General features: G+C 65.4%; 51 protein-coding genes, 3 tRNA genes and 1 riboswitch. Of the genes, 21 read left to right on the forward strand and 33 right to left on the reverse strand.

Annotation, left to right across the window (positions count from 1 at the left end):
- Positions 1-22: 22 nt before the first annotated feature.
- A complete protein-coding gene (locus WEB52_02545; GenBank protein ID MEX2225313.1) occupies positions 23-505 on the reverse strand; it encodes a phage terminase small subunit P27 family in 483 nt (160 codons plus the stop codon).
- A 111-nt stretch (positions 506-616) separates the two neighbouring features.
- Here WEB52_02545 and WEB52_02550 point away from each other — a divergent pair, with 111 nt between their 5' ends.
- On the forward strand, positions 617-787 hold the full coding sequence (locus WEB52_02550; protein ID MEX2225314.1) for a hypothetical protein: 171 nt from the start codon (positions 617-619) through the stop codon (positions 785-787).
- A gap of 181 nt (positions 788-968) precedes the next feature.
- Here the strand turns inward: WEB52_02550 and WEB52_02555 are convergent, their stop codons facing one another.
- The gene (locus WEB52_02555; GenBank protein MEX2225315.1) at positions 969-2,819 is read right to left on the reverse strand and encodes an AAA family ATPase; all 1,851 of its coding nucleotides are present in this window, start codon (positions 2,817-2,819) and stop codon (positions 969-971) included.
- Between WEB52_02555 and WEB52_02560 the strand changes: the two genes are divergently transcribed.
- On the forward strand, positions 2,794-3,342 hold the full coding sequence (locus WEB52_02560) for an ATP-binding protein (GenBank protein MEX2225316.1): 549 nt from the start codon (positions 2,794-2,796) through the stop codon (positions 3,340-3,342). The two genes, WEB52_02555 and WEB52_02560, sit on opposite strands and share 26 nt — an antisense overlap.
- On the opposite strand, the gene WEB52_02565 is transcribed toward WEB52_02560, so the two are convergent.
- Positions 3,339-4,265 carry a 50S ribosomal protein L11 methyltransferase gene (locus WEB52_02565; GenBank protein MEX2225317.1) on the reverse strand — a complete coding sequence of 309 codons (927 nt, stop codon included), beginning with the start codon at positions 4,263-4,265 and terminating at the stop codon, positions 3,339-3,341. The two genes, WEB52_02560 and WEB52_02565, sit on opposite strands and share 4 nt — an antisense overlap.
- A gap of 176 nt (positions 4,266-4,441) precedes the next feature.
- On the opposite strand from WEB52_02565, the gene WEB52_02570 reads away from it, so the two are divergent.
- A complete protein-coding gene (locus tag WEB52_02570) occupies positions 4,442-4,972 on the forward strand; it encodes a hypothetical protein (GenBank protein ID MEX2225318.1) in 531 nt (176 codons plus the stop codon).
- Here the strand turns inward: WEB52_02570 and WEB52_02575 are convergent.
- Entirely contained in the window at positions 4,969-5,922 is a 954-nt protein-coding gene (locus WEB52_02575) for a PHB depolymerase family esterase (GenBank protein MEX2225319.1), read from the reverse strand. The genes WEB52_02570 and WEB52_02575 overlap by 4 nt on opposite strands.
- A gap of 173 nt (positions 5,923-6,095) precedes the next feature.
- On the opposite strand from WEB52_02575, the gene WEB52_02580 reads away from it, so the two are divergent.
- Positions 6,096-6,542: a universal stress protein gene (locus WEB52_02580; protein ID MEX2225320.1), complete on the forward strand. Its 447-nt coding sequence runs from the start codon at positions 6,096-6,098 to the stop codon at positions 6,540-6,542.
- On the opposite strand, the gene WEB52_02585 is transcribed toward WEB52_02580, so the two are convergent.
- The gene (locus WEB52_02585) at positions 6,539-7,762 is read right to left on the reverse strand and encodes an acyl-CoA dehydrogenase family protein (protein MEX2225321.1); all 1,224 of its coding nucleotides are present in this window, start codon (positions 7,760-7,762) and stop codon (positions 6,539-6,541) included. The genes WEB52_02580 and WEB52_02585 overlap by 4 nt on opposite strands.
- Positions 7,763-7,893: 131 nt before the next feature.
- On the opposite strand from WEB52_02585, the gene WEB52_02590 reads away from it, so the two are divergent.
- Complete coding sequence (locus WEB52_02590; GenBank protein MEX2225322.1) at positions 7,894-8,949, forward strand: phosphotransferase family protein; 1,056 nt, start codon at positions 7,894-7,896, stop codon at positions 8,947-8,949.
- 18 nt (positions 8,950-8,967) lie between these two features.
- Here WEB52_02590 and WEB52_02595 read toward each other — a convergent pair.
- Positions 8,968-9,042, reverse strand: a tRNA-Arg gene (locus WEB52_02595).
- A 212-nt stretch (positions 9,043-9,254) separates the two neighbouring features.
- Between WEB52_02595 and WEB52_02600 the strand changes: the two genes are divergently transcribed.
- Positions 9,255-10,064, forward strand: coding sequence for a peptidylprolyl isomerase (locus WEB52_02600; protein ID MEX2225323.1), 810 nt, complete (start codon positions 9,255-9,257; stop codon positions 10,062-10,064).
- 90 nt (positions 10,065-10,154) lie between these two features.
- Here WEB52_02600 and WEB52_02605 read toward each other — a convergent pair whose 3' ends face one another.
- The 7 genes from WEB52_02605 to WEB52_02635 form a co-directional block, all read right to left on the reverse strand.
- Complete coding sequence (locus tag WEB52_02605) at positions 10,155-10,451, reverse strand: hypothetical protein (protein MEX2225324.1); 297 nt, start codon at positions 10,449-10,451, stop codon at positions 10,155-10,157.
- Between the two features lie 70 nt (positions 10,452-10,521).
- A riboswitch (cyclic di-AMP (ydaO/yuaA leader) is annotated at positions 10,522-10,658 on the reverse strand.
- Between the two features lie 106 nt (positions 10,659-10,764).
- Positions 10,765-13,107 carry a glycoside hydrolase family 36 protein gene (locus WEB52_02610; protein ID MEX2225325.1) on the reverse strand — a complete coding sequence of 781 codons (2,343 nt, stop codon included), beginning with the start codon at positions 13,105-13,107 and terminating at the stop codon, positions 10,765-10,767.
- Positions 13,107-14,015, reverse strand: coding sequence for a GNAT family N-acetyltransferase (locus WEB52_02615; GenBank protein ID MEX2225326.1), 909 nt, complete (start codon positions 14,013-14,015; stop codon positions 13,107-13,109). Before WEB52_02615 ends, WEB52_02610 begins: the two co-directional genes overlap by 1 nt.
- On the reverse strand, positions 14,015-14,854 hold the full coding sequence (gene dapF / locus WEB52_02620) for a diaminopimelate epimerase (protein ID MEX2225327.1): 840 nt from the start codon (positions 14,852-14,854) through the stop codon (positions 14,015-14,017). The genes WEB52_02615 and dapF overlap by 1 nt, the downstream gene beginning before the upstream one ends.
- A gap of 29 nt (positions 14,855-14,883) precedes the next feature.
- Entirely contained in the window at positions 14,884-15,810 is a 927-nt protein-coding gene (gene miaA, locus WEB52_02625) for a tRNA (adenosine(37)-N6)-dimethylallyltransferase MiaA (GenBank protein ID MEX2225328.1), read from the reverse strand.
- Positions 15,810-16,574, reverse strand: a complete 765-nt coding sequence (tpiA, locus tag WEB52_02630) for a triose-phosphate isomerase (protein ID MEX2225329.1) — start codon at positions 16,572-16,574, stop codon at positions 15,810-15,812. The genes miaA and tpiA overlap by 1 nt, the downstream gene beginning before the upstream one ends.
- Before the next feature lies 1 nt (position 16,575).
- Entirely contained in the window at positions 16,576-17,778 is a 1,203-nt protein-coding gene (locus tag WEB52_02635; GenBank protein MEX2225330.1) for a 2,3-bisphosphoglycerate-independent phosphoglycerate mutase, read from the reverse strand.
- A 96-nt stretch (positions 17,779-17,874) separates the two neighbouring features.
- On the opposite strand from WEB52_02635, the gene WEB52_02640 reads away from it, so the two are divergent.
- Complete coding sequence (locus WEB52_02640; GenBank protein ID MEX2225331.1) at positions 17,875-18,093, forward strand: DUF2905 domain-containing protein; 219 nt, start codon at positions 17,875-17,877, stop codon at positions 18,091-18,093.
- A 3-nt stretch (positions 18,094-18,096) separates the two neighbouring features.
- Here WEB52_02640 and WEB52_02645 read toward each other — a convergent pair whose 3' ends face one another.
- Positions 18,097-19,419 (reverse strand): acyltransferase, encoded by a 1,323-nt coding sequence (locus WEB52_02645; protein MEX2225332.1) that lies wholly within the window; start codon positions 19,417-19,419, stop codon positions 18,097-18,099.
- 196 nt (positions 19,420-19,615) lie between these two features.
- Here WEB52_02645 and WEB52_02650 point away from each other — a divergent pair, with 196 nt between their 5' ends.
- Entirely contained in the window at positions 19,616-19,963 is a 348-nt protein-coding gene (locus tag WEB52_02650; protein ID MEX2225333.1) for a hypothetical protein, read from the forward strand.
- Between the two features lie 125 nt (positions 19,964-20,088).
- Entirely contained in the window at positions 20,089-20,247 is a 159-nt protein-coding gene (locus WEB52_02655; protein ID MEX2225334.1) for a hypothetical protein, read from the forward strand.
- 38 nt (positions 20,248-20,285) lie between these two features.
- On the opposite strand, the gene WEB52_02660 is transcribed toward WEB52_02655, so the two are convergent.
- The gene (locus WEB52_02660; GenBank protein MEX2225335.1) at positions 20,286-21,071 is read right to left on the reverse strand and encodes a DUF72 domain-containing protein; all 786 of its coding nucleotides are present in this window, start codon (positions 21,069-21,071) and stop codon (positions 20,286-20,288) included.
- A 117-nt stretch (positions 21,072-21,188) separates the two neighbouring features.
- Here WEB52_02660 and purU point away from each other — a divergent pair, with 117 nt between their 5' ends.
- Positions 21,189-22,052 carry a formyltetrahydrofolate deformylase gene (purU, locus tag WEB52_02665; protein MEX2225336.1) on the forward strand — a complete coding sequence of 288 codons (864 nt, stop codon included), beginning with the start codon at positions 21,189-21,191 and terminating at the stop codon, positions 22,050-22,052.
- Positions 22,053-22,056: 4 nt separating this feature from the next.
- Here the strand turns inward: purU and WEB52_02670 are convergent, their stop codons facing one another.
- The 3 genes from WEB52_02670 to WEB52_02680 all read right to left on the reverse strand — a co-directional run bounded on the left by WEB52_02670 (position 22,057) and on the right by WEB52_02680 (position 24,569).
- Positions 22,057-22,584 (reverse strand): DUF6886 family protein, encoded by a 528-nt coding sequence (locus WEB52_02670; protein MEX2225337.1) that lies wholly within the window; start codon positions 22,582-22,584, stop codon positions 22,057-22,059.
- A gap of 14 nt (positions 22,585-22,598) precedes the next feature.
- Complete coding sequence (locus WEB52_02675) at positions 22,599-24,002, reverse strand: amidase (protein ID MEX2225338.1); 1,404 nt, start codon at positions 24,000-24,002, stop codon at positions 22,599-22,601.
- A 303-nt stretch (positions 24,003-24,305) separates the two neighbouring features.
- The gene (locus tag WEB52_02680; protein MEX2225339.1) at positions 24,306-24,569 is read right to left on the reverse strand and encodes a hypothetical protein; all 264 of its coding nucleotides are present in this window, start codon (positions 24,567-24,569) and stop codon (positions 24,306-24,308) included.
- A gap of 548 nt (positions 24,570-25,117) precedes the next feature.
- On the opposite strand from WEB52_02680, the gene WEB52_02685 reads away from it, so the two are divergent.
- Entirely contained in the window at positions 25,118-26,005 is an 888-nt protein-coding gene (locus tag WEB52_02685) for an SPFH domain-containing protein (GenBank protein MEX2225340.1), read from the forward strand.
- A 19-nt stretch (positions 26,006-26,024) separates the two neighbouring features.
- On the opposite strand, the gene WEB52_02690 is transcribed toward WEB52_02685, so the two are convergent.
- The 8 genes from WEB52_02690 to dut all read right to left on the reverse strand — a co-directional run bounded on the left by WEB52_02690 (position 26,025) and on the right by dut (position 32,551).
- The gene (locus WEB52_02690) at positions 26,025-26,786 is read right to left on the reverse strand and encodes an amino acid ABC transporter ATP-binding protein (protein MEX2225341.1); all 762 of its coding nucleotides are present in this window, start codon (positions 26,784-26,786) and stop codon (positions 26,025-26,027) included.
- Between the two features lie 10 nt (positions 26,787-26,796).
- The gene (locus WEB52_02695; GenBank protein MEX2225342.1) at positions 26,797-28,026 is read right to left on the reverse strand and encodes an amino acid ABC transporter permease; all 1,230 of its coding nucleotides are present in this window, start codon (positions 28,024-28,026) and stop codon (positions 26,797-26,799) included.
- Positions 28,026-29,231, reverse strand: coding sequence for an ABC transporter permease subunit (locus WEB52_02700; GenBank protein MEX2225343.1), 1,206 nt, complete (start codon positions 29,229-29,231; stop codon positions 28,026-28,028). Before WEB52_02700 ends, WEB52_02695 begins: the two co-directional genes overlap by 1 nt.
- Before the next feature lie 97 nt (positions 29,232-29,328).
- Positions 29,329-30,456, reverse strand: a complete 1,128-nt coding sequence (locus tag WEB52_02705) for an amino acid ABC transporter substrate-binding protein (protein MEX2225344.1) — start codon at positions 30,454-30,456, stop codon at positions 29,329-29,331.
- A gap of 205 nt (positions 30,457-30,661) precedes the next feature.
- Positions 30,662-30,737 (reverse strand) — tRNA-Arg (locus WEB52_02710).
- 48 nt (positions 30,738-30,785) lie between these two features.
- Positions 30,786-31,859, reverse strand: coding sequence for a hypothetical protein (locus WEB52_02715; protein ID MEX2225345.1), 1,074 nt, complete (start codon positions 31,857-31,859; stop codon positions 30,786-30,788).
- Between the two features lie 24 nt (positions 31,860-31,883).
- Positions 31,884-31,959 (reverse strand) — tRNA-His (locus WEB52_02720).
- A 157-nt stretch (positions 31,960-32,116) separates the two neighbouring features.
- Positions 32,117-32,551, reverse strand: a complete 435-nt coding sequence (gene dut / locus WEB52_02725) for a dUTP diphosphatase (protein MEX2225346.1) — start codon at positions 32,549-32,551, stop codon at positions 32,117-32,119.
- A gap of 110 nt (positions 32,552-32,661) precedes the next feature.
- Here dut and WEB52_02730 point away from each other — a divergent pair, with 110 nt between their 5' ends.
- The 8 genes from WEB52_02730 to WEB52_02765 all read left to right on the forward strand — a co-directional run bounded on the left by WEB52_02730 (position 32,662) and on the right by WEB52_02765 (position 39,405).
- Entirely contained in the window at positions 32,662-33,951 is a 1,290-nt protein-coding gene (locus WEB52_02730; GenBank protein MEX2225347.1) for a serine hydrolase, read from the forward strand.
- 168 nt (positions 33,952-34,119) lie between these two features.
- Positions 34,120-34,563: a hypothetical protein gene (locus tag WEB52_02735; protein ID MEX2225348.1), complete on the forward strand. Its 444-nt coding sequence runs from the start codon at positions 34,120-34,122 to the stop codon at positions 34,561-34,563.
- Positions 34,563-35,186 (forward strand): hypothetical protein, encoded by a 624-nt coding sequence (locus WEB52_02740; GenBank protein ID MEX2225349.1) that lies wholly within the window; start codon positions 34,563-34,565, stop codon positions 35,184-35,186. Before WEB52_02735 ends, WEB52_02740 begins: the two co-directional genes overlap by 1 nt.
- A 113-nt stretch (positions 35,187-35,299) precedes the next feature.
- Positions 35,300-36,058, forward strand: coding sequence for a hypothetical protein (locus WEB52_02745; protein ID MEX2225350.1), 759 nt, complete (start codon positions 35,300-35,302; stop codon positions 36,056-36,058).
- A gap of 110 nt (positions 36,059-36,168) precedes the next feature.
- Positions 36,169-37,074: an LLM class flavin-dependent oxidoreductase gene (locus tag WEB52_02750; GenBank protein MEX2225351.1), complete on the forward strand. Its 906-nt coding sequence runs from the start codon at positions 36,169-36,171 to the stop codon at positions 37,072-37,074.
- An 88-nt stretch (positions 37,075-37,162) separates the two neighbouring features.
- Positions 37,163-38,371, forward strand: a complete 1,209-nt coding sequence (locus WEB52_02755) for an acyl-CoA dehydrogenase family protein (protein ID MEX2225352.1) — start codon at positions 37,163-37,165, stop codon at positions 38,369-38,371.
- A gap of 291 nt (positions 38,372-38,662) precedes the next feature.
- Entirely contained in the window at positions 38,663-39,163 is a 501-nt protein-coding gene (locus WEB52_02760; GenBank protein MEX2225353.1) for a hypothetical protein, read from the forward strand.
- A gap of 56 nt (positions 39,164-39,219) precedes the next feature.
- Positions 39,220-39,405 (forward strand): hypothetical protein, encoded by a 186-nt coding sequence (locus WEB52_02765; GenBank protein ID MEX2225354.1) that lies wholly within the window; start codon positions 39,220-39,222, stop codon positions 39,403-39,405.
- A 108-nt stretch (positions 39,406-39,513) separates the two neighbouring features.
- Here the strand turns inward: WEB52_02765 and WEB52_02770 are convergent, their stop codons facing one another.
- The 6 genes from WEB52_02770 to WEB52_02795 are packed head-to-tail and all read right to left on the reverse strand — an operon-like array spanning position 39,514 to position 43,977.
- Positions 39,514-40,332 carry an SDR family oxidoreductase gene (locus WEB52_02770; protein MEX2225355.1) on the reverse strand — a complete coding sequence of 273 codons (819 nt, stop codon included), beginning with the start codon at positions 40,330-40,332 and terminating at the stop codon, positions 39,514-39,516.
- 58 nt (positions 40,333-40,390) lie between these two features.
- Positions 40,391-40,816, reverse strand: a complete 426-nt coding sequence (locus WEB52_02775) for a GxxExxY protein (protein MEX2225356.1) — start codon at positions 40,814-40,816, stop codon at positions 40,391-40,393.
- Between the two features lie 20 nt (positions 40,817-40,836).
- The gene (locus tag WEB52_02780; protein MEX2225357.1) at positions 40,837-42,159 is read right to left on the reverse strand and encodes an LLM class flavin-dependent oxidoreductase; all 1,323 of its coding nucleotides are present in this window, start codon (positions 42,157-42,159) and stop codon (positions 40,837-40,839) included.
- A 36-nt stretch (positions 42,160-42,195) separates the two neighbouring features.
- Positions 42,196-42,813, reverse strand: coding sequence for a hypothetical protein (locus WEB52_02785; GenBank protein ID MEX2225358.1), 618 nt, complete (start codon positions 42,811-42,813; stop codon positions 42,196-42,198).
- A complete protein-coding gene (locus WEB52_02790) occupies positions 42,806-43,135 on the reverse strand; it encodes a 4Fe-4S dicluster domain-containing protein (GenBank protein MEX2225359.1) in 330 nt (109 codons plus the stop codon). The genes WEB52_02785 and WEB52_02790 overlap by 8 nt, the downstream gene beginning before the upstream one ends.
- Before the next feature lie 2 nt (positions 43,136-43,137).
- Entirely contained in the window at positions 43,138-43,977 is an 840-nt protein-coding gene (locus WEB52_02795) for a hypothetical protein (GenBank protein MEX2225360.1), read from the reverse strand.
- A gap of 115 nt (positions 43,978-44,092) precedes the next feature.
- Here WEB52_02795 and WEB52_02800 point away from each other — a divergent pair, with 115 nt between their 5' ends.
- Positions 44,093-44,602 (forward strand): MarR family transcriptional regulator, encoded by a 510-nt coding sequence (locus tag WEB52_02800; GenBank protein MEX2225361.1) that lies wholly within the window; start codon positions 44,093-44,095, stop codon positions 44,600-44,602.
- Positions 44,603-45,224: 622 nt separating this feature from the next.
- Here WEB52_02800 and WEB52_02805 read toward each other — a convergent pair.
- The gene (locus tag WEB52_02805) at positions 45,225-45,980 is read right to left on the reverse strand and encodes an HAD family hydrolase (GenBank protein MEX2225362.1); all 756 of its coding nucleotides are present in this window, start codon (positions 45,978-45,980) and stop codon (positions 45,225-45,227) included.
- 61 nt (positions 45,981-46,041) lie between these two features.
- On the opposite strand from WEB52_02805, the gene WEB52_02810 reads away from it, so the two are divergent.
- Positions 46,042-47,091 (forward strand): ATP-dependent DNA ligase, encoded by a 1,050-nt coding sequence (locus tag WEB52_02810; protein MEX2225363.1) that lies wholly within the window; start codon positions 46,042-46,044, stop codon positions 47,089-47,091.
- Positions 47,092-47,688: the final 597 nt, after the last annotated feature.

Raw genomic sequence — 47,688 nt, forward strand, 5'->3', positions numbered from 1 at the left:
ATCGATCGCGATCGTTTTGGCCTCATACCGGGGCGCCCCCACTTGACCGGTGCCGGTCGAACTCGCTGAACTCGTCCTCCTCCACCTGTGGCACCGCGCTCACGCGCGTGCGGCTCGCCGGCGACATGCCGAACTCCCCGAGCAACAGGCGCATCTGGTCGAGCGCCTTGTTCGCGATCGCCAGGTACGGGCTCTGCATCGGAAAGCCGTTCGGGCTCTTCACGACGACGCCGTACTTCTGGAGCGCCTGCTGCGCCTCGACCCAGCGTCCCCAGGCGTCGCAGTACAGCGCGAGCGCGGCGCGGTCGATGCGTGCAAGCAGCCCCAGCTGCGCCAACTCGGGCGCGATGCGCCGCCACTCGCGCTTCGCCGCCTTGCTCAGTTCGCGCGGACATGACGGGAGGTCCGACGTGACCTGAGGCTCGTGGCCGTGCATGCGGTGTTTGCGCAGCGTGCCATGGAGGCGCTTCACGTTCGTCGGCAGGGGCTTCGCACCCGGCTTCACCGACACCCCCCTAGGTCAATCTGGCCACGCACACGCGGCCGCAGCGGGCGCTCTGCGCTTGTGAGGTTGTAGAGATGTGACCGGCCTCCCCCTCGCGCTACCATCGGCGCGATGGTGCATGTCGGCATCGGCTTTGTGATCGTTGCGCTCACGTGCGTGGGGCTGACGGCGATCTCGTTCGTCGCCGGACCGGACGTGAGCACGCCGTTCGCCGTGGGTTCATTCGTCGCGCTCGGCACGTCGGGCGCGTTTCTCGCGTACGTGTTGCGGCATAGGATGTGACCTATCTGGTCATAGCGATCGGCGCGGCTGGCAACCGGTTGGCAGCCGACGCCCTGCCAAGCGGGAAGGCTGCGGCGCGCTTGGCAGCCGCTAGCCTTTAGGCCCACCGTTGCCAACCGCCAACCGAGACTCGGCGGGGCGCTTGGCAACTGGTTGGCAACTCGGCAGTTGCCAAGCGAACTCATGCGTCCTCCTCGTCGAAGTCCGGCAGACGATACGACTTGGCGCGCTTCGCCTGGTCCTCGTCGGCAACGAACTCGATCAGCCGATCGTCCTTCACCAGGTCGCGGATGCGGTCTTTGACGGTGCGCTCGCCGGCGCCGGTCGCCTGCGCGACGATCGGGACCAGCTCCGTGCCTCGAATGCCGTCTGGTCCCGCGTGAAACACCTGCGTGAGGATGTCGTCGTCACTGACCTTGCTCGCCGCCTTGCGCTCGCTCGCGGAGTAGTTGATCGTCTCCCGGTCGAAGTCGAGAGTGAGGTCAGACAGGCCATCTTCCGCGTCGCGCACCTTCGTCCACTCCGCGTTCAGACGATCAGGGACCTTCGCGTCCTTCTCGATGCTCAGGCAGAAGCTCAGCCAACCGGCGAGCGCCGTCGATCCGCGGATGCGGTCCGTGCCGCTGTCGCGCTTCGTGAGCGGCGGCTTCTTCCGGTCGTGGTGCGCGCCGATGAGCGCGCACCGGTTGCGTACGATGATCGCATCGAGCAAACCGGTGAGCTGCGCCATCTCCTGCGAGGAGTTCTCGTCCCACGTGTGCGCATTGCGGAGCGGGTCGATGATGACGACTTCAGCGCCCGCTTCGGCGATCAAGCGCTCGAGTTCGTCGGCGCCGTCGTCCGTTGCGAGGTTCAACTGCGTGAGCACGATCTGGTAGCGCGCCTTCACGTCCGCCGATGCGGCCGCCCAGACCTTCTTCAGCCGACGCCGCAAGCCTCGTCTCGATCCTTCCAGCGCCACATGCAGCACGCGCCGCGGTTGAGGGACGGGAAACCCGAGGAAGGGCGCCGCTTCGGCCAGACAGCGGCCGAGCCGCAGGAGCAGGTTCGTCTTTCCGATGCCGGTGCTGCCGGCGACGAAGCCCTTGCCGTCGATCGGGAGGATGGCGCCGTCCGAGCCGTCGCCGACGACCACGTCGAGCGGGGCGTCGTCCCCGTTGAGCCACTCATCGAGGCTCTCTAGACGTTGCACCGTGTTCGGCGAAGGCTCTGTGATAGAAGGCGAGGGCGTGCGCTGCTGCTTCCGTTCGATGAAGTAGCGCGCGATGTCATCCACCTCTTGTTCGGCCAGTGGCGGAGTGCAGATGGCCCGGTTCACGGCCTGCAACGCTGCCCGGAAGGCCTCGGGCGAGATGCCCTCCGTCCACATCCAGCCGGCGTGGCTCGTGATCGCCGCGTGTCGCCCGCCCTCTCCCACCATCGCCCCGACGTCCCGGAACGCTGCCTTCTGCGGCGTGTGGCGCAACGTGTGGCCACACCCGGCCAGCGTGTCGCGCAGCCAGGCGATCGAGTCGGCGACCTCAATGGGCCGGACGCCCGGAGGGCTCAGCAGTTCGTAGTGGCTCGCTCCGACACGGCTCGGTGGCACCAGCACGTATCCACCCACCGCTTTCAGATCGCCGAAGGCCCGTCCATCTTCGAGGAGCAGTTTCTGGGTCGGGACGCCCGCGCAACGGATGGCGATGTGGAGGCCGCGCTTTCGCGTCCGTACGACTTCGGTGATCTGCGGGAGCTCGGGGAACGCGGCAAGCACGGCGTCGGCCACTTCGATCAGGTCGATGTCGATGCGCGGCTCGTCGTCGGTACGCACACCCACGTTCGCGTCCGGCCACTGCTCCCACCAACGATCGAGCGTGGTAGGATCGGCCGACGCCTCAAGCAGTCCCCGCATGGTTCGCGGGTGCTTACCTGGACTCGGGCATTCTGTGCGCTTCGGGCACTTGCAGACGCCACTCGCGTCGGTCGACCACAGCGGGACGACACACGCGCCCCCGAGGGCGCGCGTCTTGGCCGCTTCCAACAGCGCATTCAAAGCTGAACCACTCTCTGTAGGCTGCTGTAGTTCTGACCTGCACGGATGCCCCTGCGGCTTCTACGGCGACCCCACGAAAGAGTGCACCTGCTCCGAATCGACGGTCAGCCGCTACCAAAAACGCATCTCCGGGCCGCTCCTGGACCGCATCGACATCTTCGTCGAAGTCCCGCGCGTCGAATACGAAAAGCTGGCCGCCGAGACCGAAGGCGAAAGCTCCGAGATCGTGCGCGACCGCGTCGAGCGCACGCGCGCCGTGCAGACGCAGCGTTTCGAAGGCACGCGCCTGGTCTGCAACGCGGAAATGACGCCGACCGAAGTGCGCGAGCACTGCCAGTCGAAGCTCGACGAGCAGGCGCAGTCCCTGCTCCGCCTGGCGATGGCGCAACTCTCGCTCTCGGCGCGCGCGTTCCATCGCGTGCTGAAGCTCGCACGCACCATCGCCGACATGGCCAGCTCCGAGCCGATCGCAGCACAGCATCTCGCGGAGGCGATCCAGTACCGCCAGCGGGTGCGGGGTTAGGCGCTCGTCACAGCGTGGCTCCAGCGCCACATCGTGATGTCGGTCACATCGTCGATGATGAGTTGGAGCGCGATCGTATCGCCTTCGCCGACAACTTGAGACTCAGCGCGTAGCAGCGTGGTGCCCCAGTGTGTTTGCGGGCTGGCAGGGCCCGTATCGAATTGAATCTCGTCGTCGAAGATCACGGAGAAGTACAACACGAAGCCGTCGAGGCGGCCGGGCTGCGTCACCGTGCGTTCGTACCGCGCGCGTCCCGGAACGCCGTCGGCGTCCATGGCCTCGATATCGAACGACATCACGGGCTCGGGTTCACCGAGCAGGTGATCGACGTCCGAAGGACGGATCGGTGCGTGGTAGTAGTGCCGCGGCAGGCTCGACGCCCACTCGCGCATCGCCGCGAAGTCGATGCCATCGATCCGCTGCTCCCAAATGAACGGCACGCGCCGCTCGTCCCGCATCTGCACGGGCTCGACGTACAACTCGAACTTTGCCGGCACGATCTTGCCGCCAGGCTTCAGGACACGGTCGCGCAGATCGATCAGATTGGCGACCATATTCTCATTCAACAGGATGTCGCCGATCTGCTCGTGGATGATCACATCGGCTTTGCCTTCGGGCAGATTGAAGTCGCGACTGTTCGTGCGTACGAACTCGATGTTGGCGATGCCGTTCGCGCCCGCGACGGCCTGCGCCTTCTCGATGATGTTCGAATGGTCCAGCGCGTAGATCTTCTTCGGCCGCATGGCGCTCGCGAAGAACGAGAGGATCCCGTTGCCCGTGCCCAGGTCGATGACCACATCGCCCTCTTTCACGTAGCGTGCGATCGCCCGATGATAGGACTCGGTACGGACAGTGTCCGCGAGCATGATGTCGTGTTCGTAGAGTCCGGAGAACTGTTGAGCGTTTTTGACGTCGTAGTACACGCGCCGAACGTACTTGTTCGCCTTCAGCCTGTCTCGCACCGAAAGAAGAAGGCGAACCCCGGACTCCGCCACGCTCGCCATCATGCGCTCCGCTTTCCCCGCGCCGGCAACGGGACTTCCCTGCGACGGTCGGCCCGCATCGTAGCCGGCCGGCGCGGTCTGCCGGAGCATACGGCTTGACGGCCGGCGCCGCCATCGTCGTCGCGTTCCGGCTCGTCGTGCCGCTGCTGATCTTCCGCCACCCGCTCGCCGGCGGCATCGCTGCGCTGATCGCCGACGCGATCGATGTCGTACTCATCTCGGTCATGCAACTCGGCGACTTCGGCGGCCATTACCACACCACAGACAAGCTGCTCGATTCGTACTACCTGGCGATCGAGTGGACCGTCGCGTTCGGCTGGGACAGCCCCTGGGCGCGCTGGCCGGCGCTCGTCCTGTTCCCGTACCGCATCATCGGCGTCGCGCTCTTCGAGACGACGGGCGAACGCGTCATGCTGTTCATCTTCCCGAACATGTTCGGGAACTGGTGGCTGTACTGCCTGCTCGTCGCACGCTTCTTCCCGTCGATCTACCCACGATCGTTGCGCACGACGGCCGTCCCGATGCTTCTACTGCTGATCCCGAAGATGGCTCAGGAATACGTCCTGCACTATCGCGAAGCGCAGCCCTGGGATTGGATGCAGCGCAACATCTTCGGCATCGACTAGCGCACCGCGATCGCGTGCGCCTCGAAGAACGCCCACAGTACCTGCGAAGCGTCGAGCTGCTGCGTCGTGAAGCCTAGCTGTGCGATCTCCACCGGCGAGCCCGGCCACGTGTGGCCGCCACCGATCACCGAGTAGAGCAGCGCATCGCCGTCACCGCCCAGGCAACGCTTGAACGTCGAAAGCTCCACTTCCGGCGAAGGGCGCGAGATCACAGGCAGCGCGTCGCAGCCCAGGCCGCGCGCCCACTCCGTCATCGACCTCCGCACCGAGGGGAAGGCCACCGCACCCGCGTCAATCGACGTCGTGCCGCCCTCGATCGGCGCGATCCGGTCGTCGCTGCCATGAAACGCGATCGCCGGCACACTCGCGCGACACGCCTGGAACACCGACGCCACGACGGCCAGCGCCGCGATGCGGTCCGCCGAGGCGCACGCCGCCGCCTGCGCCATGCCGCCGCCGTCAGAGAACCCGGCGAGATAGACGCGTGTCTCGTCGATGCAGTACTGGGCGCTGAATTCCGTGAGCATCGCGCCGACGAACCCGACGTCGTCCGGGCCGCCGGCGTCGTTCCGCGCGTTCCAGCGTCCGCCCTCGCTAGCCGGGTTGAGCATCACCAGCACGAAGCCGTGCTCGTCGGAGAGCGCCGGCAGGTCGCTCAGCGCCGCGAAGTTCTCCGCCGGCAGGTCCAGGCCGGTAAACCCGAACACCAGCGGCGCCGCCTCCGCGCCCGAATACCCTGCGGGCACGTGGATCACCCACGTCCGGTCTCCGCCGGGAGAGGTGGCCGCGCGATCGCCGGCAGGCTGAGGGCGCGACGGTGTGCATCCGGGGACCACGCTGGGCGTCGCCACCCCTGCCGGCGACGCCGGGGAGGCGCCGGAGCCGCCTTCATCACACGCGGCGAGGAGCAACGCCAGCGCGGCCATGGCGGGGACCAGTGCGCGAATCACGCGCCGATGGTAGCACGGATTCCGCCGCCCAAGCCGATGATTACAGCGGGTCAAACGGGGTCGGGGGACTCCATGGCGCTGCCCCTATGGGTGTTACCCCCTCGCACATGTGTCGAAGCTCAGGCCGATACAACATTGAGATTGCCTGAGACGACGCACGAAGAGGGATTGCCATGTACAAGCACCTACTCGTCACGCTCGACGGGACGCCGCGCTCCGAGGCCGTCGTGCCGCACGCGCTCGACGTAGCGAAATCCATGCACGCCACCATCACGCTGCTCCGTGTGGTCGATGCGGTGGCCGCCGACTGGAGCGAGCGCGGCGCCATGGGCAAAAGCCAGGCCGAAACCACCATCCGGTCGATGTTCGCCGACCAGGCGCAGACGTACCTCGAGCGCGTCGCGACGCAGATCAGCCGCTCCGACGTCCGTGTGCACACGTTGGTGAAACAGGGTCCGCCGGCCCGTCAGATCATCAACACCGCGAAAGAGGTCGACGCCGACGCCATCGCGATGTCGACGCACTCACGGCGCGGCATCAACCGGCTGATGTTCGGCAGCGTCGCGGAGCAAGTGCTCCACGAGTCGAGCCTGCCGATCATCCTGGTCCGCTCGGCCTAGAGCAGGTCCCCCGTCGCGCTGCGCGTCTTGCCGGTCTCCTGGAAGGCCGCCATGACGTGCTTCGCGATCTGCGACTGGTGTACTTCGTCCGCACCGTCGACGAGGCGCGCCGCGCGCGCATTACGCATCATCCGCTCAAGCGGCGTGTCGGTCGAATACCCGAGCGCGCCGTGCACCTGGATCGCCCGGTCGACGATCTTCCAGAGCGTATTCGCCACGTGGTGCTTTGCGAACGAGACTTCTTGCTTGAACGGCAACCCGTTCTCGATCTTGTACGCAGCGTGCAAGACCATCAGCTTCGCCGCGTACAGCTCCATCGCCGAGTCGGCCATCATCCACTGGATCGCCTGCTTGTCGGCGAGCGGCGCGCCGTGCAACTGCCGCTTCAGCGCGCGGTCGACGAGCATCTCCAGCGCATTCTCCGCATTGCCGATCCACCGCATGCAGTGCGCGAGCCGCGCCGGTCCCAGGCGCGCCTGCCCCAGCAGGTGACCATGGCCGCGCTGCCCCAGCATGTTCTCGGCAGGGACGCGCAGATTCGTGATGCGGATCTCGCAGTGATTGCCCTGCCCCGCCATCGTGTCGATGTCCCGGACGATCTCCCAGCCGTCCGCGGGCAGGTCGACGAGAAACGCCGAGTTGCGCGCCTGCGGCGGATCGGCGTCCGGGTCGGTGCGCGCGATCAAGATCGCGAAGCGCGCGCCCTTCGCGCCGGAAATAAACCACTTGTGGCCGTTGATTACCCAGTCGTCGCCGTCTTTCTGCGCGAAGGTCTGGATGCCCGTCGGGTCGGAGCCCGCCACTTCCGGCTCCGTCATCGCAAAGCACGACCGCGAGCGCCCTTCTGTCAGCGGCCGCAGGTACTTTTCCTTCTGCGCCGGGCTCGCGTGATGCAGCAGGGTGTGCATGTTGCCCTCGTCGGGCGCCTGCGCATTCAGCACATACGGCCCGATGCCGGTGCGCCCCGCTTCCGCGGAGACGAACGCCATGGCCGTAATCCCCAGTCCCATGCCGTCCCATTCCGTCGGCATGTGGGGGTTCCAGAGCCCCAGGTCCTTCGCGCGCTGCCGCAGGCCCGCGATCGCGCTGATGTAATCGTTGCGCGCGGATTCGTTATTGCGTAGCTTCTCCTCCGTGGGACGGACTTCGTCGTCCATGAATGTGCGCACACGCTGTCGGACCTCTTCGACGTCCGGGGGAAGCGCGAAATCGATGGGCATGTGACCGTCCTCCTGGTGCATCGTGAGCGCGCGGGCCGGCAGCGCGAAGACTGAGCGCCGTTCATCCAGCGTGGAGATTGTAATCCTCATGGATTCTTACGTCACGAAGCCAGCCAAGCGGAGGCAGTCCAATGAGTGAGTCCGTCCCCGGGGTCGACCTCTCACGACTCGCGTCCTGGTTCAACGAGCACGTGGCGCCTGTCGGCGCGCTCACGGCGGAGATCATCGGCCACGGGCGTTCGAACCTGACCTACCGCATCAGCAGCGACGGCCATGAGTGGGTCTTGCGCCGGCCGCCGCTCTCGCACGTCCTGCCAACAGCGCACGACATGAAACGCGAGTATCGCGTCATCTCGGCGCTCGAAGACACCGATGTGCCTGTCCCGCACGCCATCGCGCTGTGCGAGGATACAACCGTCAACGATGCGCCCTTCTACATCATGTCGTTCGTGCACGGGCTCGTCCCGAACGATCCCTCCGTCGTGAAGCAGCGCTACGACGAACCGACACTACGTCGCATCGGCGAAAAGTTGATCGATACGCTGGCGGCGCTGCACATGCTCGAGCCGGCGTCCGTGGGGCTGGCGGACTTCGGCAAGCCGCAGGGTTTCGTGGCGCGCCAGGTCAAACGCTTCACGGGCCAGATCGAGCAGTCGCGGACGCGCGATGTTCCGCAGCTCGCAGAATTGGCGCGCCGGCTCGCAGCGTCGATTCCGGCGGAGTCGGGCGAAGCCATCGTCCACGGCGACTACCGCCTCGATAACTGCGTGCTCAGCGACGACGGCCAAATTGCGGCGGTGCTCGACTGGGAGATGGCGACGCTCGGCGATCCGCTCGCCGACCTCGGCATGCAGATCATGTACTGGGCGGACACCACCCCCGGCTCGACGCCCGGCGCGCCCGGCATCTCCAGCAACTCCGTTACCGCGTTACCGGGATTCCTCTCGCGCAGCGAGGCCATCGAACGCTACGCGAAGAGGACGGGCGCCGATCTGACGAATCTCGACTTCTACGTGGTGCTGTCATTCTTCAAGCTCGCCGTCATCCTGGAAGGGATCAACGCTCGATACCTGGAAGGCGGTACCGTCGGTGCCGGATTCGAGGGGATCGGCCAGCAAGCGCTGGGCCTCGCTCGCACAGGACTCGTCGTCGCGGACCGATCGAGCATTGCCGGGTTAAGCGGCTAAGCCGGCTCGGGAGCGCGGTGGTACCCCCGACAGGACTCGAACCTGTGCTTCTAGCTCCGGAGGCTAGCGCTCTATCCACTGAGCTACGGGGGCGTGCCATCACTATACGATGCACGCCCGTGCGCGGAAACTCCGTCGGCACGCAGGCCAGAGCGGGTGGCGCCGCACGTCGCAGCACGCCACTGTCGCTCGCCGCTGCGCAAACCTCGACGCAGGCCGGCTCGCTACACTGAATCCGGACGTTTCGGCTGCCCACCCTCGGCTGTTATAGTGCTCGCCACACCCCCTTATGGAAGCGAAGGTCTATGCCCAGAAAAAAGCAGACGGTCCAGCAACAGCGCCGCCGCAGGGTCTACCGCGAAGGCGAATTCTCCGGCGAGGCCACGAAACTCAAGCCGAAGGGCGCCTTCCGGTTCTTCCAAAACTACACCCTCTTCGCCATCATCGGCACCGTCGCGCTCGCCGGAGGGCTGGCGCTCTCCGCCTTCTACACCGGCTCCGGCACGATTCGCAACGACAGCGGCTCCGTGCGTGGCGACGACGTCATCCGGGAGACGCCCCGCGCCGGCGAAACGTCGACGACTGGCGCCGTAACGGAAATCAAGCAATACACCGGCGCCCCCGCCATGACGATTGACCCGGCGAAAACCTACGTCGCCACCGTGAGGACTGACCGCGGCTCGTTCAAGATCGAACTGCTCGCGAGCGATGCGCCCGAGACGGTCAACAACTTCGTCTTCCTGGCAAACGACGGCTTCTACGATGGCGTGAGCTTCCATCGCGTCATCGCGGACTTCGTCGCCCAGACAGGCGACCCGACCGGCACCGGATCGGGAGGCCCGGGATACACGTTGCCCGTCGAAAACGCCGACGGGGCGTTCACCGAAGGCACCGTCGGCATGGCCAGGCCCGCCGATGCGTCATCCCCCAATAACGGCAGCCAGTTCTTCATCACGCTCGCCGACACGCCGACGCTCGAAGGCAAGAGCACCGTGTTCGGCCGCGTCGTCGAAGGTCTGGATGTGGTGAGAAATCTGACGGCTCGTGACCCGCAGCTCGTGCAGGATCCGCCGCCCGGCGATCGCATCGAATCGATCACCATCGAAGAAGCGTAGGCCGGCGCCGCCACAAGCACACACATAGCAAAAGGCCGCCGAATCAATCGGCGGCCCTTTGCCGTTGGAGGAGGAGGCTGTTAGTGAAATTCAGGCCGTTCGCTTCGTCCTTCGACGGACGTATTCAGCGCTGGTCCGCACCTTGCGGTTCATGCGCTCGACCTCGAACCGGGTCGCGCACCCGTTACAGAGGCGCACCTGGTCGTAGGTCACTGCGCCAGCAGCTTCGCGGCTGATGCCGCACCCGGCGCACTTAAACCGGTCGTCCGGTCCGATGCCCCGGTCTCGATCCTCCTCGAGGATCAGTTTCATTGCTTCTTCTATGGCTTCTCTCTGTTCCTCCGTTACTCCTGCGATCCCGTTTGCGCCGTAGCCGACGACTGCCAATCCGAACCTCCGGAACTCGTGGCGTCGAAAGGGGAGCAAAAAACGACCGAAGGTAAGCCTTCGATCGGTTCCCTTCTCCTCTTTATGCCTACGGGGTTAGCTGACGGGTTCGGCTCAAAGGAGTTCGCCTACTCGCCTTGCGACGAGATTCACCCCGGGAAATTGGTTCCCCCGTTCCGCCTGCGGCGGATTCGGCTGTTATTCAGTTGTACATCCACCATACATCCACGCCTATCGAAAATCAACCGGAAGGCCGTCCTGTCGTTTATCTGTAATCGCCCGTTTACGACTGCCGCGCGGCGACGTTACCCCCTCAGCCGAACGTCACGACCAGCCGCGCCGCCGCGTCGATCGCAGCTTCGATCCGCACGTGATCCGGCCGCGGCTCGAAGCGAATCGGCGCGCCATCGAGCATGGCGCTCAGCACCGCCAGGCCGCCGCCGCTCACGTACACCACCCGGCTTCGCCTTCCCACCGGCGCGATGTCAAGGACGAGCCGCCTTCCTTCCTCATCCCATGCTTGGCCGGTTATGTCGAGCACACCCATGCCGATGTGCCCCGTCGTCGCGATGAGCTGAGGCTGATCGCCCGCGGGCCGCAACGCCACCACGCGGCAGCCGTGTGGCGGCACGAGCAGGAACTCGACGCTCCCTTCCGCAATCCCCAGGTATCGCTCGCCCCACAGCTCAAACGCGTGCCAGCGCCCATCAGGAAGGTCCAGTCGCAGGTCCTGCGCATCGTCGCCGAAGTTGAAGACGCCGTTGATCCTGGCGTGGTCGAAGTCGCGCTCGAAGACGGCCTCGTACCGCTCCGGCATGTCACGCTCGATGAGATCGAGCGCGCGCGCCGCGTGCGGCAGTACCGGCAACAGCATGCTAATCAGGTCCAGGCGCTCCGGCGGCAGCTTGTCCAGGTCGTCGCTCGACAGCATCATTCCCGCCGAGAGCCCGATGACGCTCGCGAGTGTCTGCGTCTCGTCGATCGTCAGTTTGGTCCTGTCGGTCCGCACGAGCAGGCAATCGGGGTCGTTTGCCCACAGGCGTCCGTGCATCCATGTGCGGTTGAGCGAATTCCTGATCGCCGTCTCCGCGCTCAGTTGGTCGTCAGGTTTGCGGAAGCGCGGCTTCGGCCCCGCGCGCTCGGCCGTCGTCAGGTAGCGCCACCACGGCCCGACGTCGAGTCCGACCCGGTTACCATCAAAGAAGCCGACGGACGGCGCCATCAACGATCCGCAGCCCAGGATAAAGCGACCGTCTCCCGTGCCCTCACGCACGGCGGCAAGCGCTTCGCGATACGCGCGGACGCGCGTCGCGTCCGCATCATGCCGTCCGCCTCTGAGCGCGGCGGCGAACAGAAAGTCGATCTTGACGTAGTCGTAGCCCCAGCCATCGCAGACCGAGCGGAATAGGTCGCGCAGCCACGCCCGCGCCTCCGGCAGCGAGCCGTCGATGCCGTAGTTCCTCCGCTGCCAGTTCTCCGTCGCCAGCGCAGGCTCGCCGTGCTCGTCGCGCACGACGAACTCCGGGTGCTCGGCAAACGCACGCGAAGATTCCGCGATCAAAAACGGCGCCAACCAGATCCCCGGTGTGTAGCCGGCGCGCTTGATCTCGCTCGCCAACCAGTCCATCCCGCGCGGAAACTTCTCGTTGACGATGAGCCAGTCGCCGATGTCTGCCTGGTAGCCATCGTCGATCTGCACCGTGTCGATTGGCAATTCACGCCGGTGCTGTTCGATGAACCGCAGGTTGCGCATCACGTCGTCTTCCGTGACGTCCTGGTAGAAGTAGTACCAGGAGCACCAGCCCGCCGGCGTCGTCGCGGGCACGCGCGCGCCCATCAACAGGCCGAGTGCTTCCGCATAACGCGCGAGCTGGTCGTTCGGCCGCCCGACGAGGTCGATCGCGACGCGCTCCGACCACACCGTCTGCTGCGGCAGCACCGTCGCGCCGTCGAAGAGGCAGCGCACGTCGAGCGCGCGCGACGGCGCGTCCACGTACACCTGCGTCAGCGCTTCACGCGCGGTGACCGCCCCCGCAAGGAGCGACCGGCCCGACGCTGGGTCGTACAGCGCACCGACGTCATCGCTCGCGAATTGCCCTGGTTTATCCGGCGGCTCTTCGGGCGAAAGTACCGGCGGCCGGCTCCGGACATCCACCTCGCCGCCGCCAAGCGACATCGTCGGCGACCATGACTGCCAGCCATGACGATAGATCCGCCAGTCGTCGGGCTTCGACGACAGGCGCAATCGCCCGCGGCCTTCCCCCGTCGTGAACACGTACAACCCATCGAGCGGCAGCGGCGCCGCTGATTCGTTCTTCAACCCGACGCGCGTCACCGCGAACGGATACGCGTCGTACAACACGACTTCGCGGCGCAGTGTCACGCCGCGGCGAGCCACGCGTGCGATCAACGTCAGCCGCTTGCCTTCGCCGAGTTCGTCGGCATATGGCTGCACGTCGTATTCGGCGCGCTCCGCCACGATCGGCGGCGCGTCGGCCGGCTGTGCCGACATCATCGCGCGCTCGGTCGGCCGAAAGTCACCCGCCAACGCCACCGGCGCGATCGACGCGTCGTCCTGCCTCGTCTCGATGCGCAGCCACTGGTTCTGGAGCCACGGGCCGTTGCGGCCGCGGCCGGAGGCGACCGAGTTCGCCACTAGCGCCAGCCGCCGAAGCGGATCAGCGTCCCCTCGCCTTCGACGCGCATCTGTTCGATGCGCCGCGGATCCGTCGGTCGCGAGTAGTCACGGCCTGCGCGGTCCTGGCGAAAGCCCAGGTTTACGTACAGCCGGATCGCGGGCGCGCTCTCCTCGTCGGTCGAAAGCCCGGCGTCGCTCGCGCCCAGCGCGAACAGGCGCTTCGCCGCCCGAATCGTGAGCGCCCGCCCGATGCCGCGCCCGCGCTCGTCCGCGGCGACCGCGAGCACGCTGATCCAGCCAACACCTTCTTCCGGCTTTTCGATGAGATGGAAGCCTGCGATCCCTTTACCGGCCGTCGCGACCAGCACTTCGACGCGCTTATTGCGCAGCCGATCGCGCATGTCATCCACCCCGATCGGCGTCTTCGGAAACGCTTCATCGTCGATGCGGACGAGGTCGGCGAGATCTGCTTCGACCGCGTTACGAAACCTGACGCCGCCCACCGTCGCGGCGGGCAACTTCACGCCCTTCGCAAGCGTGAACCCGAGCCAATCGCGCGTCGGCGTGAACCAGAGGCGCTTCAGCACCGGCTCGACGACCGGCCGTGCGGGACTGTGCGTCAGCCGAAAGCGCACCGTTTCCGCGCCCAACGACGAGCGAATCCGCGGCAGCAACTCCTCGAACATCTCCGGGAACAGGTCGATGAACGCCCGCGAATTCTCGTACCCGTAGATCAGCTTCGCCCCGCCAACCGCGTCGACCGAAAGGATGTTGCCCGCTCGCTCCACGATCAGCTCGGGGTGCTCGCGCTCCGTCGCCTCCGTGCCGCTGCGCCGGTACACGTTCGACACGACGTGCGCGGACATGCGGTCGTCCAGGCTCTGACCGATGATGGGGCCGATGCGGCGCGGTGTCTTGGCTGTCATCAGCGGGACCAAACGCCGCGGAACGACTCTTCGACCGGGCCGGTCAAGATGACCTCCCCTTCGCCGTCCCATTCGAGGTGCAGCACGCCGCCTGGCACGCGCAATGCAAGCGCGTCGTCCGCAAGGTCGCGCAGACGCGCGGCGACCATCGTTGCCGACGCGCCGGAGCCGCACGACAGTGTTTCGCCGACGCCACGTTCCCACACGCGCATCTCGGCGCGGTCGCGTCCGAGCATGCGCACGACTTCGAAGTTCGTGCGCTTCGGAAACACCGCATGATGTTCCACCAGCGGCCCCATGTCGTGGAGCGGATAGTCTTCGACCGCCGCATCTTGGAAGTACACGGCGTGCGGGTTGCCCATCGATACGGGCGTCACCGGGATGGTGCGGCCATCGACGTCCAGGTCGAAGCTCTTCACCGGCGGCGCTGCCTCGATCGCCACCGGGATGTCGCGCGGGTCGAGGTGCGGCCTGCCCATGCCCTCGCGCACCCTCGTCACGCGTCCCGCTTGCGTCACGACGCGCACGCGCAGCACGCCGGCGCCCGTCTCCACGTCGAACTCCTCATCGCGCGGCGAGACGATACCCGTATCGACGACGAACTTCACGAGGCAGCGCATGCCGTTACCGGACATCTCGGCTTCGGAGCCATCCGCGTTGAAGATCCGCATCCGGACGTCGGCCACGTCGGACGGCGCCGCCAGGATCAGACCGTCGCCGCCGATGCCGAAGTGCCGATCGCACATCGCACGGGCGAGCGTCTCCCAGTCGCGGTCGAGGCGACGCGCGTCGAGCACGACGAAGTCGTTGCCGGTGCCCTGCAGCTTCACAAAGTCCATGCGCTGGTCAGGATACCGCCCCGCTTCGCCTATCCGGAAGCGAACGCTCGCTCGACGGCCGCGCTCGCCTCGGCAACCAGGGCAGGCGAACTCACATCAAGCCTGCGGATGCGCGGATCGGCCTCACGAAACCAGGTCTCCTGCATCCGCGCCAGCCGGTGCGTCTCCGTCTTGATGCGCGCCACCGCCTCCTCCAACGAGCACTCGCCGGCAAGATGCTCGCAGATCTGGCGATAGCCGATGCTGCTCATCGACGGCAGGCTGCACTCATAGCCCGCCGCGTTCAGCCGCCGCACTTCGTCGACGAGTCCGGCCGCCATCATCTCATCGACGCGCTCGTCGATGCGCGCGTGCAGCCGTTCGCGCTCCATCCGCAGCCCCAGGATCGCTGCATCGAAATTCGGCTGTCGCTTCTCGCGCCATGCGCTGAAGGGGCGTCCCGTTGCGCGCGTCACCTCAATCGCCCGGATCACACGCCGGACGTTCCGCGCGTCGATCGTCTCCGCGCTCGACGGGTCTTCGCGGCGCAGCGCCTCGAACAGCGCATCCGGACCTTCACGCTCGGCCAGTGCTTCCAGTTCGGACCGCAGCTTGCGGTCGGGCGGCACGCGCGGCACGCGCCAACCTTCGAGCAGCGCCCATACGTACTGCCCGGTGCCACCGGCTACAATCGGCAATTTTCCGCGCGCCCAGATGTCGCCGAGGGCTGCGTTCGCGAGATCGAGATACGCAGCGAGCGTGAACGGCTCGTCAGGCGCGACCGCGTCGATCAACCAGTGCCGGGCACGTTGCCGTTCGTCCGCCGTCGCCTTGGCCGTACCGATGTCCATCTCGCGATAGACCTGCCGCGAGTCGCCGTTGACGATCTCCCCGTTGAATCGCTGCGCCAACTCGATGCCGAGCGCCGTCTTGCCGGTCGCCGTGGCGCCGACGATCGCGACGAGTCGTTCGCGCATCAGGCGCGCGCGTAGACGTCGGCGGTTGCCTCGACCATCGCCGCGAACGAATCCGCCTTCAGCGACGCCCCGCCGACCAGCCCGCCATCGATATCCGGCTGCCCCATGAACTCCGCGACGTTATCCGGCGTCACCGAACCGCCGTAGAGAATGCGCACATCGTCGGCGACCGCGCCGGCGATTTGGCCGACGGTGTGACGGATCAGCGCGATCGCTTCCTCAGCCGTGGCGCCGTCGGCCGCCAGCCCCGTGCCGATCGCCCACACAGGCTCGTACGCGATCACGAAGTCCGCGCCAACCTCGACGCCCGCCAGGCCGGCGTGCGTCTGCCGCACCAGCACATCGTTCGTCTCGCCGCCCTGTCGCTGATCGAGCGTTTCGCCGACGCATACGATCGGCTTCAGGCCGTGGGCGAGCGCGGCCTTGGTGCGGCGGTTCACGGTCTCATCCGTCTCGCCGAAGAACTGCCGCCGTTCGCTATGCCCGATCAGCACATACTCGGCGACCTCGGCGATTTGCGTGACGCTGATCTCGCCCGTGAACGCACCCTTCTCGTCCCAGTACACGTTCTGCGCCGCCAACCGCACCGAAGAGCCGTCCAGCGCGTCTTGCACATCGTGCAGGTAAACGTACGGCGGGCAGACGATCTTTTCGACGCCGGCCATCGCATCGCACCGCTCGACGATGCCTCGCGCGAGTGCAATCGCTTCGCTCCGCAGCGTATTCATCTTCCAGTTGCCGGTTATGATCGGTGTTCGTGCCATCTCACGCTCCGTACTTCGTCAGCCGGCCCGCGTGCGCCAGTGCCAACGACAGGATCTCTTTCGCGGGAAAGGTGCCCAGTGTGCCGTTCGCGCACGCCTTCTCGTTGAAGCCCTCCGAGTGGTCGTGCCGCAGGTACTCCTTCGCGTGGAAAAGGAACGGCACCGAATGCCACGAATGCCCCGCCACCACCGCCGGCGTGCTGTGATCGCCGGCCACCATGAATACATCCGCCTGCAGCGCGTGCAGGTCATCGATGAAGCCGTCGATCTCCTCGAGCGCGGCGATCTTCGCCTGGTAGTCGCCGTCTTCGCCCGCAGCGTCCGCCGCCTTGAAGTGAATGAAAAAGAAGTCGTGATCGTCCCAGTGCTCGTTCAACGTCTGTATCTCGTCCGCGAACGTCCCTCCCGTCGCGATGATCTCCATCCCGACGAGCTTCGCCAGCCCGCGGTACATCGGGTACGCCGCGATCGCCGCTGGCCGAAACTTGCAGATCTCCGCGATGGACGGCATCGGCGGGCGCTTCGCGAGTCCCCGCAACGTCAGCATGTTCGCCGGCTCCCGCCCCGCAAGCTCTGTCGACGCCTCGGCGATAAATGCGTTGAGCAGCGCCGCCGTCGCTTCTGCTTCCGGCGAAGTTGCACGCACGGACAGCGGCGCGGCGCCCTCGCGCTGCGGGTCCGTCTCGGTCAGGTGGTCCGACAGGCCCTCGCCGCGCAGCACGAGAAGAAACCGATGATCCCGCACCGGCTCGACGAACACCCGCACACCCGGAAGCTCGATCTTGCTGAGGATCTCGCACAGCGGCGCCGCCTGCTCGGTGGGAATACGTCCGGCGCGCCGGTCCGTGATGCGCCCGTCACTGCCGACGGTACAAAAATTGCCGCGCGCCGCCACGTCCGTCGCCTGCAGGTCGAAGTCAATGCCAAGCGCTTCGAGCACGCCCCGCCCGACCTGGTATACGAGCGGGTCGTAGCCGAAGAGCGCGAGATGCCCCGGCCCGCTCCCCGGCGTCACACCATGCGCCACCGGGATCGTTAGCCCGCACATGCTCTCGCGCGCGAGCCGGTCGAGGTGCGGGATATGCGCCGCTTCTAATTCCGAACGCCCGCTCTCATTCGGCAGGCCGCCGAGGCCGTCGATTACCAGCAGAAGAATCTTCGTGTTGTTGGGGACGGAGAGCTCGCGAAGTAGTTCGAGGTCCACGAGGCGAAGTCTAGCACGGTGCCCTGTTACAAAAACGGACTCCCGCCGGCCCGCGCCGCCGCGCCCAGCCACCGCGCGAGCGACTAAGATCGAAGCATGAACGGCGTCGCGACAGCGCTCGTGTTCACCGGTATCGCCATCGTCCTGCTCGGTTTGCTCCTGCTGGGTGCATCCAGGCTCGGCTTCGGGCGCCTCCCGGGGGACATCGCGATCGAGGGCGACAACGTCCGCGTGTACGCGCCGATCGTCAGCATGATCGTCGTGAGCATCGTCCTCACGATCGTGTTGAACGTCGCGCTGCGCATCTGGCGCTGAGCGTCAGCGCGCGCCCGCCGGCGCCAGCGCTTCCTCGTGCTCGACGGCCGGCGCAGGCAGCGCATCCGGCAACGCCTCGAACGGCGCCGGACGCTTGCGCGGCATCAACCCGAGCAGGTGCGCCATCGGCCAGGCGAGCAGGACAGTGAGCGGCACGTAGACGGCCACCACGAAGGTCCACCAGACGGCACCCTCCCCCGTCTCGACGCGGATCTGGCTCGCGACGAGCCGCATCGCGTCGCTGACGATGAGGAGCGTGTACGACATCACCCCCAGCGCGATCATTCCGCGCATGATGGCGCTCGCCTCGAATGCGCCGGGCCGCCGCACGAGCAACGGCAGCGCCATCATCGCCAGGCCGAGCGTGGAGAGCGGCAGCGCCATCGATTGCCAGTAGCGCGCCGCCCAGCGGCCAATGAGCAGGTCGCCCGTCGTGTGGGCGGCGATCCCGAACGCCAACAGCAGCAGGATCGTCGCCGGATGACGGACCATCGCAAGCGCGCGCTCACGCTCGCGCGAGGGTGCGGCGAGCAGCCAGCCGATGCCCATGCCCGCCGTGAACTCGAACAGCCGGAACGGCGCCCATCCCGTCACCAGCGCGAACTCGAACTCCGGTGCCCCGTACCGGTCGACGATCCACCAGTTGGCAGCCACCGTCATACCGAACGTCGCCACGACGAACGCCACGACGCCGGCCCGCTTCATCACGAAGAACAGCAATGGGAACAGCAGATAGTACTGCGCGATCAGGCCGACGAACCAGAGCGCCAATTGTGGCGCGAAGAACCATTGATCTTCCGTGAGCCGCGGGACCAGTGCGAAACTCGCGAACGCGACGCCCCAGTCGACGTCGATGACGCTGTACCGCGAGATCGTGACGCCGCCGGTGAACGCGGCGCCGAAGGACAGATCGCCGACCTGCGTCTGCCGCCACGCGATCCCTGCGATCACGAGATACGTCAGCGCCACGCCCGCCCAGTACGGCACCATCAGCTTCCGGAAACGCTGCAAGAAGAAGCGCGGCCAATCGATGCGGTCGCCCGCGCGATAGGCCGCGACGGTGAGCGAGATACCGCTGATCATCATGAACAGGGGCACGCCCTGGAAGCCGAGCCTGAACAGCAGATCCGTAAATGCCGTGAACGAATCCCACGCGTTGCCGTCGGACACTTCACCGGTGAAGTGGCTGTAGTAGTCGCTCGGGGCGCCCGGAAAGAATTCGATGTCGCCCCAAATGTGGAACAGCACCACCCACAGGATCGCCACGCCCCGCAGAATGTCGATCGAAGGCAGGCGGCCGCCCGAAGCGTCGTCACGTTCGCGCAACAGGCTCTCCTGGCTGCAGTTGGCCCAACCGGGCGCGGGGTTCGTCGAGAATAGGCTCCCCGGCACCGCAATTCAAGAACCCATGCGATGTAACACCACGATGGGAGCTTCTCGCGCATCCGTTACGTCACTCGACCGGCCGGTACGGATTCGAAACCCCTCCCGGCCCAGACTGAACCGAAGGGAGTACCAATCAATGAATCAACGCGAACGCGCCGACGTCCTCAACGATCCGACGGTCGAAGCGTGCCCGCGCTGCGGCATGCCACGTGACCAATGGCCCGACGACAGCGCCGGCGGCGCAGCGAAGGACGGCGCCACGTACTGCTGCAAGGGCTGCATGGACGACACCGGCTGTACCTGCAGCGGCAACCGCACCGAAGACGCCGCGGGCCGCCCGCCGACCGAGGGAGACATACGCTACGACAAGGCCAGCGGCGACTTCCTCAACGAGCACCGCAAAGAGAACAAGACGATCGAGCCGGATGACTACGCCGACCCGAACGTCGCCAAGACCGCAGGCCCGACGCAAGGCGTCGACTAACCCGAAGCAATACTACAAGGCGTTCGTGCCATCCGATCCTCGATCTCGCGTCTCCTGAGGCGCATAGTGTTTATATGGCGGGTCAAGCGCGGAACCTCAACAGCCAGGCGCAATCCACTCTGGACGTGGATCGCGCGCCAACGGCCGCCGAGATCCGCTTCGACGAGGCCAGCGCCCGGTTCCTGAACGCACATCGCAAAGAGCGGCGAGTCATGACGCCCGCTGACTACGCGGACCCCCTCATCCTCAAGAAAAGCCACGTGCCAAACGGCGGCCTCGCCTAGCACACGATGCGAGAGCATCGCCCCGGCGATCAAGCGGCTCAGCCCGCACGAACGTCACTCGCCGCCGCCACGCGCGTCGCGTGCAGCCCAACGCGCTCGCATGCGATAGCAAAGGCCGACGCATCGCGCAGCGCGCAGCCAAGCGGATCATTGTTGAAGTACGCGTACACGTCGGCGTCCGCGCCAAAGATCTCGCTCAGCATCTCCGCCCGCGAGGCCAGCGCCGCCCGCCCGTAGGACGGCCTCGGCGAAGCACGGCCCTCGTGGAAACGCACGTAGCCCCACGAGGCCGTCCGCCACGCCGGCGTGATCAACTTCGACCCGCGGTCCGCGATGCACAATGCCGCGTCACGCTGCTCCAGCAGCCTGCGCACGTCGTCGACGAACCAGCTATCGTGGCGAAACTCCACCGCGATGCGGATGCCCGGCGCAACATCGCCGAACGCGTCGAGCACGCCCCGCAGGCGATCCACATCCCACCGAAAGTCAGGCGGCAGTTGAAGCAGCACGGGGCCAACCTTCGCCCCGAGCTTCGACGCGCGCTCCATCATGCGCTCGACTGCCTCGCGCGGCTCCTTCAGGCGCTTGATGTGCGTCAGGAAGCGGCTTGCCTTCATGGCAAAGACGAAGTCACCGGGCGTCCGCATCGCCCAGTCCTCGAACGTGCGCGCCTCCGGCAGGCGGTAAAACGTGCCGTTCGCTTCGACCGTCTGAAAGCGCTCAGCGTAGAACACCAGATCATCCGGCGTGCGCGGCTTGCGCGGATAGAAGCGGCCGAGCCAGTGCTTGTACTGCCATCCCGACGTACCGATGTATACCGTCATCGATTCGATCATCGCCATGGGCCGAGAACGGCGCCGTATCGCATTGCCGCCTTCGCCTGCCGATGCAGCGTCAGTTTCAGGTTTCCGCGTCGCAGCGTTGCGGCTATCATGCCGCCCATGCCCAGGCAGCCCGTCACCGCCGTCCTGCTCATCTCGTGCCGTGACCAGAAGGGCCTTGTCGCCGCCGTCTCCGACTTCCTCTACCGCAACAACGGCAACATCACGCACGCCGATCAGCACACCGACCGCGAAGAGAACGTCTTCCTCCAGCGCGTCGAATGGGAACTCGAAGGTTTCGCGATCCCGCGCGACGATATCGCGTCTGCGTTTCAGCCGATCGCCGTGCGTTTCGGCATGGAGTGGACGCTCCGCTTCTCTGACTACGTGCCCCGCCTCGCCATCCTCGTTTCGAAGCTGCCCCATTGCCTGTACGACGTCCTCGCCCGCTGGCGTCTCGGCGAGTTCGAAGCGGAGATCCCGCTCGTCATCAGCAACCACGAAGATGCGCGTCCAATCGTCGAGGGCTTCGCCCTGCGCTACGAAGTCCTGTCCGTTACGCCAGAAGCTAAGCGCGAACAAGAACACCGCATCGCTGCGCTGATCGATGCGGAGCGCGTCGACCTCGTGATCCTGGCGCGCTACATGCAGATCCTCAGCGATGAGTTCGTCTCGCGATATCCCAATCGCATCATCAATATCCATCATTCATTCTTGCCGGCGTTCGCCGGTGCGCGACCCTACCACCAGGCGCACGAACGCGGCGTCAAGATCATCGGCGCCACCGCGCACTACGCGACACGCGACCTCGACCAGGGCCCGATCATCGACCAGGATGTCACCCGCGTCAGCCACCGCGATTCCGTCGACGACCTGGTTCGCAAAGGCCGCGATCTCGAAAAAATCGTGCTCGCGCGCGCCGTCGATCTGCATCTGCGCAATCGCATCGTCGTCTACGGCAACAAGACCGTCATCTTCGACTGATCGCTCAATCCGAAGCGTCGATCCACCCCTGCGCATTCCGCAGACGCGTGCCCGAAAACTCCAGCGTCGAAGCAATGACGGCCCGCCACAGTTCGTCCAGCCGCGGCGTGATTCGCAACTCGACGCTCGACGCCGCGAGCGCATCGAGCAGGTCGCCCACCGGCTCGACCCCAAGCGGCACGATCGTTTCGCGGCTGCTCCAGTGCCCCGACGCGTCGCCATGCGGCGTGAACGTCTCATCCGGCATCGTGTAGCGAAGCAGCGTCGTCGTGCGGACGCGTGCAAGCCACTCAGACTCGATCGCGATCACCATCTTCGCATCGACGCCGCCGAACCAGCGCTCGCGGTCGTCGTCGGTCGTCTGCTCGCCGGGCCAGAAGCACGCGCGCGGGCATTGCCGCGGGAAGTAGTACATCGGCGCGTGCCATGCATCGATCGCCCACACCAGCGCCTCGACCTCAGGGCGGTGCTCGGGTACGTGCGGACGGAACAGCTCGATGCTGGGATCTTCGCTGAAGTGATAGAGCGGCACGGGCCGGAGTGTACCTAGATCGGCGCCCCCGCTGCGACGAGCGGCCACGGACGCATCCGCTCCATTACGAGCGCCAGCTCCAACAGCAGCTTGTCGTCGTGCCGCGCGGCATACGCCTGCAATCCGATCGGCAGTCCGATCGGCGATAACCCCGCCGGGATCGAGATCGCCGGGAACCCGGAGACGTTGCCCGGGATCGTCAGCGCGCCGCCGTTATACGGATCGACCTTCTCACCGTTGACCTCGCGGGGCATCGGGCCCTCAGCCTTGAACGGCTCATAAGGACTGACGGCGCACAGGACCACATCAGTCTGCTCGAACACATCGCACATCGCTTCGTTCATGATCATGCGGAACTTCTGCACCGCGGCCTCGGACCAGACGCGGTACTCCTGCAGCAGACGCATGCTTCCGGCGATCTCGAACGTCAGGTCCGGTTCGCAGTCGGGCCAGAACTGCTTCAAATCCGCCCAGAGGCCCGCCGCGCCAGCCGCCGCCCACGCCCGCCCCTTCTCCGGCATCCGCACCGTCGCATCGACGCGCTTCATGCCGGTCTCGGCGATCAGGTGCTCCGCCGCTTCGACGACGATCTTCTCGACCATCGGATCGATGACGGCGTTGCCAAGGTCCGGCTTCAGCGTCACGCGCAGCCCACGTAGGTCGCGCGTGCCGAGATCGCGCTCCCAGCCATCGACCCGCGGCAGGCTCAGCATGTCGCGCGGGTGATAGCCGGACGCGACGTCCATCCATCGAGCCGTGTCGCGCACGCTCCGACTCACCGTGCCCCAGACGCTCGTCAGCGACCCCGTCTTTGCATGCGGGCCGCGCGGGATGCGCCCAAACGACCCCTTCAGCCCGACGAGCCCCGTGTACGCCGCGGGCAGACGTATCGATCCGCCGCCGTCGCTCGCTGTCGCCAGTGGCACCAGCCCGCCCGCGACCGCCGCCGCCGAACCGCCCGACGATCCCGCCGGCGTGCGTTCGAGGTTCCACGGATTGCGCGTCACGCCGTGTACCTTCGTCGCCGTGTACGCCACGAGCCCGAACTCCGGCGCCGCCGACTTGCCGGCGATCACCGCCCCCGCCGCGCGCAGCCGCTCGACGTGGAGGGAATCGTGATCGACCACGTTGTCCCTGTAGACGACCGAACCGTGCGTCGTAGGCATGCCCCGCGCGTCCTCGAGGTCTTTCACAAGCAGCGGCACGCCGCCGAACGGCCCGACATCCTCGCCGGCCGCGACGGCGCGATCGACCTCTTCCGCCCGCCGCCGTGCGCCCTCGGCATCGAGATACACGACGGCGTTCAGTTCCGATGCCGCGATCGCTTCGAGCGACGCTTCCAGCGCGGCCGTGGCGCGCACGTCGCCCTTGCGAATAGCGTCGGCGAGTGAGCACGCGTCATCGAGCCATGGTCGCATGCAAGCCTCCTGATCCATGAGTGGACGCCGAGATTGTAAGGCTCGCGCGCCGTCTGGGGATAGACGCGTGGCGGGCCTGGAGCAACTGTTGGATCTCGCGGAACGGCATGGCGTCCTGCGCGAATCCGAAGCTGCCCTGCTCGCCCGCCGCGAGCGCCGGGACGGACGATCCGGACGTGCCCGCAGTCGCGAGCGCATCGACATGCTCACGCAACGCCCGTTACGCCACGGTGACGCTCCTTCTGGTACGGATCAAGCAAAGAAATGGAGGTAGCAATGGCCACCCCGACGTTAGACCAGCTCTCAGCGCTGCGCGGCAAGCCCGTGATTGACGTGAACGGCGAGAAGATCGGCGAGGTCGACCAGGTCTTCTACGACGACGACACGTCGCAGCCGCAGTGGGTCGAGGTCAAACGCGGCATGCTCAGCACGTCGCACGTCCTCGTCCCGATTGAGGGCGCGACGATCCAGGACGTCGAACTGCACGTCCCCTACGACCGGGACCGCATCGAAGCGGCGCCCGAGGCGGCAGAAGTGAAGGCGCTCAGCCCCGAGTCTGAGCGGCAACTCGAACAGCACTACGGCGTATCTATGAGCGGCACGTCGCAGGACGAAACGGACATCGACGTAGTGCCGTATATGCGCATCGTGCGCGTCTGGGTCTGGCCGAGTAAACCTTCCACCCCGAGGCGGAAGTTCGCGTACCGAACGCGCCGCGTCGCCTTCGCACGCCATCATGCCTACGCCACTCGAACACGCTGTCCGCCGTTCTGCCAGACAATAGAAGCAGCGCCGGTTTGTGCGAGTCCCCGCCAGTCCTCGCTCCCGGCGCCGCTTGTTATGGCCGTTGACATGAGTCTCCGAGCCACGAACCGGATGGTGCATATGGCTCACGCGATGGCGGGCCTTCACGCCACATGCGCCGCGGCTCCTCTAGAGAGCCGCCCGACGAGCCTTCGCTCGCCCCCGGTTCTTATGCAGCGATCTTACGCCGGCGCGCTCCTGAAGGATCGCGCCACGCGCTGGCGGCATTACGAAGCTATCGCGGTGGGAGAGCGTAACGAGTCCACGCCCCGGAACCACTTCGGGTACGCTAACGACCGAGAGGGGGAGCCATGGCACTGTTCTTCACGATCGTCCCCGAGTACCGCCGCGTCGCGCGCTTCAGTTTCGGCCGCTACGACGGTTCGCCGCGCGGACCCGGCTGGGTCTGGGTCATTCCGTTCTATCACCAATCGATCTCCGTTGACCTCCGCGAAGAGGTGTTCGACGTCGAACCGCAGACGACGATCACCAAGGACAACGCGCCCGTCACAGTCGACATGCTCGTCTTCATGAAGGTCGTCGACCCCGAGGCTGCGGTGCTGAAGGTGCAGGACTACCGCCAGGCCGCGCGAGGTATGGCCATCACGACGCTGCGCGCCGTCGTCGGCGACATGAACCTCGACGACGTGCTCGCCAAGCGAGAACAGATCAACACGTTGATGCAGACGCGACTGGACGACGTCACCGACCGCTGGGGCGTCAAGGTCAACGCCGTCGAAATCCGCGAGATCCTGCCGCCGCGCGACATCCAGGACGCGATGAGCCGCCAGATGTCCGCCGAACGCACCCGCCGCGCCACGATCATCGAGGCCGAGGGCACGCGCCAGGCCGCCATCACCAACGCCGAGGGGTCGAAGCAGGCCGCCATCCTCAACGCCGAGGGCGCGAAGCAATCCGCGATCCTCAACGCCGAGGGCAACCGTCAGGCGGCAATCCTCAACGCAGAGGGATACGCCCTCGCGCTCCAGCAAATCTTCGAGGTGGCGAACACCGTCGACGACAACACCATGGCCCTGCAATACCTGGACACGATGAAGGAACTCGCGGCCGGCGAGTCCACGAAGTGGATCATCCCCATGGAACTGACGCAGTTCCTACAGCGCTTTAGTACCGACGGCGGCGGCTCGGCGCCGAACGGCGGCCGCCAGCACGTGCCGCGGCCCAGCGGCACCGGCTGACCGTCAACCCGGGGTGGACCTAGAGGATCTGCGAGAGGAACAGCTTCGTACGCTCCTCCGTCGGATTCTCGAAGAAGTGCTGCGGCGTGCCTTCTTCGACGATAAGCCCCTCGTCAAAGAACAGGAAGCGGTCGGCGACCTCGCGCGCGAACCCCATCTCGTGCGTAACCACGATCATCGTGATCCCGGAGCGCGCCAGTTCGCGCATCACGTCGAGCACTTCTTTGATCATCTCGGGGTCCAGCGCCGACGTCGGTTCGTCGAACAGCATGATCTTCGGCTGCATCGCCAGCGCCCGCGCGATCGCGACGCGTTGCTGCTGCCCACCCGAAAGCTGGTCCGGGTATTTGTCGATCTGCTCGCTGATCCCGACGCGGTCCAGCAACTGCTCCGCGATGCTGTTCGCGTACGCCTTTCGCTGATGCCGCACCTGCGTCAGCGCCAGCGTGATGTTTCTGCGGACAGTCAGGTGCGGAAACAAGTTGAATTGCTGGAATACCATCCCGACCTCCGAGCGCACCTTTTCCACATTGCGGAGGTCGTTGTTCAGTTCGACGCCATCGACGATGACGACGCCCTCGTCGTGCGGCTCCAGGCGATTGATCGTGCGGATGAACGTCGACTTGCCCGATCCCGACGGCCCCAGCACGACGACGACTTCGCCCTCCCGCACGGTGGTCGTGATGCCGCGCAGCGCCTGGAAGTCTCCGAACCACTTCTTCACGTCGCGGCAGATGATGATGTCGCGCGTTGCCGCCGCCTTGCCGCCCGGCTCATTCATGCTGTGCACTCTATCGCTCCCCGATGCCGAGCGTCTTCTCGAGGCGCTGGCTCGCGCGCGACATCGAGAACGCCACCATCCAGTAGATTGCCGCGACGAACAGCAACGTCTCTGCCTGCCGGCCGATGAACTCCTGCTGCGCCGTCACCTGGCGCGCCACACCAAGCAGGTCCGTCAGCCCGACGATCGCAACGAGCGACGTGTCCTTGAACAGGCTGATGAACTGCCCCACGATCGCCGGCACCACGGCCCGCAGCGCCTGCGGCAAAACGATGAATGCCAGCGTCCGCGTCGTCCCCAGCCCGAGGGCCTGCGCAGCTTCCATCTGCCCGCGCGGCACGGCCTGCAGTCCGCCTCGGATCGTCTCTGCCAGGTACGCCGCCGAAAACAACGTGATCGCGATGAACGCGCGCACGACCAGGTTCGGGTTGTAACCCGTGATCGGAAGGTCGATGATGCCGAGCGCGAGATCGCGTTCCGGTCGTAGCACCAGCGGTAACAGATACGTCGCCATGAACAGGATCGTGATCAGCGGCACGCCGCGAATCACCTCGATGTACGTGATGGACAGCCAGCGCACCACCGGCAGCGTGCTCGCCCGCCCGATCGCCAGCAACAGTCCGAGCGGGAACGCCGCCGCGATGCCAACCACCGTCAAGGTCATGCTGAGCATCAGCCCGCCCCAGACCAGCGTCGGCACCGCGCTCAGCAGCCACAGCGCGAAGAGCACCGCCGCCACCCAGACGACGGGCAGCCACCCGCGTTGCTGCGCCACGTACGCCGCCGCCGCCGGCAGCCGCGCCACGCCGTAGCCCGCCGCGAACAGCGCGAGCGCTACAAGCGTCAGCAGTGCGACCTGCCCGCCCTGGATGAACAGCAGCACCGGCACCATCAAGAGCGCGAGCCCTATGGCCGCCTGCCAGGGGATACGGGCGTACGCGCCCACGCTCACCCCGCCGATCGCGCTCACGACGTACAGGATGATCCACACGCGCCAGGTCTCATCGGCGGGAAAGCGCCCGAGAAAGAACAGCCGCCGGTTTGCTTCCACGACGCTCCAGTCGGCAGTCACAAAAACGAATCGAAGCACGCCGTACGCCATGAACGCGACGACCGCCAGGCTGACGACGGTGAGCAGCGTATTCCCGGCGCTGCCGAAGAGGTTCTCGCGCGCCCACGCCCGCGGGCTCCGCCGGATGATGATGCGTCGTTGCTGCGCCGCCGGCGCCATCGCTATCATCAGCGCCCGCCTCGTAATCCACGGTTATACGCCAGGTTCATCACGGCGGAGATCGCCAGGCTGATCGTTAAATACGTCGCCATGACGAGCACGATCATCGGTACCGCTTGCCCCGTCTGGTTGATCGTCACGCGCGTCACCTGGAAGACGTCCGGAAACGCCACCGCCACGGCCAGGCTTGAGTTCTTCATGAGATTCAAGTACTGGTTCGTCAGCGGCGGCACCATGATCCGCAACGCCTGCGGCAAGATGACGAAGCGCAGCCGCTGCATCGCCTTCAGCCCGACCGCTGCCGCAGCCTCGTCCTGCCCGCGCGGGATCGCCAAAATGCTGCCGCGCACGACCTCCGCGATGAATGCGCCCGTATACAGCACCAGCCCGACGAGCAGCGCGACGAACTCAGGGCTCAGTTGCGCCCCACCGGCGTAGGCGCGCCCCTCGAGCACGGGCCGCTGGAACTCGAGCGGCTGACCCGTCGCGAAGAATGTGATCGCGCCGATCGCCGCAAACACGCCGAAGGCGCCCCACCACGGATAGCGTGGCGTGCCGCTCGCGTCCTGCCAGCGCACCAGCGCCGCACGGACGACCAGCGCGATGACCATCGCGCCGCCAAGCAGCAACAGCCACAACCGGAAACCGTCCTGCGGCTCCCCCCACGCCACCGCAACGCCCCGGTTCGAGACGAGCATCACACCGAGTAGATCCATCGTGTCCGTGATCGTCGGCAGGCGCAGCGCCACCGCCGTGTACCAGAAGATCAGTTGCACGAGCAGCGGCACGTTGCGGAACGTTTCGACGTACGCCTCCGCGAGATGCGAGACAAGCCAGTTCTTCGACAGTCGCGAAACGCCCGCGAGCAGCCCGATCGCCGTCGCCAACACGATGCCGAGGACCGCGACGCGGAACGTGTTCGCCAGCCCCGCCCGAAACGCGTCGGCGTAGCTGTTGTTCGGCGTGTAGTCGACACCGAACGATGTCTCGCCGATGCCGAACCCCGCGCGCTGGCTCAAAAAGTCTTCGCTGAAGTCGACGAATGGGAAGCTGCCGCTCACTTCGACGAACGGCATAGCCTGCAGCCCGGTGCGGTCAAGCTCCGAGATCAGGTTGTCGACAAGAAACCAGCCGATAATCGCGACGATCGCGAGCACCAGCGCTTGCACGGCAATGCGTTGCACCCTGGCATCGCGCCAGAGGACGAGCGGCAATGGCGGTCGCGGGCTCCGGACCTCTACGGCCACGGGACAGGCCGCGCGCGGGAGCGGGCGCCGGAGATCCCGCGCCCGCTCCCGTCACGCGTGCTTTCTAACGGAACGGCGGCCCGTAGATCAGGCCTCCGTCCGTCCATTGCGCGTTCAACGTACCGTCGCGCTCGATGCCGATCGGCGTAATGTTGCGTTCGTAGATTTCGCCGTAGTTCCCGACCGCCGCGAGCACGGCCTGCATGAAGTCCGCGTCGATGCCCAGGCCCGGGTCGAACGCCGCCTCACCCTCGAACGGCACGCCTAGCAGCCGCGCGATGTCGATGGTCTCCGGCGCGCCCGCTGCGGCCTCCACCGTCTCGCTCGTGATCTCGAACTCCTCGGCTAGCATCGTGCCGATCACGGTCCAGTTGACGATGTCGAACCACTGGCTGTCGTTGTCGACGGTCAGCGGTCCCAGAGGTTCCTTCGAGAACGTCTCCTCGAGGATGACGAGCGACTCCGGTCCGCCCGCGTCGGCGGGGTAGGCCGAACGTCGCGCCGCGAGCTGCGACTTGTCGGACGTCCACGCATCGCAACGCTCTTCGACGAACGCCGCCTGCAACGTCTCGTTCTCTTCGAAGGGCAGCGGCGTGCTCGTCGGCAAGCGGTCCGCCAGGTTCAACTCCGTCGTCGTTCCCTGGAGTACGCACACGGTCGCACTCGCGAGATCATCGATCGTCGAGAAACCATCGGCGGTGCGCACCATGATGCCCTGGCCGTCGTAGAACGTCGTCGTCGTGAACGCGAGGCCGGACTGCGCGTCACGGCTGACCGTCCACGTCGTGTTGCGGATCAGCACGTCGACCTGGCCGGTCTGCAACGCCGTCAGCCGCGCCTCCGCCGTCAGCGGCACGTATTGCACCGCGTTCGCATCGCCGAGCACCGCCGCCGCCACCGCCTTGCAGTAGTCGACGTCGAAGCCGGTGAACTCGCCCTGCGCGTCCACCGAACCGAAGCCCGGCACGGCGTCGTTCACGCCGCAGACAAGCTCGCCGCGAGAGCGCACCTGCTCCAGGATGCGGCCGCCTTCGCCGCCATTACCGTTTCCCGATGGCGTTTCGCCAGCCGCCGGTGTGTTGCCGCCTCCCGTCACCTCCGGATCGTCGTCGTCGTCACACGCGATCGCCCCCATCGCGAGCGTGATCACGGCAAACGCCACCAGTACTGGTCGCCAAATTTGTGCTATCACGTTGTACCTCCCTCGTTACAAAAGCCTATGCATCCGTGCATGACAGGACGTAGCACCCGCCCGCACGAGCCTAACACGTTCGTAACAGTGGAGTCGCGGGACTCCCTTAGAGGAAACTTGGAGCATATCCGAGCCCGGGGCCGGGAAGCCGCCGTATCGCGGCCGGGCGGTACACGGCGCTTTACAATCACCAGCGGAGCAAAAATGGCACGCCCGGAGGGATTCGAACCCCCGACCCCCGGTTCCGAAGACCGATGCTCTATCCGCTGAGCTACGGGCGCGCGAAGCAGCCGCATTGTAACAAGCGAAGCTCCCCGGACCGCCGACCGTCAGTTCGCCGGCGTCGCCACCTGCACGTTCACACGCGTCAGGTCGCCGTCTTCGGCCAACTCGCCCGCTTCGACCGTGCCGGCCATCGAGCCGTCTTCGTTCGTGAAATTGATCGCCGTGCCGTTCGCCAGCGTCGACGTCCCCTCCTCCCCCTCTTCGACGGTCCAGCCGAGGCCATCGAACTGCTCGCGGTAGTAGTCGAGCACGTCGTTCGGCGCATCCTCCGTCACCATCGACACGATGAACTGCTGGCCCTGCGGCGCGCGCTGGAAGCCCGTCTCGATCGTCGTCGAATCGGGATACGGCGGCACCTGCTCCGCGGGAAAACCCGCGGGCAGCGGACGGCTCTGGCCGGGCTCGAAGTCTTCTTGCTCGTTGTCCGCCGCCGCGCCGACCACGTTGACGCTCATGAAGATCGTCGTCACGGCGTCGTCCTTCGACTCCGCCGCCAGCACCACGCCTTCGATGTCCGGGTCCTCGATGTTGCTGAACTGCACGACGGTCGACTCGCGCCCGGACTGCTCCACCTCGACCTGCCACGGATCTTCGCTCAGCACGTCGGCAAAATGCGCCGCGACGTCCTGCCGCGCGTCGTCCGTATCGAACACGACGATGTATCCCGCGTCGTCGCCGCGGAGCTGCACGATCGAGGAGATCACGCGCGAGCCAGGATACACAGGAATCTCGTCCGGAAATGCCTCAGGCAGCGACCCCTCGAGCCTGATCATGCCCGTCCCCTCGCCGCTCTGGCTGAACGCGTTGACGACGTTCGTCACGTTGGGCTCGAGCCGTCCGTCGCCGTTCTCGTCGCCGAACTGCGAAGCGAGCAGCCACACCGCCGCGCCGACGACGATCGCCGGAATGATGACCGCCGCGCCGAGCACCCACGGCTTGACCGCGATCGCCTCCCGCGGCGACTTCTCGGGTGGAGGCGGAGCGGTCGCCTTCGCATCATCGTCGACGACGGTATACGAATAGCCGCTGTCCGTTACGCCGCCGCGTTCGGGCTGCTGCCCGCCAGCGTCCTGCGACGCGCCGCCGTCCGGCTGTTCGTTCGTCGGGTCATCGGGCAAAGGGTCTCCTGACGAGGGGAAGGATGGGGTGGACGGAGGGATTTGAACCCTCGATCTCCAGGGCCACAACCTGGCGCCTTAACCGCTAGGCCACGCCCACCACGCTACGAGGTGACGGCCAACAAAATCACCCTGCGTCAAGGACGCAGAGCGCGCACGACCGTCCTGAGTCTCGAAAAAGTCTAGCATCGCGCCGGAAACGCGGTCAAGGAAAGCTGAAAGCTGAAAGCTGAAAGCTGACCGCTGACCGCTCCCCCTCACCGCCCCGTCGACCCGTGCCCGCCCTCGCCCCGCTCCGTCGACGACAGTTCATCGACCTCCACGACGCGCACGGGCGCCAGCCGCGCGATCACGATCTGCGCGATCCGATCACCGTCATGCAGCACGTATTTATCGAGATCGCCAAAGGTCCACATCGTCACGCGCAACTCGCCGCGATAGTCCGCATCGACCGTCCCGAACGCCACGCCGATGCCCTTAAGGGAAAGCCCCGACCGCGGCCGCACCTGCACGTCGTACCGGGGCGGCACCTCGATCGCGAGCCCGGTCGGTACCATCGCCGGCGCGCGACGCAGCGTCAGCGGCTCGACTAGACATGCACATATGTCAAGCCCGCTAGATCCAGGTGTGGCGCGAACGGGTAAGCGCGCTCCCTCATGTAGCTTCAGCACCCGCAGGTCGATATCTTCCACGGGCGTCAGCCTATCAGCGGCGAAGCGTAGCGTCAGCGTCGTCTATAGCCGTTGACCGGGCCGCACTCGCTGCCGATGATCGAAACGGGCAACAGGAAGGTCCGTACGGTTTGAAAATCATCCTGGGCACACTCGCGGTGATCGCGCTCGGCGCTATGATCGCCGTCGCACTCCTGGCAAACCTCGGCGCCGAAGCGGCGCCCGCCGTCCCGCGCCTCACCCCGACGCGCACGGCCACGCCCCGCGTCTCCCCGACGCCCCGCGCCACGCCTACGCCCCCGATCAAGCCCGTCGCGGCGCAGGGCCCCGGCATCATGGTCGCCGAATGCACGGGCACGGGCGTGAACTCTGTACGCGTGTTTTTCCTCTGGAACCCGTCGCGCGCGGGCAGGCAGTTCCTCGACCTCAGCATGCTCAACAACGGATTCGCGCCCGGAAGCTTCTTCGCCGCGGGGCCGCTGCCATCCGACCGCTGGGGATTCGTCTGGGAAGGGTTGCGCCAGGGCTCGACGCACTACGCGCGCATCAACACCCTGACCTCCGACGGGTGGAAGGCAACGCCGCCGCTCGCGTTCTACACGCCCATCTGTGACCCGGCCGCGCACACGCCCGCAGCGGGGCCCGACATGCTGTCGCTGCGCGCGGACATCGAAGCCGCGATCGTCCGCTCCGGCATCAATACCGCCGTCGCGATCACCGATCTGCGCACCGGCGAGTCGATCGACGTCAACGGCGCCAACAACCGGCTGCCCGGCTGCACGATCAACCTTTTCGTGCTGATGCGCGTCGCGGTCGATTTGCAGAACGGCCGCTATCCGGAGCCTGTCCCCGGCGACCTGATCGGCCAGACGATCAACCGCTCCGACCCCATCACATCGCGCACGCTGATGAAGAATTACATCGGCGCCGGTGACCTGTATCGCGGCATCAACGAGGTCAACACCTTCATGCAGTCGCTCGGCATGCGCGACACGCTCATGGACCACCCGCCGGCATTCTTCCACGAGTCTGTCTTCGGCCGGTCGATCGACAACCGCATCACCGCGCTCGACACGAACCGCGGGCTGCAGGCGCTGTGGGACGGACGCGTGCTAACGCCCGGTTGGCGCGACTACATGCTTCGAAAGATGACGCTCGTCAAACCGGGATTGAACTACCTGATTCCGGCCGGCACAAGCTCGGGCGCCGTCGTCTCGCACAAGAACGGCTTCCTCTACGCCGAGGGCTGGGCGGACAACGACATCGGCATCGTCTGGTTCGAGCGCAACGGTCAGCGCTACGGGTACGCCATCTCGTTTTTCACCCAGCACGTCCCGTCGAAATACGCCGACATCCCGATGGGCCAGCAGGTCTCCTCGCTGGCCTACCAGTGGTTCGTTGGCCGCTACGGCTACCCCTGAGGCTGTCGGCACCCATCGAACCGCGTCCGCCAGCACCGGCTTTGCGACGCCCCTCCGCCAACGACCAGCGACCAGCGACCAGCGACCAGCGACCAGCATCCAGCATCCAGCCGTCATGCAGCCATAGCATCGAACCTCCCGCGACCCCGGTGGTACCATACAGGTGCGATGCCCGAACGAGATGAACTCCAGATCGCCCGATGGGAGGCCATCCGTGCCCGCGTAGGCGGCGGACTGCGCGGCATGCGCGGCCGTGGACGCTCGCAGGCGCAACTCGCCTGGGAACTCGATGAACTCGGCTTTCACATCAGCCAGAGCATGGTGTCACGCTACGAGCAGGGCCAGGGCGAAGTGCCGATCTCGCTCGAGCGGCTCGTCGGCTGGGCGCTCTGCTGCGACGCGCTCAGCTCCCAGCACCTGCGCGAGATCCTCGAACTCTCGGGATTCATGCTTCCCTGGACGCGCGGCGATATGACCCAGTTCGACGACCTGCTGCGCCGCTACCGCGCCCTTTCTCGCCCCGACCAGATGGAGTTGCGCAGGAAGATGCTCTGGCACTTGCTCGGCATGCGCCCGCGCGACATCACCCTGCAGACGGAGCGGTACGCCTGATGATTGAGCCCGTCATGAACGATGAGACGCGCCGTCAACTGCGCGAACGGCTGCGGTTCCTGCCGATGATCGGCGACGCGCGCACGCGCGCGAAGCGGCTGCGCGCCGTCTTCGAGGAACTGGGCATCCACTGCGACGAGTCCGCCGACCTGCACGACCTCGACGCTGTGCTGTTCGCTTCGGCGCGCGGCAGCGATGCGCTCATCGCGTCGCGTCTCGACGATGACCAGCGGCTTACGGCGTACGCGCGCCTCGCCGCGCGCATCCTTGCTTGCGAACTCCATCCGCCCGTCGACGCGAGCATGGAGTACGCCGACGACGCGCTTGCCCCCTCAAAGCGCGAGCGCGAGGAAGAGCGCATGCTCATGAAGCTTGCCTGGGCGATCCGCGAGGGCCGCCTCGACCTCGCACCGCGTCCGCTCTATGAAGACGTCCCAAAGCTCACGTTCGCCTTCACGCCGCGCTCCGCCGCCCGCTCGACGCTCGGCGGCTTCCACTGGTGGAGCGGCTTCTGGTATCGCCGCTCGAGCATGTACCGCCGCTGGCGCTCCCGCCGCGACGTGAGCACCGCCATCGTGCGCGTCATCGGCATCCTCGACCCGGCCGACCTGCAGACGGCTTAGTGGTGGTCATCGCCGATTAAACGTGAACTACACTTCGGGTGCATGCCCATTGGCACGGCTGCGTTCTCGTGGGAACGTTCCGTTTTATCACTGCTGTTCCCCAGAGGTACGGCTTGTCGACAATTCCCAGACGGCTGATCTCCGTCCTCAATCCTGATGCACGCATCGGCTTCCAACGCGAAGAGTGGGATGATGAGCGTCTTGGGCGCGTGTCCGGCGACGACTTCCTTACCATTAACGGGCGCTTGGCCATCGATCTCGGCTTTGACTGTCCAAGTTGCACGTTCATCTTTGAGCGCATTGATCCAATTCAACTACCGGTGTCAGCGCTAGAGTTTTCGTCTCTGCTCGCGGATGGATTGACGGAGATCGACGATTCGGTGCTCGAAGTTGCAACTAGCGTTGTTCCCTCAGGTGACTACCTTGCGGTGCTCCTAGATTTCAATCCAAGGCTTGTTTCGCCGGGATCGGAGGACGACTATTTCGCGAATGAGTACAGACGCACCGCCGATCGTGAACATGATCCGCGCCAGGCCTACTACCGAGGTACGTCGTTCCGCTCGCAACAAGGACAAGGATTTCACGAATTGGTCGTTCCGTTGTACGACTCCGCCTTGTGCGACTCAGCCCGAGTGAACGAGTTCCGGCTCGCTCTGCGAGGAGGGTCCCGTCCCACCGCTCTCGCTGTTTCGTTTTGCGACGTGGTTGATCGCGGTGGTTGGTTCGGTATCGACGAATCCCGGAGCGACTATGCGCGAGAGTTCCATCCTGATCCGCAGGTGCAATGGGTGCTTACGCACTACCTACTCGACGGCCACCACAGGTACGGGCCGCAGCGGAGGAAGGACGAACGCTTACCATCTTGTCTTTGATACGAGGTAAAGTCGGTGGCCGGACTCTCTTGTGGCGGGCCGAAGAAATGATTCAGATTCTCGAGGCACATGGCTGAGTCCGCCACCACAACAATGAGGGAAAGCTGCTCATGAAGCCCTCCGTCTCACTGGCCGCCGTACCCGGCCGCCGCGCCTGGACCATCGAGATCGCGCAAGAGATCGAGCAGCGTGGCTATCCCGGCATCTACCTGCCGAGCTTCGGCGACGCCATGGGCCTCGGCGTGGCGATCGCGCTCAATACCAAGACCATCCAGTTCGGCACCACCGTGCAGCCGATCTACCTCCGCCAGCCGTCGGACTTCGCGTCGGCCGCGTCATTCATCCATGAGTTGAGCGAAGGGCGGTTCTGGTTTGGCGTCGGCGTTACGCACGGCCCCGTGCACCAGCGTCTCGGCGTCACACCCGGTAAACCGCTCGCGGACATCCGACGCTTCGTCGAAGCCCTGCGCAAGTCGTCCGAACAGGGCGCCGGACCCCTGCCGCCGGTCGTGCTCGCCACGCTCCGACGCAGGATGGTCGAACTCTCCGCCGAGGTCGCCGAAGGCGCCGTCTGGGCGAACGGCGCCCGCTCCCACATGCAACGCTCGCTCTCGCACCTGCCCGCGGACAAGCGCGATGACCCGGCATTCTTCATCGGCGACATGATCCCCACGTGCATCAGCGACGACGTCGAAGCCGCCGCCGCCGTCATGCGGCGCACCCTCACCGGCTACGTCGTGCTGCCGAACTACCGCAACTACTGGATCGAAGCCGGCTACGAAGAAGAAATGCGCGCCATCGAAGCCACGCAGAACGCGGGCGACGTGGCGAAGATCCCCGGCCTGATGTCGGAGCGCTGGCTCAAGGACGTCACCCTTTACGGCACCGCCTCCGACGTGCGCGCAGGCGTCGAAGCCTGGCACGCCGCCGGCGTCCGCACGCCGATCCTCGTGCCGTCCAGCGCGTCCGGTGGCCAGAAGAAAGCCTTCGAAGAGTTCTTCGAGACCTTCGACTAGAAGGTTCAAGGTTCTCCGTCCATTCTTGGCACTAAGTCCCGCGCCCCGTATGATCATTTCGTCAGAGGCGAAATAGCCGGGAGGACACATGGAATTCAATGACACCCCGGAAGAGGCTGCGTGGCGCAACGAGGTCCGCGAGTTCCTCCAGAAGGAATACCCGACTGAATTCAAGCGCGGCGGACGTGGCGAGCGCGAAGAGGGTGAAGGCCTGTTCCGCGATCGCAAGAAGGAAAAAGCTGAAGACCCCATCAAGCGCTGGCGCTCCGCCCTCACCAGCCGCGGCTGGGTCGCGCCCGCATGGCCCAAGGAGTACGGCGGCGCCGGTCTCGATATCAAGCGCCAGTTCGTCCTCAACGAGGAGTTCGCAGAGTTCGGCGCCATGAACATCGGCGGCTTCGGCACCATGATGCTCGGCCCGACGCTCATCGTGCACGGCTCCGAAGAACAGAAGAAGGAACATCTGCCCGGCATCCTCAACGGCCAGGTGCAGTGGTGCCAGGGCTGGTCCGAGCCTAACGCCGGCTCCGATGTCGCGTCCGTGCAGACGCGCGCCGTCCGCGACGGCGACGACTACGTGATCAACGGCCAGAAGATCTGGACCACCGGCGCCCAGTTCGCCGATATGATGTACATGCTCGCGCGCACCGACCCCGAAGCGCCCAAGCACCGCGGCATCAGCTACTTCCTGCTCGATATGAAGGCGCCCGGCGTCAGCGTCCGTCCTCTGATCACCATGGCCGGTTCCGCCACCTTCAACGAGGTCTTCTTCGAAAACGTGCGCGTGCCCGCCCGCAACCGCGTCGGCGAGGAGAACCGCGGCTGGTACATCGGCACCACCACGCTCGACTTCGAGCGCTCGTCGATCGGATCATCGGTCGGCGTGCAGAAGCAACTGCAGGGCATGCTCAAGTTCGCGAAGGAAAATCCCCAGATCGCCGTCGCCGCGAAGAGCCACGGCGTCAAACTGGAGTTCGCCGACCGCTGGATCGAAGCGTCCGTCATGCGGTTGATGTCGTATCGCGTCATCAGCATGCAAAATGCCGGCCTCATCCCGAACCACGAAGCGTCGATGTGCAAGCTGTTCGGATCGGAACTCGGTCAGCGCATCGCCGCGCTCGGCCTGAAGATGACGCAGATGTACGGCATGGTCACCGGCGGCGATCCCAAGCTCGCGGCCGCCGGACGCTTCGGCGTCGGCTACGTCGGCGCCGTGTCATCGACGATCGCCGGCGGCACCAGCGAGATCCAGCGCAACATCATGGCCCAGCGCGGCCTCGGCCTGCCGCGGGACTGACGTCCATGAATAAGGGGTGAGACATCGTCTTCACCCTTCCCGTCATGCTTCCGGGTGCTGTTGAGAACGGTGGGGGATCACGTCGTGCCTACCGTCCGGTCCATTCTTCCTCCCGTTGTCGCTCTTGCGTTGTTGGCGCTCGTCATCATTCTGGCGTCGCGAACGTCGGCATCCGACGCGTCCGCCGAACCAGCGCGGTTAGCACGACGTGGGTCAGCGACGCCTCACTACATACGTTATGGAGCTACTGACTCCACTCAAGGTGGGACAGTCTTATTTGAGCACTACTACGTGCCGAACGCCGGCTACCGGCTGAACTTACCCGGTCCGATAGAGCTCGAAGGCGATCAGTTTTCGGAGCCTGAGGGCGTATTGGCCGGCGGCGATATCCTCATCGTGCGGGCGGCGGGCGACATGCCTTTCCTATCGTGCAACAGTCAAGGCAAGTACTGCCGGACGGCGGATGGGCTCGAAATGCTGGTGTTTGCCACGACTCCGTCGCTACTCCGCTATGACATAAGCCTCCCGCCGTTCGACCATCCGCACACTGTCAGGCGAGCGCCCGACATCGTGGCCGCAGGGCAAAAAGCGAGCTGCTTCCTGATCGAGGGCGAAGGTCAGACGGGCGAACCGTACGCGATGACACAGTGCTACTCCGATGATGGATTGCTGCTGCGGGCGGTGTTTGATGGAGCCGAGGCCTTGGACGCTCTCGAAGTGAGCCTCGATGTCTCCGAGTCAGATCTGGAACCGCCTTTTGAGTTTGTCGCGTCGGTGTACGACGCTGACTAATCTGATTATCCGAACGTGGCGGCCACTCTTCGAAGCTCTCCAGTAATATTACGGCGATGGAGTCATTGAAAGTCCAGCGCGGTGAGATCGTGGTCTCGCTTACAAGCGACGAGTTGACGATTTTAAACCAGGCCGCAAACGGCGCCCACATCAGCGACGCTGAATTCGTGACACGCGTAGGGTTCACGCGCGCTCAAGTTCGGAAACTTCTCAGCAAGGTCAGCACCCTGCTGAACGAATAACCGCCGGATTAAGAAGTTCCACGGGCCCGGCGTCTCGTCACGAACTGCTCTCTGCGACGCGGCACGACCGAAACCCGGAGTGTTGCACAGATCTCTGTCAGTCCACCGTCAGCGTTTCTGCGGCCCCCCGGCCGGATCGCCCGACGTCACCGGCAGCGTGATCGGCGGCTCGACGACCCGTCGCGGGTCGCCGAGCGTGATCCCCATCACCACGCCCGTCGCCGTGTCGTCGCGGATCAGTTCGTACACCGCTTCGGCGATCTCCTCCGGCGGCAGCATCGGCATCGAACCGAGACGCTGTTCCGCTTCGGCGCGGTCTGCCCCGGTCAGCCGATCGATGCTCCCCACGACAAGCGGCGTCCTCACGACGGCCGGGCATACGCAGTTCACGCGGATGTTCGCCTCAGGCAGCAGGTTCACGAGCGCGCGCGTCAACCCGACGACGCCATGCTTGGCAGCCGCGTAGACCGGATCCGCCTGGAACCCGAACAACCCCGCCAGCGACGCCGTATTGATGATCACGCCGCCGCCCCGCGCCTTGAGACGCGGAATCGCAAGCCGCGTGCCTTCGATCACCGCGTTCAAGTCAACCTCGATCGTTCGGCGCCATTGCTCCTCCGGCGATTCCGGGTATCGGGGCTGCCCCGTCGTGATGCCGGCGTTGTTGTACAGAATGTCGAAGCCGCCGTACGCCTCCTCCGCCACATCGAACATGCGCTGCAGGTCAGACGACTTCGTCACGTCTACGCGCACAGCCGTCGCCGCGCCACCCGCCCTCTCGACGAGTGACACCGTCTCGCGCGCACCATCCTCATTCACGTCCGCGGCGACGATCGATGCCCCATCGCGCGCCAGCCGCAACGCCGCAGCCCGCCCAATCCCCGACCCCGCCCCCGTAATAACCGCCACCTTGCCGCTCAGTTCCATCGGACGCTCGCTTTCACGGGGTGCAACCACAGATGAACACAGATGTCACAGATTGGGATTAGCCCACCAGACGTTTGTATTCGAGTCGCGTCGCTCCGAAGTTAATGAGGAGGCCTCGCTTGATCCCCGATGCCTTGAGATAGTTCAATAGCTGAGCTTGCTCTATCGCGCCCATCCTCGTCAAAGCCTTAAGCTCGACGAGCACGGCATCAAAGCAGACGAAGTCTGCGCGGTAACCACACGCAAGTTGTTGGCCTTTATAGGTGACGGGGACAATTCTCTCACGGTCAAACGGAATGCCGCGAATCACGAATTCAACCGCCAATGCTTCCTGGTATACGCCTTCGAGAAAACCTGCACCTAGCTCGGTGTGCACCTCCATCGCGGCGCCAATAATCGCGTAGGTGTCAGGATCCCGCCGATCGCTGAGAAGCGGCGCGCTCTGCGTGCCGCCTCCAACAACATCTGTGCCATCTGTGTTCATCTGTGGTTACCCACGGATCCCTACCGCGAAGCCGCAGGATCAGCCTCCCGCGCATCAAACCGCTCGACGATCTTCCGCATCTGGCGCATCTGCTTCAGTCGCCCCTGCTGCCCCGGCGGCAACGTCGATGCATCGATCTCCGCGACGTTATAGCCATACGCCTCGTACATCGGGATCTGCTCCTCTGAGAGCGCCGGCATGCGCTCCTTCCGCGCCAGCGCCGCTTCGATGTACGGCGCCAGCTCTTCGTTCTTCTTGCGCTGCCGCGCCTCTTCCTGCTCCTTGAACTCCGGCATCACTTCACGCGCGAACAGGTTGAGGTCCTCGCAGATGTTCTCGTGCAGGTTATTGCCACCCTGCTGAATGAACACCGCCTGGTCGACGCCCGCGTCCGAAAACTTCCGCAGGTGCTCCCGCAGTTGCGCCGGCGTACCGATGCCGCCCGCGCCGCCGCCCAGCACCTCCGTACCCATCTCGTCGCGCATCGCTTCGTACCGCTCCCAGATGTTCGTGCGCCCCGGACGGTGCTTGCCGAATGCATAGAAGTGCCCGAGCGCGAACTGGAAAAACCGGAAGCCGTCCGTGCCGCGACGCAGCGCCTCCTGCTCATCCGGGTGGCACGAAAAACTCGACACCATCGCGATGTTCGGGTTGACGACGTGCGTCACCGGCACGCACTCGCGCTTGAACGTCTCGTAGTAGTCCGTCACCCAGTGCCGCGCTTCTTCCGGGTCGACGAACGCGAACGTCAGCGCGCCGAGACCGAGTTGCGCCGCCAGGTGGATCGTGTCCCGATTCGAGCACGCCACCCACATCGGCGGGTGCGGCTTCTGCACCGGCTTCGGCACGACGTTGCGCGTCGGCATCGAAAAGAATTCGCCCTCGAACCCCGGGTACGGGTCCATCGCCATCATGTTGGCGACCTGCTCGATGACCTCGCGCCACATCGCGCGGCGCTGCGCCGGGTTGATCCCGAAGCCTTCGAGTTCGCTGCGACTCGCCGATTCACCCGTGCCGAACTCGACGCGCCCGTTCGACACCAGGTCCAACGTCGCGATGCGCTCCGCCACGCGCGCCGGCGGATTGTACGCCGGCGGCAGCAACGTGATGCCGTGCCCCAGCCGGATGTTCTTCGTCCGCTGCGACGCCGCCGCCAGGAACACCTCCGGCGCCGACGAGTGCGAATACTCCTCGAGGAAGTGATGCTCCACCTCCCACGCGAAGTCGATGCCAAGCTTGTCCGCCAGTTCAACCTGGTCGAGCGCGTCTTGAAACAGCTTCTGCTCGCGCCCCTGGTCCCACGGTCGCGGCAACTGGTGCTCGTAGAAGATCCCAAACTTCATCCGTCAGCCTCCCGTCCACGACGCCGCGGTGCGCGCTTATCGCCCGCCCGTCACGCCACCCGATCGAATCAACAAGTCTTCCAGCGTCATCTGCCACTCCAGTGCGGCGCGACGCTTCTCCGGCGTATCGGCAAGCTCTTCGTAGATTGCCTGGCCCCACTGCACGTGGCGCTCTTCCTCGAGCAGGATGTGCTCCAGGATCCGCACTGTCGGCGCGTCGCACACCTGGTCCGTGTTCTGCAAGTGGTGCCGGTAATACACCGCCAGGTGCGTCTTCAGCACGCGATACAGCCCCACAAGCCGGAGCAGTTGATCGTCCTGGTGCTGCATCGTCTCGACGAATTTCAGAAACTGCTCGTTCGGCGGCTCCGCACGGTTCGACCAGCGCAGCGTCGGCGGCACGTTGTTCTCCATGTCGTCCGTGACGCGTAACTCCGGCAGACGCTGACCGATCCAGAACGAGTGGATCGAGTCCTCGTAGCAATGCTGCCCGAGCGCGAACTTCACCTTGATGAGCGGCGACGACGATGCCCACCCGCCCGCCGTCGTCATGCAGACGTTCTCCGCGAACTTGTAGTTGATCAGACGCCGCGCGTTCTCATCGACGCGAAACGCGCCACCCACCGTGCGATTGTCGACGGCCAGCTCAAGCATGCGATGCACTCCCTGCGAGTTTGGCGAGCGTCCGCGCGACGAGTAGCTCGCGGTCCTGCTTCTGCCGCCGCTTCTTTGCGGCGTACGCCCGCGCCTTGATTTTCGCGATCTCCAACTCATCCGCCGGCACGACGTAGGGGTCAGGGTGTATGCAGTCCACCGGGCACACGGCGACGCAGATCCCGCAGTCGATACACCCATCCGGCTCAACCACATGCGTGCGCTTGCCCGTCGAGAAATACTTGATCGTCTCGGTCGGGCACACGCGGCGGCACCAGCCGCAGTTGATGCAGTCAGCGAGGTCGATCGTGACGACAGCCATGGTTAGCCGCCGTTCTGGCTCACGCCGCCGAGCGCCATGCCCGCGCGCTCGAACTCGTCGGCGAAGAACTCCTTGAGTTCGCTGCTCTGTTCGCCGCTGAGCCGCGCCCGGAAGTACTCCGCCATCGCGTGTACGCGCAGCGCTTTCGCCTCTTCCTCCGGATTGTCTTCCGTCAACAGCTTGACGAAGAAGTCGCCGATCGCCGTGTGCGTCACTTCGTCCGCCCAGTTGTAGTCGTAGCAATGCGCCATCAACTCATCGCCGATCTTCTCGCCGACGGCCGCCGTCTCCTGGAACAGCGTCAACGCACCGCCCTCGAGCGATACGTTCGTCATCGACAGGCTGACGACCGGATCCCGCATCATCTGTTCCGCTGCGTTCGAGCCATAGCCCGTCGTCAGAGGCCCCGACGTCGTCACACCCGGAGGCGGCGCGCCGCCCGCCAGCGTGTCCGGGTACTCGCCGATCTCGCCGCCGTACGACTCGATGAGTCCCTTGGCGAGGTGCGCGTGTCGCACTTCGTCCCACGTCTGCCGCGCGATCGCCATGATCAGCGTCTGGGGCACCGGCCACTCCTGCCACTCGACGACTTTGCGACTGAACGCGTCGATGCCGGCGAATTCGGCGCTGGCGATGCCGCTCACGAGCGCCTTCTTGAGTTCGATGTTCGCTGGCTGCGTGCGCACCATCTCGCGCATCGTGAACAGGTCCTGGTACAGCGCCGAGTCCCCGATCTTCTTGTCGAGTTCGGCCTTCTCCTCGTCGCTCAGGTACATCGCGGGACGGTATGCCGGCTCCCGGCACGAGGGCGTCGCGCGGACTTTGTCTGCAAAGCTCTGCATGGCTGGACCTCCTGCCCGCCTTCTGGCGGACTATTGAATCCTCGGACTACCATCGACTATACTGACGGGGATTGCTTTTGTAAAGGGCAAATATTTTCGCGAAGGAAAGAATCACGTGGTCCAGCAGGAACAGGCGATCGACCACCACGATTTGCACGAACTCGGCATCGCGCCCGAACGCCTCGACCGGCTCATCGCCACCGCGATTGCCTACGGCGATGCGATCGGCATCATCGATAGTCTCCGCATCAAGGGCTGGTCCGAGGACGGACTGACGATTCCGCAGATGCGCCTGCTGTGGGCGCTCCGCGACGAAGACGGTCTCCCCGTTGGCGCCCTCGCTGACCATCTCGCCGTCAACCCATCGACGATCACCGGCCACGTCGACCGGCTCGTGCGCATGGGCCTCGTGCGACGCGAAGAAGACCCCGCCGACCGGCGCATCGTGCGCAACTACCTCACCGAGCAGGGCGCGACGACCGTCGGCACCCTGCGACGCATCGCCGGCGCTTACATCATCAACATCCTCAAACACCTCACCGACGACGAACTCGATCGCCTCCACACCGCGCTCACGGACCTCAACCGCGCCGCCGCCCAGGCCCGCAGCCTCGAAGAAGACTGAACAGCGATCCACCGCGCGGCGACAACAAGCATCCCGTGATACATCGACCCTCCACCATCCGCGGATCGTAGGGACGTAGCTTTAGCTGCGTCCGAACAACCCGTACGCACCGCGCCTTACGGCCCGATCACGCGCACGCGAAGCGTGGAGAACAGCCGCCCCCGGCTGTTCCCTCACCCCACGACGTCACCCCGCACATATCATGAATCGACCAAACCACCATCAGCGGATCGTAAAGACGTAGCTTTAGCTGCGTCCGAAACACGGACGCAGCGCGCTGCAACGCGCGCACGCGAAGCGTGGCCACGACCACCGGATCGTAGGGACGTAGCTTTAGCTGCGTCCGAAACACTCCATGGCGCGCAGCGGACCCCGATCACGAGCACGCGAAGCGTGGAGAACAGCCGCCCCCGGCTTTTCCCTCACCCCCACGACGTCGCCCCGCACACATCATGATCGACCAAACCACCACCAGCGGATCGTAGGGACGTAGCTTTAGCTGCGTCCGAAACACTCCCGCAACCACGCCTAACACCCCGACCACGCGCACGCGAGGCGTGGAGAACAGCCGCCCCCGGCTGTTCAATCACCCGGCTGTTCCACACATAGCTGCATCGCCCGCTCAACAACCGAACATCGGAAGCGCCAACAACGCCTCCAACGACGCCACCTGATGCCGCGCCAGCACGTGCCGCTCGTCGGGTCGACGATCGTTCAGCTTCAACACCGCCATCATTCCCAGGTTCGCCGCCGGCACGATGTCCTGCTCGTACAGGTCGCCGACCATGACAACCTCGGCACTATCAACGCCGAGTTGTTGAAGCGCCGAAGCGAATAGAAGCTCATGCGGCTTGCGATACCCCAACTCGCCCGCCGCGACGATCACCTCGAACACGTCCGGCAACCCCTGGTCCAACAGTTCGCGGCGCGTGATCGCGGACGTAAACGGCCGGCTCGTCACGATCCCCAACCGGTAACCCGCCGAGACGAGAGCCGCGACCGTTGCAGCAGCGTCCGGATACAACTCGACATTGAAGGCGCGCAGCGACACCTCGTGCAGCGCTTCCCAGATGCGCGCCGCATCCGCCTCCGCGCAACGCACGCCGTGCGCCTCGATCGCCAATCGGACGTGAGTCGCCCCGTCCAGCCAACGCCGCTCCTCGAACACGCCGTCCAGCCGGTCGGGATCCGGAAACGCCTCGCCGTATGCCTGCCACAACCGACGCACGAAGTCGCTGCAATCGACCGTCAATCCGAGGCGCGCCAGCTGCGTAGCGAGCATCGCCGCTTGGAGACGCGTAATCTCCGCCCAATCGATCGGCGCGGACGCCGTCCACAGCGTGTCATCAAGGTCGAAGAGCACCGCGCGCAACGTCATGCGGCGATTCTAACCAACCCGCCGTTTATCCTGCTCTCGTAGCAACAAATGGAGAACGACCATGCCGCTGCCCCTCACCCCTCCCATCGACCCCATGCTCGCCAAACTCACCGCCGCGATCCCCGAAGGCGACGGCTGGCTCTACGAACCCAAGTGGGACGGCTTTCGCGCCATCGTCTTCTACGACGGCGCTGAGGCCTACATCCAGAGCCGCGACCTCAAGCCGCTCAACCGCTACTTCCCCGAACTCAAGGCCGGACTCGAAGCGTCCCTCGCGACCCCCCTCGTCCTCGACGGCGAAGTGATCATCGTCCGCGATGGCGCGCTCGACTTCGACGCGCTGCAGATGCGCATCCATCCCGCCGAGTCTCGCGTGCGCATGCTCGCCGGACAGACACCGTCGTCGTTCGTCGCGTTCGACATGCTCGCCGATGGCGATGAAGACCTCATGAAAACGCCCTTCTCCGAGCGACGCGGACGCCTGACATCGCGCTTCGCAACGCCGCAAGAACCCGCGTACGTCACGCCCGCGACCATCGACCGCGACGAAGCACAGCGCTGGTTCGAAACGTTCGAGGGCGCGGGACTCGACGGCATCATCGCCAAGCGCCTCGACCAGCCGTACCTGCCGGGCGCCCGCGCGATGCTCAAGATCAAGCATCTGCGCGAGGCCGACTGCGTCGTTGGCGGCTTTCGCTGGTACAAGGGCAGCGAAGGCGTCGCCGTCGGATCGCTGCTGCTCGGCCTCTACGACGACGGCGGCGTGCTGCACCACGTCGGCCACACGTCGAGCTTCAAGGCCGATGAAAAACGCGCGCTCGCCGAAAAGCTCAAGCCGTACATCACCGAAGAGGACGTCGGATTCGGCGCCGGCCGCACGCCCGGCGAGCCCAGCCGCTGGACCGGCAAGAAAGACCTCAGTTGGATGCGCCTGCGCCCCGAGCTCGTGTGCGAGGTCGCGTTCGACCATCTGCAGGGCGATCGCTTCCGCCACGCCGCCACCTTCCGCCGCTGGCGCACCGACAAACCGCCGCGCCAATGCACCTTCGACCAACTAGAGACCACCCCCGCCTACGAATTCCTCAAGATCTTCGAACGTGGGAAATACTGAGAGTTCAAGACTCTCTACGTCCGGTTGTACGTCCCCATTCGGACATCCGAAGCGAATCGACGAATCTTGTGAGAAGCAATCACTTTGACGGACCAACCCATGAGCGCTTCCCGAACTCCGTTCCACGTCATTCCGAGCGAAGCCGAGGAATCCCGTTACAGGACCATCGCGTCATGAAGCAGTTTCATGTGCACATCATGACGAACTGGCCGGACACTGTACGTCGGCGAAGCGACGAATGTTGTGAGAAGCAATCAACTTTGACGGACCAACCCATGAACGCTCCCCGACTCCGTTCCACGTCATTCCGAGCGAAGGCGAGGAATCCCGTTAACAGTACGATCGCGTCATGAAGCAGGTTCACGTGTACATCATGACGAACTGGCCCAGAGGGACACTGTACGTCGGCGAAGCGACAATCTTGTGAGAAGCAATCAACTTTGACGGACCACGCATGAGCGCTTCCCGAACTCCGTTCACGTCATTCCGAGCGAAGCCGAGGAATCCCGTTACAGGACGATCGCGTCATGAAGCAGTTTCATGTGTACATCATGACGAACTGGCCCAGAGGGACACTGTACGTCGGCGAAGCGACAA

This window comes from Dehalococcoidia bacterium (assembly GCA_040902535.1).
Classification (GTDB): Bacteria; Chloroflexota; Dehalococcoidia; order DSTF01; family JACRBR01; genus JBBDXD01.

Excerpts from the sequence above, each read along its gene's own strand:
- WEB52_02550 (MEX2225314.1), top strand. The coding sequence starts at position 617 with ATGGTGCATGTCGGCATCGGCTTTGTGATCGTTGCGCTCACGTGCGTG.
- WEB52_02580 (MEX2225320.1), top strand. The coding sequence starts at position 6,096 with ATGTACAAGCACCTACTCGTCACGCTCGACGGGACGCCGCGCTCCGAG.
- WEB52_02585 (MEX2225321.1), bottom strand. The coding sequence starts at position 7,762 with ATGCCCATCGATTTCGCGCTTCCCCCGGACGTCGAAGAGGTCCGACAG.
- WEB52_02590 (MEX2225322.1), top strand. The coding sequence starts at position 7,894 with ATGAGTGAGTCCGTCCCCGGGGTCGACCTCTCACGACTCGCGTCCTGG.
- WEB52_02600 (MEX2225323.1), top strand. The coding sequence starts at position 9,255 with ATGCCCAGAAAAAAGCAGACGGTCCAGCAACAGCGCCGCCGCAGGGTC.
- WEB52_02615 (MEX2225326.1), bottom strand. The coding sequence starts at position 14,015 with ATGACAGCCAAGACACCGCGCCGCATCGGCCCCATCATCGGTCAGAGC.
- dapF (MEX2225327.1), bottom strand. The coding sequence starts at position 14,854 with ATGGACTTTGTGAAGCTGCAGGGCACCGGCAACGACTTCGTCGTGCTC.
- miaA (MEX2225328.1), bottom strand. The coding sequence starts at position 15,810 with ATGCGCGAACGACTCGTCGCGATCGTCGGCGCCACGGCGACCGGCAAG.
- tpiA (MEX2225329.1), bottom strand. The coding sequence starts at position 16,574 with ATGGCACGAACACCGATCATAACCGGCAACTGGAAGATGAATACGCTG.
- WEB52_02640 (MEX2225331.1), top strand. The coding sequence starts at position 17,875 with ATGAACGGCGTCGCGACAGCGCTCGTGTTCACCGGTATCGCCATCGTC.
- WEB52_02650 (MEX2225333.1), top strand. The coding sequence starts at position 19,616 with ATGAATCAACGCGAACGCGCCGACGTCCTCAACGATCCGACGGTCGAA.
- WEB52_02660 (MEX2225335.1), bottom strand. The coding sequence starts at position 21,071 with ATGACGGTATACATCGGTACGTCGGGATGGCAGTACAAGCACTGGCTC.
- purU (MEX2225336.1), top strand. The coding sequence starts at position 21,189 with ATGCCCAGGCAGCCCGTCACCGCCGTCCTGCTCATCTCGTGCCGTGAC.
- WEB52_02675 (MEX2225338.1), bottom strand. The coding sequence starts at position 24,002 with ATGCGACCATGGCTCGATGACGCGTGCTCACTCGCCGACGCTATTCGC.
- WEB52_02685 (MEX2225340.1), top strand. The coding sequence starts at position 25,118 with ATGGCACTGTTCTTCACGATCGTCCCCGAGTACCGCCGCGTCGCGCGC.
- WEB52_02690 (MEX2225341.1), bottom strand. The coding sequence starts at position 26,786 with ATGAATGAGCCGGGCGGCAAGGCGGCGGCAACGCGCGACATCATCATC.
- WEB52_02695 (MEX2225342.1), bottom strand. The coding sequence starts at position 28,026 with ATGATAGCGATGGCGCCGGCGGCGCAGCAACGACGCATCATCATCCGG.
- WEB52_02735 (MEX2225348.1), top strand. The coding sequence starts at position 34,120 with ATGCCCGAACGAGATGAACTCCAGATCGCCCGATGGGAGGCCATCCGT.
- WEB52_02740 (MEX2225349.1), top strand. The coding sequence starts at position 34,563 with ATGATTGAGCCCGTCATGAACGATGAGACGCGCCGTCAACTGCGCGAA.
- WEB52_02750 (MEX2225351.1), top strand. The coding sequence starts at position 36,169 with ATGAAGCCCTCCGTCTCACTGGCCGCCGTACCCGGCCGCCGCGCCTGG.
- WEB52_02755 (MEX2225352.1), top strand. The coding sequence starts at position 37,163 with ATGGAATTCAATGACACCCCGGAAGAGGCTGCGTGGCGCAACGAGGTC.
- WEB52_02765 (MEX2225354.1), top strand. The coding sequence starts at position 39,220 with ATGGAGTCATTGAAAGTCCAGCGCGGTGAGATCGTGGTCTCGCTTACA.
- WEB52_02770 (MEX2225355.1), bottom strand. The coding sequence starts at position 40,332 with ATGGAACTGAGCGGCAAGGTGGCGGTTATTACGGGGGCGGGGTCGGGG.
- WEB52_02775 (MEX2225356.1), bottom strand. The coding sequence starts at position 40,816 with ATGAACACAGATGGCACAGATGTTGTTGGAGGCGGCACGCAGAGCGCG.
- WEB52_02780 (MEX2225357.1), bottom strand. The coding sequence starts at position 42,159 with ATGAAGTTTGGGATCTTCTACGAGCACCAGTTGCCGCGACCGTGGGAC.
- WEB52_02785 (MEX2225358.1), bottom strand. The coding sequence starts at position 42,813 with ATGCTTGAGCTGGCCGTCGACAATCGCACGGTGGGTGGCGCGTTTCGC.
- WEB52_02790 (MEX2225359.1), bottom strand. The coding sequence starts at position 43,135 with ATGGCTGTCGTCACGATCGACCTCGCTGACTGCATCAACTGCGGCTGG.
- WEB52_02795 (MEX2225360.1), bottom strand. The coding sequence starts at position 43,977 with ATGCAGAGCTTTGCAGACAAAGTCCGCGCGACGCCCTCGTGCCGGGAG.
- WEB52_02805 (MEX2225362.1), bottom strand. The coding sequence starts at position 45,980 with ATGACGTTGCGCGCGGTGCTCTTCGACCTTGATGACACGCTGTGGACG.
- WEB52_02810 (MEX2225363.1), top strand. The coding sequence starts at position 46,042 with ATGCCGCTGCCCCTCACCCCTCCCATCGACCCCATGCTCGCCAAACTC.